This window comes from Bradyrhizobium sp. McL0615, assembly GCF_049993905.1.
Lineage (GTDB): Bacteria > Pseudomonadota > Alphaproteobacteria > Rhizobiales > Xanthobacteraceae > Bradyrhizobium.
The window spans coordinates 4962760-5018780 of sequence record NZ_CP188254.1; the positions used below are offsets into that span (position 1 = coordinate 4962760).

55 protein-coding genes (2 of these 55 only partly in view) are annotated in these 56021 nt (G+C 62.3%); 36 read left to right on the plus strand and 19 right to left on the minus strand.

Annotated features, from left to right (window positions below):
* Positions 1 to 322, plus strand: the 3' end of a protein-coding gene (locus tag ACPPVP_RS23445) for a CBS domain-containing protein (protein ID WP_426524861.1). Its footprint begins 407 nt before the window's first position; 322 of the gene's 729 nt are visible here — the last part of the coding sequence; the start codon falls outside the window, past its left edge; the stop codon is at positions 320 to 322.
* 34 nt (positions 323 to 356) lie between these two features.
* On the opposite strand, the gene ACPPVP_RS23450 is transcribed toward ACPPVP_RS23445, so the two are convergent.
* Positions 357 to 782 carry a CBS domain-containing protein gene (locus ACPPVP_RS23450; RefSeq protein WP_426524863.1) on the minus strand — a complete coding sequence of 142 codons (426 nt, stop codon included), beginning with the start codon at positions 780 to 782 and terminating at the stop codon, positions 357 to 359.
* Positions 783 to 807: 25 nt separating this feature from the next.
* The gene (locus ACPPVP_RS23455) at positions 808 to 1635 is read right to left on the minus strand and encodes a universal stress protein (RefSeq protein WP_426524865.1); all 828 of its coding nucleotides are present in this window, start codon (positions 1633 to 1635) and stop codon (positions 808 to 810) included.
* A 284-nt stretch (positions 1636 to 1919) separates the two neighbouring features.
* Here ACPPVP_RS23455 and fixL point away from each other — a divergent pair, with 284 nt between their 5' ends.
* The 7 genes from fixL to ACPPVP_RS23490 all read left to right on the plus strand — a co-directional run bounded on the left by fixL (position 1920) and on the right by ACPPVP_RS23490 (position 7793).
* Complete coding sequence (gene fixL / locus ACPPVP_RS23460; protein WP_426524867.1) at positions 1920 to 3461, plus strand: sensor protein FixL; 1542 nt, start codon at positions 1920 to 1922, stop codon at positions 3459 to 3461.
* Positions 3445 to 4062, plus strand: coding sequence for a response regulator FixJ (fixJ, locus tag ACPPVP_RS23465; protein ID WP_426524869.1), 618 nt, complete (start codon positions 3445 to 3447; stop codon positions 4060 to 4062). The genes fixL and fixJ overlap by 17 nt, the downstream gene beginning before the upstream one ends.
* Before the next feature lie 43 nt (positions 4063 to 4105).
* On the plus strand, positions 4106 to 4543 hold the full coding sequence (locus ACPPVP_RS23470; protein ID WP_426524871.1) for a response regulator: 438 nt from the start codon (positions 4106 to 4108) through the stop codon (positions 4541 to 4543).
* A 123-nt stretch (positions 4544 to 4666) separates the two neighbouring features.
* A complete protein-coding gene (locus ACPPVP_RS23475) occupies positions 4667 to 5371 on the plus strand; it encodes a helix-turn-helix domain-containing protein (protein WP_426524873.1) in 705 nt (234 codons plus the stop codon).
* 43 nt (positions 5372 to 5414) lie between these two features.
* Positions 5415 to 5672 carry a hypothetical protein gene (locus ACPPVP_RS23480; RefSeq protein WP_426524875.1) on the plus strand — a complete coding sequence of 86 codons (258 nt, stop codon included), beginning with the start codon at positions 5415 to 5417 and terminating at the stop codon, positions 5670 to 5672.
* 433 nt (positions 5673 to 6105) lie between these two features.
* Complete coding sequence (locus ACPPVP_RS23485) at positions 6106 to 6741, plus strand: DsbA family protein (protein WP_426524877.1); 636 nt, start codon at positions 6106 to 6108, stop codon at positions 6739 to 6741.
* A gap of 83 nt (positions 6742 to 6824) precedes the next feature.
* Positions 6825 to 7793, plus strand: a complete 969-nt coding sequence (locus ACPPVP_RS23490) for a Bug family tripartite tricarboxylate transporter substrate binding protein (RefSeq protein ID WP_426524879.1) — start codon at positions 6825 to 6827, stop codon at positions 7791 to 7793.
* A 65-nt stretch (positions 7794 to 7858) separates the two neighbouring features.
* Here the strand turns inward: ACPPVP_RS23490 and ACPPVP_RS23495 are convergent, their stop codons facing one another.
* Entirely contained in the window at positions 7859 to 8113 is a 255-nt protein-coding gene (locus ACPPVP_RS23495; protein WP_334387396.1) for a PilZ domain-containing protein, read from the minus strand.
* A 335-nt stretch (positions 8114 to 8448) separates the two neighbouring features.
* On the opposite strand from ACPPVP_RS23495, the gene ACPPVP_RS23500 reads away from it, so the two are divergent.
* From ACPPVP_RS23500 to ACPPVP_RS23510, 3 genes are read left to right on the plus strand one after another with little or no spacing between them, the layout of a single operon-like run.
* Complete coding sequence (locus ACPPVP_RS23500) at positions 8449 to 9852, plus strand: MFS transporter (protein ID WP_426524882.1); 1404 nt, start codon at positions 8449 to 8451, stop codon at positions 9850 to 9852.
* Positions 9853 to 9863: 11 nt separating this feature from the next.
* Positions 9864 to 11051 carry an acyl-CoA dehydrogenase family protein gene (locus ACPPVP_RS23505; protein ID WP_426538019.1) on the plus strand — a complete coding sequence of 396 codons (1188 nt, stop codon included), beginning with the start codon at positions 9864 to 9866 and terminating at the stop codon, positions 11049 to 11051.
* Between the two features lie 9 nt (positions 11052 to 11060).
* Positions 11061 to 11462 carry a VOC family protein gene (locus ACPPVP_RS23510; protein ID WP_426524884.1) on the plus strand — a complete coding sequence of 134 codons (402 nt, stop codon included), beginning with the start codon at positions 11061 to 11063 and terminating at the stop codon, positions 11460 to 11462.
* 299 nt (positions 11463 to 11761) lie between these two features.
* Here the strand turns inward: ACPPVP_RS23510 and ACPPVP_RS23515 are convergent, their stop codons facing one another.
* A complete protein-coding gene (locus ACPPVP_RS23515) occupies positions 11762 to 12574 on the minus strand; it encodes a Spy/CpxP family protein refolding chaperone (RefSeq protein ID WP_426524886.1) in 813 nt (270 codons plus the stop codon).
* Between the two features lie 469 nt (positions 12575 to 13043).
* Between ACPPVP_RS23515 and ACPPVP_RS23520 the strand changes: the two genes are divergently transcribed.
* The 7 genes from ACPPVP_RS23520 (at position 13044) to ACPPVP_RS23550 (ending at position 20539) form a co-directional block, all read left to right on the plus strand.
* Positions 13044 to 14384, plus strand: a complete 1341-nt coding sequence (locus tag ACPPVP_RS23520; RefSeq protein ID WP_426524888.1) for an ABC transporter substrate-binding protein — start codon at positions 13044 to 13046, stop codon at positions 14382 to 14384.
* Positions 14385 to 14531: 147 nt separating this feature from the next.
* Complete coding sequence (locus ACPPVP_RS23525) at positions 14532 to 15470, plus strand: carbohydrate ABC transporter permease (RefSeq protein ID WP_426524890.1); 939 nt, start codon at positions 14532 to 14534, stop codon at positions 15468 to 15470.
* On the plus strand, positions 15470 to 16381 hold the full coding sequence (locus ACPPVP_RS23530) for a carbohydrate ABC transporter permease (RefSeq protein WP_426524892.1): 912 nt from the start codon (positions 15470 to 15472) through the stop codon (positions 16379 to 16381). The genes ACPPVP_RS23525 and ACPPVP_RS23530 overlap by 1 nt, the downstream gene beginning before the upstream one ends.
* 4 nt (positions 16382 to 16385) lie before the next feature.
* Positions 16386 to 17486, plus strand: coding sequence for an ABC transporter ATP-binding protein (locus tag ACPPVP_RS23535; protein ID WP_426524894.1), 1101 nt, complete (start codon positions 16386 to 16388; stop codon positions 17484 to 17486).
* A gap of 30 nt (positions 17487 to 17516) precedes the next feature.
* A complete protein-coding gene (locus ACPPVP_RS23540; RefSeq protein ID WP_426524896.1) occupies positions 17517 to 18506 on the plus strand; it encodes a hydroxyacid dehydrogenase in 990 nt (329 codons plus the stop codon).
* Between the two features lie 62 nt (positions 18507 to 18568).
* Complete coding sequence (locus tag ACPPVP_RS23545; protein WP_426524898.1) at positions 18569 to 19993, plus strand: amidase; 1425 nt, start codon at positions 18569 to 18571, stop codon at positions 19991 to 19993.
* Between the two features lie 231 nt (positions 19994 to 20224).
* Complete coding sequence (locus tag ACPPVP_RS23550) at positions 20225 to 20539, plus strand: hypothetical protein (protein WP_426524900.1); 315 nt, start codon at positions 20225 to 20227, stop codon at positions 20537 to 20539.
* A gap of 108 nt (positions 20540 to 20647) precedes the next feature.
* On the opposite strand, the gene ACPPVP_RS23555 is transcribed toward ACPPVP_RS23550, so the two are convergent.
* Entirely contained in the window at positions 20648 to 21160 is a 513-nt protein-coding gene (locus tag ACPPVP_RS23555; RefSeq protein WP_426524902.1) for a DUF1993 domain-containing protein, read from the minus strand.
* A gap of 95 nt (positions 21161 to 21255) precedes the next feature.
* On the opposite strand from ACPPVP_RS23555, the gene ACPPVP_RS23560 reads away from it, so the two are divergent.
* From ACPPVP_RS23560 to ACPPVP_RS23575, 4 genes are all read left to right on the plus strand, one after another.
* Positions 21256 to 22035 (plus strand): transporter substrate-binding domain-containing protein, encoded by a 780-nt coding sequence (locus tag ACPPVP_RS23560; RefSeq protein ID WP_426524904.1) that lies wholly within the window; start codon positions 21256 to 21258, stop codon positions 22033 to 22035.
* Positions 22036 to 22240: 205 nt separating this feature from the next.
* Positions 22241 to 22612 (plus strand): hypothetical protein, encoded by a 372-nt coding sequence (locus ACPPVP_RS23565; RefSeq protein WP_426524906.1) that lies wholly within the window; start codon positions 22241 to 22243, stop codon positions 22610 to 22612.
* A 437-nt stretch (positions 22613 to 23049) separates the two neighbouring features.
* Complete coding sequence (locus ACPPVP_RS23570) at positions 23050 to 23868, plus strand: DUF2147 domain-containing protein (RefSeq protein ID WP_426524908.1); 819 nt, start codon at positions 23050 to 23052, stop codon at positions 23866 to 23868.
* A 139-nt stretch (positions 23869 to 24007) separates the two neighbouring features.
* Positions 24008 to 24361: a hypothetical protein gene (locus ACPPVP_RS23575; RefSeq protein ID WP_426524910.1), complete on the plus strand. Its 354-nt coding sequence runs from the start codon at positions 24008 to 24010 to the stop codon at positions 24359 to 24361.
* A gap of 9 nt (positions 24362 to 24370) precedes the next feature.
* Here the strand turns inward: ACPPVP_RS23575 and ACPPVP_RS23580 are convergent, their stop codons facing one another.
* On the minus strand, positions 24371 to 24775 hold the full coding sequence (locus tag ACPPVP_RS23580; protein ID WP_426524912.1) for a (R)-mandelonitrile lyase: 405 nt from the start codon (positions 24773 to 24775) through the stop codon (positions 24371 to 24373).
* A gap of 140 nt (positions 24776 to 24915) precedes the next feature.
* Positions 24916 to 25614, minus strand: coding sequence for a ribonuclease activity regulator RraA (locus ACPPVP_RS23585; RefSeq protein WP_426524914.1), 699 nt, complete (start codon positions 25612 to 25614; stop codon positions 24916 to 24918).
* A 281-nt stretch (positions 25615 to 25895) separates the two neighbouring features.
* Here ACPPVP_RS23585 and pxpB point away from each other — a divergent pair, with 281 nt between their 5' ends.
* The 4 genes from pxpB to ACPPVP_RS23605 all read left to right on the plus strand — a co-directional run bounded on the left by pxpB (position 25896) and on the right by ACPPVP_RS23605 (position 30046).
* On the plus strand, positions 25896 to 26627 hold the full coding sequence (gene pxpB, locus ACPPVP_RS23590; protein WP_426524916.1) for a 5-oxoprolinase subunit PxpB: 732 nt from the start codon (positions 25896 to 25898) through the stop codon (positions 26625 to 26627).
* Entirely contained in the window at positions 26624 to 27679 is a 1056-nt protein-coding gene (locus ACPPVP_RS23595; RefSeq protein WP_426524918.1) for a biotin-dependent carboxyltransferase family protein, read from the plus strand. Before pxpB ends, ACPPVP_RS23595 begins: the two co-directional genes overlap by 4 nt.
* A gap of 35 nt (positions 27680 to 27714) precedes the next feature.
* Positions 27715 to 28476 (plus strand): LamB/YcsF family protein, encoded by a 762-nt coding sequence (locus ACPPVP_RS23600; RefSeq protein WP_426524920.1) that lies wholly within the window; start codon positions 27715 to 27717, stop codon positions 28474 to 28476.
* Between the two features lie 217 nt (positions 28477 to 28693).
* Positions 28694 to 30046, plus strand: coding sequence for an amidohydrolase family protein (locus tag ACPPVP_RS23605; RefSeq protein WP_426538020.1), 1353 nt, complete (start codon positions 28694 to 28696; stop codon positions 30044 to 30046).
* A gap of 39 nt (positions 30047 to 30085) precedes the next feature.
* Here ACPPVP_RS23605 and ACPPVP_RS23610 read toward each other — a convergent pair whose 3' ends face one another.
* The 5 genes from ACPPVP_RS23610 to ACPPVP_RS23630 all read right to left on the minus strand — a co-directional run bounded on the left by ACPPVP_RS23610 (position 30086) and on the right by ACPPVP_RS23630 (position 35903).
* Entirely contained in the window at positions 30086 to 30238 is a 153-nt protein-coding gene (locus ACPPVP_RS23610; protein ID WP_247777853.1) for a hypothetical protein, read from the minus strand.
* 179 nt (positions 30239 to 30417) lie between these two features.
* A complete protein-coding gene (locus tag ACPPVP_RS23615) occupies positions 30418 to 32016 on the minus strand; it encodes a sulfite reductase subunit alpha (protein WP_426524922.1) in 1599 nt (532 codons plus the stop codon).
* On the minus strand, positions 32013 to 33797 hold the full coding sequence (locus ACPPVP_RS23620) for a NirA family protein (protein ID WP_426524924.1): 1785 nt from the start codon (positions 33795 to 33797) through the stop codon (positions 32013 to 32015). The genes ACPPVP_RS23615 and ACPPVP_RS23620 overlap by 4 nt, the downstream gene beginning before the upstream one ends.
* Before the next feature lie 352 nt (positions 33798 to 34149).
* Positions 34150 to 35316 (minus strand): CmpA/NrtA family ABC transporter substrate-binding protein, encoded by a 1167-nt coding sequence (locus tag ACPPVP_RS23625; RefSeq protein WP_426524926.1) that lies wholly within the window; start codon positions 35314 to 35316, stop codon positions 34150 to 34152.
* Positions 35313 to 35903: an ANTAR domain-containing response regulator gene (locus tag ACPPVP_RS23630; protein ID WP_057852587.1), complete on the minus strand. Its 591-nt coding sequence runs from the start codon at positions 35901 to 35903 to the stop codon at positions 35313 to 35315. Before ACPPVP_RS23630 ends, ACPPVP_RS23625 begins: the two co-directional genes overlap by 4 nt.
* Before the next feature lie 292 nt (positions 35904 to 36195).
* On the opposite strand from ACPPVP_RS23630, the gene ACPPVP_RS23635 reads away from it, so the two are divergent.
* Positions 36196 to 36681, plus strand: coding sequence for a DUF7674 family protein (locus ACPPVP_RS23635; protein WP_426524929.1), 486 nt, complete (start codon positions 36196 to 36198; stop codon positions 36679 to 36681).
* Positions 36682 to 36906: 225 nt separating this feature from the next.
* Here ACPPVP_RS23635 and ACPPVP_RS23640 read toward each other — a convergent pair whose 3' ends face one another.
* A complete protein-coding gene (locus ACPPVP_RS23640; protein ID WP_426524931.1) occupies positions 36907 to 37389 on the minus strand; it encodes a DUF5071 domain-containing protein in 483 nt (160 codons plus the stop codon).
* A gap of 213 nt (positions 37390 to 37602) precedes the next feature.
* Between ACPPVP_RS23640 and rimO the strand changes: the two genes are divergently transcribed.
* The 3 genes from rimO to ACPPVP_RS23655 all read left to right on the plus strand — a co-directional run bounded on the left by rimO (position 37603) and on the right by ACPPVP_RS23655 (position 40832).
* Complete coding sequence (gene rimO / locus ACPPVP_RS23645; RefSeq protein WP_426524933.1) at positions 37603 to 38922, plus strand: 30S ribosomal protein S12 methylthiotransferase RimO; 1320 nt, start codon at positions 37603 to 37605, stop codon at positions 38920 to 38922.
* 40 nt (positions 38923 to 38962) lie between these two features.
* On the plus strand, positions 38963 to 39370 hold the full coding sequence (locus tag ACPPVP_RS23650) for a PaaI family thioesterase (protein WP_426524935.1): 408 nt from the start codon (positions 38963 to 38965) through the stop codon (positions 39368 to 39370).
* A gap of 265 nt (positions 39371 to 39635) precedes the next feature.
* Positions 39636 to 40832, plus strand: coding sequence for an acetylornithine transaminase (locus ACPPVP_RS23655; protein WP_426524937.1), 1197 nt, complete (start codon positions 39636 to 39638; stop codon positions 40830 to 40832).
* Between the two features lie 124 nt (positions 40833 to 40956).
* Here ACPPVP_RS23655 and ACPPVP_RS23660 read toward each other — a convergent pair whose 3' ends face one another.
* The 3 genes from ACPPVP_RS23660 to pcsA all read right to left on the minus strand — a co-directional run bounded on the left by ACPPVP_RS23660 (position 40957) and on the right by pcsA (position 43481).
* Entirely contained in the window at positions 40957 to 41931 is a 975-nt protein-coding gene (locus tag ACPPVP_RS23660; RefSeq protein ID WP_426524939.1) for a quinone oxidoreductase family protein, read from the minus strand.
* A 93-nt stretch (positions 41932 to 42024) separates the two neighbouring features.
* Positions 42025 to 42750, minus strand: coding sequence for a TerC family protein (locus ACPPVP_RS23665; RefSeq protein WP_426524941.1), 726 nt, complete (start codon positions 42748 to 42750; stop codon positions 42025 to 42027).
* Positions 42747 to 43481, minus strand: coding sequence for a phosphatidylcholine synthase (gene pcsA / locus ACPPVP_RS23670; RefSeq protein ID WP_426524943.1), 735 nt, complete (start codon positions 43479 to 43481; stop codon positions 42747 to 42749). Before pcsA ends, ACPPVP_RS23665 begins: the two co-directional genes overlap by 4 nt.
* A gap of 134 nt (positions 43482 to 43615) precedes the next feature.
* Here pcsA and ACPPVP_RS23675 point away from each other — a divergent pair, with 134 nt between their 5' ends.
* Positions 43616 to 44806 (plus strand): UbiH/UbiF family hydroxylase, encoded by a 1191-nt coding sequence (locus tag ACPPVP_RS23675; protein WP_426524945.1) that lies wholly within the window; start codon positions 43616 to 43618, stop codon positions 44804 to 44806.
* Positions 44807 to 44960: 154 nt separating this feature from the next.
* Here the strand turns inward: ACPPVP_RS23675 and ACPPVP_RS23680 are convergent, their stop codons facing one another.
* A complete protein-coding gene (locus ACPPVP_RS23680; protein ID WP_426524947.1) occupies positions 44961 to 45914 on the minus strand; it encodes an AEC family transporter in 954 nt (317 codons plus the stop codon).
* A 123-nt stretch (positions 45915 to 46037) separates the two neighbouring features.
* On the opposite strand from ACPPVP_RS23680, the gene hspQ reads away from it, so the two are divergent.
* Positions 46038 to 46370 carry a heat shock protein HspQ gene (gene hspQ, locus ACPPVP_RS23685; protein WP_171582305.1) on the plus strand — a complete coding sequence of 111 codons (333 nt, stop codon included), beginning with the start codon at positions 46038 to 46040 and terminating at the stop codon, positions 46368 to 46370.
* A 91-nt stretch (positions 46371 to 46461) separates the two neighbouring features.
* On the opposite strand, the gene ACPPVP_RS23690 is transcribed toward hspQ, so the two are convergent.
* Positions 46462 to 47286, minus strand: coding sequence for an invasion associated locus B family protein (locus ACPPVP_RS23690; protein WP_426524949.1), 825 nt, complete (start codon positions 47284 to 47286; stop codon positions 46462 to 46464).
* A gap of 260 nt (positions 47287 to 47546) precedes the next feature.
* Here ACPPVP_RS23690 and ACPPVP_RS23695 point away from each other — a divergent pair, with 260 nt between their 5' ends.
* From ACPPVP_RS23695 to ACPPVP_RS23710, 4 genes are all read left to right on the plus strand, one after another.
* Positions 47547 to 49373 (plus strand): extracellular solute-binding protein, encoded by a 1827-nt coding sequence (locus tag ACPPVP_RS23695; protein ID WP_426538022.1) that lies wholly within the window; start codon positions 47547 to 47549, stop codon positions 49371 to 49373.
* 45 nt (positions 49374 to 49418) lie between these two features.
* Positions 49419 to 50924 (plus strand): AMP-binding protein, encoded by a 1506-nt coding sequence (locus ACPPVP_RS23700; RefSeq protein ID WP_426524951.1) that lies wholly within the window; start codon positions 49419 to 49421, stop codon positions 50922 to 50924.
* 91 nt (positions 50925 to 51015) lie between these two features.
* Entirely contained in the window at positions 51016 to 52272 is a 1257-nt protein-coding gene (locus ACPPVP_RS23705; protein WP_426524953.1) for a GGDEF domain-containing protein, read from the plus strand.
* A gap of 72 nt (positions 52273 to 52344) precedes the next feature.
* Complete coding sequence (locus tag ACPPVP_RS23710; protein ID WP_426524954.1) at positions 52345 to 52737, plus strand: PRC-barrel domain-containing protein; 393 nt, start codon at positions 52345 to 52347, stop codon at positions 52735 to 52737.
* A gap of 161 nt (positions 52738 to 52898) precedes the next feature.
* Here ACPPVP_RS23710 and mfd read toward each other — a convergent pair whose 3' ends face one another.
* On the minus strand, positions 52899 to 56021 hold the 3' portion of the coding sequence (mfd, locus tag ACPPVP_RS23715) for a transcription-repair coupling factor (RefSeq protein WP_426524956.1). Its footprint extends 396 nt past the window's final position; the window shows 3123 of its 3519 coding nt (coding positions 397–3519); its start codon lies off the right edge, out of view; it ends in the stop codon at positions 52899 to 52901.

The window sequence follows — 56021 nt, forward strand, 5'->3', positions numbered from 1 at the left end:
CGCCAACCTGCTGCAGGCCGTCGCAGGCCTCGCCCGCGAAATCCCCGATCCGACCGCCGACGATGATCGCATCCGCAGCCGCATCATCGCTGCGATCGAGAAGAACGACTGGAGCCCGTTTGGCCTCAATGTCATCGTGCGCGACGGCATCGTCCATCTCAGCGGCGTCATCACCGAGGAGCGTTCACGGCAGGCGGCCATGGTTGCCGCGCAGAACGTGGCCGGCGTGCGGAAAGTTCACGACCATCTGTGCTGGGTCGACACCATGTCCGGGATGTATCTGGAATCGCCCGAAGACGCCGAGATGGCAAGGGCCGGCTAACCGGGCGCCGGCACTTTCGAGCGCGCGGAGCGACTTATCCGCGCGTGCTCTCGGTCAGCGCACGCATGATGTCCTCACGCGCGATGATCCCGGCCAGCTGCTGTTCGCCATCCAGCACCGGGAGGCTCTTCATCCGGTGGTCCACCATCAGCTGCAGGACGCGGCTCAGCTTTGTTGCCGGATCGACATAGATGAATTCCGGCGTCATCACGTCCACCACCATCCGCGACAGCAGATCGTCATAGGCCGGAACCATGCGGCCGGGGTTGAACGCAAAGCATTTCAAGAAATCGAAATTACTCACGACGCCGACGATGTCATCGCCTTCGCGGACCGGATAGCAGTTGAAATTATCGGCCTCGAACATTTTCTGCAGCTCGCGCATGGTGGTGTCGCGCGTAACCGTCTTCACCGTGCGCGTCATGTATTGCCCGGCGGTCGCTTCGAGAAATTTATGCACGGGGGTTCCTCACCATTTGTGATCGTTAACGGGACAGGAACGCGCAGCGGCGCGATTCGGTTGCAAGGTGGCGTGTAACGCCGCTGAGCACCCATTCACGGAAGCGCGAATGGCCATAGGCGCCGGCAATCACGGCACCCGCTCCGACATTGGCGGCGATGTTTTCCAGCTGCCCGTTCACGCTGCCGGCCTTTTCGGGAACGACGGTATTCGCCACGATGCCGTGACCGCGCAGCCACGCCGCCACGTCGCCAACACGCGACAACGCATCCGCGTGGCGGCCGTCCTGCTCGGGAATTTCCGCAATCGTGACTTCCTTTGCGGCAGCCAAAATCGGCAGCGCATCGAATACGGCCCGGCGCGCTTCGCGCACGTCCTTCCAGGCGACCAGGACGCTTCTCAGATCGAGCCATTCCACCGCTGATGGCACAACGATCAACGGCCGCCCCGCCTGCATCAGCAGATCGCTCGGGTCTGGAGCCGCGCTGGGATCGACCAGGGTCTCCGGGCGGGCGCCAATCACGAGGATATCGGCGGCTCGCACCTGCTGCAGCATGTAGGGCACCGGCAACGAACGGGCGGAACGCCACTCCACCGCTGTCGCACGCTTCTCGACCGAAGCGCGAAACTCCGTCTCCAGCTCCGACAGCCGTCTCTCGATGGCCGCGGCCTCTTCATCGAGGAGCTTTTGCGCAAAATCGCCATCGGCGAAATACATTGGCGGCCTGAGGTCCGAGGCGGCAACGCCGATGATCCGCGCGCCGAATCGTTCGGCGATATCTCCGGCCACCCGAAGGCAGGCATCGTTGGGCCGATCCAGCGCCAGACCGACCATGACGGTTTTGTAGTCCATAACCTGCTCCAAGCCCTGGGGCGAAATGCCGTGTGGGCGTAGCCACACACAGCAGCATCCTAGTGCTCCACTTCGCTTCGAAGCTGACCTAGATCAAGAATCCAGCTTGACTCTTGCAAGACGTCCGCAGTGCCAAGGACGCTGTGGGATGCGGCGCTGGCGGTTCAACAAAATCGTATTTATATCAACTAGATATAAGCAGTTTTTGACTTCGCGGCGTCGCTATTTCACACGCCCGATTTAATGCGGTATCTGATAAGCAACCGCAGCCTGCAAGGCGAAGCATGATCGACCCCGACCGCCCCTTTCGAGATCAAGACCCGCTCGGCCAGAACGCACGCAGCGGCGCCGAAAGATCGGGCGTCGGCGCCTGGGACCTCGAATTGTCGACCCGGACGTTGAGCTGGTCCACCGCCACCCGCAAGCTCTTCGGCGTCAGATCGGACGCGCCTGTCGACTTCGACGTCTTTCTTTCCCTGCTCGATGCGCAGGATCGCGATCGCGCGGCGAGAGCCGTGCAGGAGTCGATCGATACCGGGTGCAATTTCGACGTTCAGTACCGGCTGCACCGGGATTCGGATGAGGGTCATTGGGTGCGTGCCGTCGGCACGACCATCAATGGTCCCGATGGCGCTCCCGTTCGGCTCAGTGGCGTCATGATCGACATCAACCACGAGAAACGTCTGGAGGACGACGTCAGGACCAGCGAGAGGCACTTTCGCTCGATCCTGGACACGATCCCGGATGCGATGATCGTGATCGACGAGCATGGCATCATGCAGTTCTTTTCCAGCGCTGCCGAACGTCAGTTCGGATACAGCGAACACGAGGCGATCGGAAAGAACATCAGCGCGCTGATGCCGGAGCCGGATCGCAGTCGCCACGACGGCTACCTCGCGCGCTACCTGAAGACGGGCGAACGGCGCATCATCGGCATCGGGCGTATCGTCACCGGCATGCGCAAGGACGGCACGACATTTCCGATGCACCTCACCATCGGCGAGATGCATTCAGGGGGAAAGCCGTTCTTTACAGGCTTCGTCCGCGATCTCACCGAACAGCAACAGACCCAGGCACGGCTGCAGGAACTGCAATCCGAACTCGTCCACGTCTCGCGTCTGAGCGCGATGGGCGAGATGGCTTCCGCCCTCGCCCACGAACTCAATCAGCCGCTGTCGGCGATCAGCAATTACATGAAGGGATCGCGCCGCCTGCTGGCTGATAGCACCGACGCCAACGCGCCGAAGATCCAAGTGGCGCTCGATCGCGCCGCCGAGCAGGCGATCCGCGCCGGCGACATCATCCGGCGATTGCGCAATTTCGTCGCGCGCGACGCGTCCGAGATGCGCGTCGAGAGTCTTTCAAAAATGATCGAAGAGGCCGGCGCGCTCGGGCTCACCGGCGCCCGCGAACAGGGCGTGTTTCTGCGCTTCAACCTGGATCCGACGTGCGATCTGGTGGTGGCTGACAGGGTCCAGATTCAGCAGGTCCTGGTCAACCTGTTCCGCAATGCGCTGGAAGCGATGGCTGTCTCGACACATCGTGAGCTGATTGCCTCAAACATCAAGGCCGCAGATGATATGATCGAAATTGCCGTTGCCGACACCGGGCCGGGCTTCGCAGGGAGTGCGCTTGCGAACCTTTTTCAGCCCTTTTTCACGACGAAGGAGACCGGCATGGGCGTCGGCCTTTCCATCAGTCGCACCATCATCGAAACCCACGGCGGCCGGATGTGGGCCGAAACCAACGGGTCCGGCGGTGCGACGTTCCGTTTCACGCTGCCAGCGGCGCCCACCAAGGATTTGATCGATGCCGCCGAGCGCTAAAGTTTATGTCATCGACGACGATCCGGCGATGCGCGACTCGCTGGATTTCCTGCTGGGCTCGGCCGGGTTCAACGTACGTCTTTTCGATTCCGCGCAAGGCTTCCTGAACGAGCTTGCGAACCTGGAGACCGGCTGCGTGGTCACGGACGTGCGCATGCCGGGCATCGACGGCATGGAGCTGCTGCGTCGGTTGAGCTCGGGCCCGCGAAAGCTCCCCGTGATCGTCATGACCGGCCACGGCGATGTCCCCCTCGCCGTAGAGGCGATGAAGCTTGGCGCGCTCGATTTTCTCGAGAAGCCGTTCGAGGATGACCGGCTGATCGGCATGATCCATACTGCGCTCGCGGGAAGCGAGAGCGGCTCGAAAAGCGAAGCGGTAGCAGCCGATATGGCTGCCCGCGTCGCCAGCCTTACCCAGCGCGAACGCCAGGTAATGCAGGGGCTGGTGACCGGCCAATCGAACAAGGCCATCGCCCGGGAATACGATATCAGCCCGCGCACGGTGGAAGTTTACCGGGCGAATGTAATGACCAAGATGCAGGCCGGTAACCTTTCCGAGCTGGTGCGGTTTGCGATCAGGGCCGGCATCGTCGAAGATTGAGCCAAGTCAAGTCGAGGGCTGGATAAACCTCTATTTTGTCGGGATGACCGACACCCGAACCAGCGCCGGCGGCGAAGCCAACGTCAGCCTTTCGCCAAAGAAATCGATGATTTACGTCATCGATGACGACTACGACGTCCGGACATCGCTGCGATTTCTGCTGGAGACCGAAGGATTCGACGTCCGCACGTTCCGCAGCGGGAACGCGTTGCTGGGATCTTCCAACCGAAACCGCGCGGATTGTCTGGTCGTTGACTACAAGATGGCGGAACTCGACGGTCTGGAACTGGCCCTCCGGCTGCGAAGGTTAGAGGTGTCCACTCCGATCATTCTGATCACGGGTTATCCGGACGAAAACATCTCGGCCAAAGCAAGCTCGGCCGGCGTGCGCCACGTGCTTTTGAAACCCAATCTCGAAGACAATCTGATCGACTGCGTTCGAAAGGCGATCGATACGCCGAGCGCGACGGGCCAGCCCTGAAACACCCCCGCAGGCTCGCCTCCGTAAAACCCCGTAAGGGCTCCTCCTTAGGATATCGACCGAAATATCGGGCACCAAAAATCCCAGTTACACCAAAGCCATCCCGCATCGAGGAGATGGCAAATGCTCACCCAGACGATCACCGCCCCGACAGTCCCCGCAGCCAAGGTTTTCCCCGCCCCGCGCGCCCAGGCTGTTCCGAACGTCGACCAGTTCAACGTGATCGCGACTTGCGCAGGTGTGATTGCCACCGAGTTTTCCTACCGGAAGGATGAGGAAATCTACGGCGAGGGCGAGTCTTGCGAATATGTCTATCAGGTGGTCCGCGGTGCGGTCCGCACCTACAAGCTGCTCAACGACGGACGGCGCCAGATCGGTGCGTTCCATCTGCCCGGCGACGTGTTCGGCCTCGATGCCGGCTCCACCCACCGCCTGACGGCCGAAGCGATCGCCGACACCACGGTCCGTCTGGTGAAGCGCCGCAGCCTGGAAGCCGCCGCCGGATCGAATGTCCAGGTCGCCCATAACCTCTGGACCATGACTGCAGGTGACCTCCGGCACGCCGAAGACCACATGCTGCTTCTGGGTCGCAAGACCGCGATGGAAAAGGTTGCCACTTTCCTGCTGGAAATGGACCGTCGGCTCGCCAAGGCCGGCATGATGGCCCTGCCGATGTGCCGCCGCGACATCGGCGACTATCTCGGCCTGACGCTGGAAACCGTTTCGCGCGCGCTCTCACAGCTCAGCGACCAAGGTGTCCTGGCATTTTCGAGTGCCCGTCAAATCGTGCTGCGCAACCGCCAGCGGCTGGCAGACATGGATGCCTGAGAGTAAGCTGGGCGACAAAAATACCGGAAGTACGGAGGGCAAGATGAACAATTATCGCGTCTCCTTCTACAAGGATCTCTGCAACTCCGACGGCCATAGCTTCAAGTGCCTGCAGCGCCAGATCGAGGTCCAGTCGATCGGCCCATCCCAGGCGCTGGCATTGGCGGCGCGGTTGGTCGACAACGAACGTCTGAACGCCGATTGCGTCGAGGTGACACACCTGGCCGGCCATCACGAGTTCGAGCATTCGACGGGCCATTCGCCGGCCCCCGGCAAGGACACATGGAACGACGTCGTGTGATGAAAGTGACCGCGACAAATTAAGCCGCCGGGCCTGCGCGCCCGGCTTTTGCGTCGTTCGCGTTCTCAGACCCCACATGCCGGCAATTTGATCCAGCTCAATGCGAACGCGGCCAAACGATCAGAATATCAATCTATATGATGCGCGACGAGGAAGTCCGCACCATTCGGCGATCTCGCCGTTTTCTCCTAGACTGCCCCGCCATCGCTGGTCGTAGAGACCGCGTTGCGGGGCATTTTTATGGATGCCGCAAATCCCAAATCGGCTCCGATCGCTCCGGCGATTTACCGATTGGCTCGCGCTCCCTGCCAACAATTCACGGTGGGCTCCGATCGCGGCCAGTCAGGTGGCTTTCGATCCTCAAAACCGGTAGAAATGTCGATATGCGGCGCCCTAGTCGGCTCGCTCTCGCCAGTTCGTTTCGGAGTAGCCGTTGAACGTTCGTTACCGCATCGCCCTCACCGGCCTCCTCGCTCTCGCATCGCCGGCTTTTGCAGGTGCAGCCATCGCGCAAAGCGCGATCGCCGCAGCGGTCGCCAAACCGGTGTCGCTGCCGGACATCGCAATCGGGTCTGCGAAAGCGCCGATCACGCTTACCGAATATTCGTCGATAAGCTGCCCGCATTGCGCAGCCTTCGGCCAGAACGTGTTCCCGATGTTGCGGTCGAAATATATCGACACCGGCAAGGTGCGTTTCGTGTTCCGTGAATTTCCGCTCGACATCAAGGCCGCCGCCGCTTCGATACTGGCGCGCTGCATCGGCAACGGCGATTCCGAAAAATACCTTAGCGCGGTCGAGACCATGTTCAAGCTGCAAGACCGCCTGATGGCGCAAACCAAGGATACGCTGATGTATGTCGGCAAGCAGCACGGAATGAGCGAACAGGACGTCGAGACCTGCGAGAAAGACCAGACACAGTTCGACAAACTGACCGCCGACCAGCAATACGCGGTTCGCGAGTTGAAGGTTACCTCGACGCCGACCTTCTTTCTCAATGGCGTGCGGCTGCAGGGCTCGATGCCGTTCGAGGAACTGGAAGAGCGGATCAAGCCGCTGCTGAAGAGGTAACGGGCGAGCGGCGCTGCTTTTCTCTTGTCCAGCGCGGCGCGGTCGCCGAAGATGACCCCAACAAACATATTGGGGGAAATACCATGGCTGCCGTCTTGCGCGTATTGCTCGCAGTCATGGGGGGGCTGGCCTGGGCCACAGCCTCTACAGCGCAAGGTTATCCGAACAAGCCGGTGCGCGTCGTGGTCGGGTTCCCGGCCGGCGGACCGACCGATGTAATCGCGCGGCTCGTCGCGCAGAAACTCTCCGATAGTCTCGGCCATCAGTTCTTCGTTGAAAATATCGGTGGCGCCGGCGGCAACACCGCGGCCGGCCAGGTCGCGCGCGCGACGCCCGATGGCTACACCATCATGGTGATTAGTACCGGCTTCGTCGTAAACCCCAGTCTTTACGCCAAGGTGCCGTACGACCCGATCAAGGACTTCACGCCGGTCACCCTGGTCGCGGTTTCTCCGAATGTCGTGGTGGTCAATCCGCAGGTGCCGGCGAAAACGCTGCCGGATCTGGTTCAGCTCATCCGGGACAATCCTGGCAAATACAGCTTTGCCGGTCCTGGTGTCGGTTCGACGCCGCATCTGGGGGGCGAGCTGTTCCGGCTGGCTTTCAAGCTCGACCTGGTGCACGTGCCCTTCACGGGCGCTGCGCCAGCGATCCAGGCAACGATCGGTGGACATACGCCGATCGCCTTCACGGCGCTACCGCCTGCCCTTTCAGCGGTGCAGAGCGGACAACTGCGCGCGCTTGGTGTCGCCTCAGCCGAGCGGGCCGCCGGGATGCCTGACGTGCCGACCTTCGCCGAACAGGGCATCAAGGATCAGGAGGCCGACACGCTCACCGGCATTGTGGCGCCGACTGGAACGCCGAAGGAAATCGTGGATTTGCTGTATCGCGAAATAGCCAAGGCCGTCACCCAGCCCGACGTGAAGGAGCGTCTCGCAGGGCTCGGCTTCAAGGCAGTTGCGAATACGCCGGATCAGTTCGGCGCACGCATCAAGCTGGAAATCGAAAAATGGAGCAAGGTGGTAAGCGATGCGAAGCTGAGGATCGAGTAATTCTAGGAAGTGCCCTCGTCTCCATCCCTGCCGGATTGGGCTCAGCGCCCCTCGTTCAGTTGCGGTTATTCCGCGACGTTTATGAACGTCAGACCGATACGGTTTTTCTGGATCCAGGCGATCCTGCATTCATGCACGACCGACGAATTCTTTGCCATCACCAAGCGAAAGCGCTGCGGGACGAAGGCGACGTTCTCGACATCGATCGCCGCGCCCTCGTGCGAGATATTTCGAACGACGCAGCGCATCACGGAACCGCCTGACGAAACATAGGCCGGCTCTTCTATCTCCGTTCGTGGATATTTTCGCTTCTCTTCCATCCCGTCCCATCCCGGATGCCGCCCAAACGGCAACAGCTAACAGCAAAATCTTAAATAAGTCAGCCGTGTGCACTGCAGCGCTTACTGGGGAAGCCAGAACAAGATGCGGCCTGCAGAACGGTTGCATATGATTCAAGCAGCTCGCACAATTGTTTTCGTGCTCTGGTTTTTGCGGGGCGGCGTGACCTACTCTATCGCTTCTGCGCAGACGTGCCCCGCGTCTCCCTGGGCTTGTCGTTCGCGGCGGCCACGCGATACCCTTTGGGGATAGGCGGTGCGCAGGCGCGACGCCCGCTCGGAATAATCAAAATGAACAGGCGCCGGGGGAAGACGCCATGTTCGAGATACTCGATCGCCGGACGCGTTTGACTGGCAACCAGATCAAGATCCTTATGGCCGCCATCATCGGCGATGCGCTCGAATTCTTCGATTACTTCCTGATTGGCTTTGTGCTGGCCTTCTTGATTGGGCCGTGGAAACTGACCTTTGGGCAATCGGCCATCGTGCTGATGAGTTCCGGCATCGGCGCTATCATCGGTGCCTATGTATGGGGTTGGCTCGCCGATCGGATCGGCCGGCGCATGGTGTTCATCGGCACCGTACTGAACTTCTCGATCGCCACCGGCCTGCTGTACTTCACGCCTGACAATGGCTGGATCTATCTTGCCATCATGCGCTTCTTTGTCGGCACCGGCGTCGGCGGGCTTTATTGCGTCGACCTTCCGCTGGTGCAGGAATTCATGCCCTCTTCCAAGCGGGGGTGGGTCGGCGGTATCGTGACCTGCGTCATCCCGCTCGGCGTCGGACTCGGCGCCGTGCTGGGAGCTTTGATGGGCAGCGACCAGTGGCGGCTGTTGTTTGCGATCGGCGTGCTGCCGGCGCTTTTGGTCCTGCTGGTCCGGCTTTGGGTGCCGGAGAGCCCGCGCTGGCTGTGCCGCCAGGGCCGTTACGAGGAAGCGCGCAAGTCGCTGGCTTGGGCGCTGCAGATGGAACCGTCCGCGCTCCCGCTGCCGACCGCGGCCGATGCCGGGCCGATCATCAAAACGAGTTGGTTCGATCTGTTCAAATATCCGCGCAGCCTTCTGGTCTCCTGGCTAGGCAACGCCGGCGCGCAAACCGGCGTCTACGGCATCACGCTCTGGGCGCCGTCGCTGTTCGTGCTGCTGTTGAAGGTCACGCCGCAGGAAGCCGCCAGGATGATGATCCTGCTCAGCGTGTCCGGCTTTCTCGGCCGCCTCTCCTTCTCCTATTTCTCGGAGTTGCTCGGGCGTCGCACCTCGGGAGGGCTATTGGGCATCGGCGCGGGCGTCCTCACCATCGTGGCCGGATACAATTACGATGCAACACTGTTCGGCCTGTCGGCGTTCTGGCTGATCCTCGCGGTGACCTTCTTCTTTGCCGATGGCGGCTTTGCCATTGTCGGCCCTTATGCGGCCGAGGTCTGGCCTTCGCATCTGCGAACGACCGGCATGGGCTCGGCCTATGGCTTTGGCGGCATTGGCAAGATCCTCGGACCAGTCGGGCTTGCCTTGATCGTGGGCTCCAACAACTACCTCAAGCCCGACGTGCCGATGACGCAGATTCCGACAGCCTTCGTTTATCTCGGTTGCTGGTTCCTGATGGCCGGGATCGTGTATTATTTCATCGGCTTCGAAACCAGGGGCAAGTCGATCGAGCAGATCGACAGGGACTTGGCGGACGGCCTGGATCTATCGACAGCAAGAGTTCGGCAGGCATAATCTTGAATACAATGATTGCGACTTCTGCCGATCTGGCGGGCGACCTGACGGTGATCGCCCGCGCCGAAGCCGTTCGCGCCGATGTCGCGGCGGCTTCCGACGACATCGAGACCACGCGCCGGCTACCGCCCGCGCTGCTCGAGAAGCTGCACGATGCGCAATTGTTCAGGCTGTTGCTGCCTCGCGCGACCAATGGAATCGAGACCGATCCCGTGACTTTTTTCCACGTCATCGAAACCATTGCCAAAGCGGACGCCTCCACCGCCTGGTGCCTCAGCCAGGCCGGCGGGTGCGCGATGTCGGCGGCCTATCTCGACCTGCCGGTAGCGCAGGCGATCTTCGGCGATCCGCGCGCGGTGCTGGCGTGGGGGCCCGGCCCCAGGGTTCGCGCGGTCGAATGCGAGGGCGGCTACAGGGTGACCGGCGCGTGGTCCTTTGCGTCCGGCGGCCGGCACGCGACCTGGCTCGGCGCGCACTGCCCGATCTACACAGCCGACGGTTCACTCAAATACGACGCCAACGGCGCCCCGCTCGAGCGCACCATGCTGGTACGCTCCGAGGACGTCGAGTGGACCGACATCTGGAACACCGTTGGCCTGCGCGGCACCGCGAGCGACCAGTTCGCGCTCAACGATTTTTTCGTGCGCGCCGACCATTCGATTACGCGCGAGTTCGACCGGGAATGCCGCGAGCGCGGACCGCTCTACCGCATGAGCAACCACACCTGCTATCAGGTCGGCTTTGCCGGTGTCGCCTGCGGCATCGCCCGCACCGCGCTCGACAATTTCGTCGAGACCATGCGCACCAAGGTGCCGCGCGGGACAAGACAGTCGTTGCGGGACAATGCCGTGGTCCAATCCAACCTCGCGCAGGCGGAAGTCAATCTCCGCGCCGCACGTGGCTACGTGCTGCAGTCGATGGCCGATATCTGGAAAGACCTCAGCGCAGGGGCGACCATCACGGTGGCGCAACGCATGAACATCCGCATGGCCTCGACCAACGCCATTCACAAGGCGCGCGAGGCGGTCGACTTTGCCTACAACGCCGCAGGCGCCACCGCGATCTTCGAGAACCATCCGCTGGAGCGCCGCTTCCGCGACATCCATACCGTAACCCAGCAGCTGCAAGGCCAGCTCAGGCATTTTGAAACCGTCGGCGCCTGGATGATGGGCGTCGATACCGACCTCAGCTTTGTCTAGGAGAAGACCATGGGACTTGGCGGATTACAGCACTACACCATCGAACCATCTGACCTTGAGCGAACCAAGGATTTCTACTGCGACGTGCTGGGTCTGGAGAACGGCGACCGTCCGCCGCTCGATTTCCCCGGCTACTGGCTCTATTCCGGCGGCACCGCCACGGTACACCTGATGGGCACGCGCAAACCGCGCGAGGGCATCGTGGTGCGCGGCACCGAGAAGAAGTACGAAGATACCGGTCGCCTTGACCACATCGCCTTTGCGGCGAGCGATGTCGAGGGCGTGCGCAAGCGTTTGCAGTCGAAAGGCGTCAAATTCCGGGAGAGCATCGTGCCGCGCACCGGCGATACGCAGTTCTTCCTCTACGATCCCGATGGCGTCGGCGTCGAATTGAACTTCCCGAAAAGCTGAAGCCTGATTCGGCGGGAAGAACGGAACCCAATTCGGCCGCACCATGCCGGCCGAATTGGGCGATTGCGGCACTTTCATACCGCGTGCACCTGATGTGGAGGTGCAACACTACCCGTCAAAGAATGAAGTTCCCGACAACGCCTCAAGTCAGCCATCACTAAGGCGCGAGTCCGTCAGGGTTTCATCATCATTGCAATGAGATTGGGAGAAGCCGCGCCGCTGCGGCAGAGTAGCCGGGTGCCGCGCCTTTCAACCTACCCCAGGGCCTGCGTACCCGGCTATTCGTCCGGCGGAGCCCGCTAGTCGAGCCCGCGCTCGTGGCTCAGATTGACCATTTCCTGAATAAAAATCGTCTTTTGCTTGTCGTTCAGACTGGCAAACAGAGGGTCGGCCGCATCAGCTACGTTGCGCTGATCGACGGCGCGATCGTTGAGGAACTGGGCCTCATTGCGCATCTGCTCGATGATGTCATCGGGAGGATCGCGCTTGGCGCGCGCCACACGCAGGTTGAGGCGATCGGCGCCATTATGACCGAGATAGTGCATCGCACTGTTGAACCCGGCCCAATGCTTTTCCTGTTCGGGCGTGAGGTTTAGCTCCTTCTTGATCCGCTCGATATTGGCGTCGCTACTGGCGACGATCTGTTCGGCCGTCATTTGCGGCGCGCCGGCCTGGGTGAGGACGGCGGCCTGCTGTTGTTGCTGCTTGGCGGCCTTCGCGGCCTTGCTCCCCTTCGCCGGCTTCGCGGTGTCGCCCTGCTTGGAAGACTCACCTTGCTTGGAGGCCTCACCCTGCTTGGAGGCCTCGCCCTGCTTGGGAGCCTCGCCCTGCTTGGCATCCTTTGCCGCTGGCGTCTGTCCGCCCTTGTTGTTACCCCCGGTCAGGACGCCGGTAACGCCGCTGACCACGCCGACGACGCCGCCGATCGCGCCGCCCAGCACACCGCCGACCGGACCGGCAGCCTTGTTACCCTCCCGCGCGCCCTGCTGTACGCCCTGCACCAGCCCCTGCGCGTTCGCCGTCGCGGTTGCGGCGAGAACCAGCGTGAGGATCGCGCCAAGCGCAAAAAGCAATCGCGACGGCATCGGCGCAATCTGCTGAGGACGGGTCATTGTCTGGTCTCCATGGTCGATCGAGAAATGTGCCGCACGCGCCATTCGCAAGACGCGCCAGAATCCTTCGCTGCCTAAACTATCGTTTCCGCCCCGAACTCGTCCACCGTTGCGCCGCATGGTTCCACGGCGGGACACATCTTCGGGACAAAGCAGTTACACGTGCCATCGGTCGACTGCGGCGCAATCGCACACCCCTGCGGCTGGATCGGTGACAAAAGTGTGCGGCGCAATATTACCGCGTCCATTATTGACGATCCGGAAGAAAGATATCGTCGCTCCCGCCGTCCGGAATTTCCACGCAACGTTAGTTCAATGCCGGCCACCGCTGTGTTTTCTCGACAGAGGCAAACAATTCTGGTCTGATCCGATTACAAAAATCTCCGCTGGCCGCCGTCTTCTGACGGCTCCACGCCGGACGGAGACGAAAAACAAGAAGCAAAATCTGGCTCAGCAAAGGGGAGACGTCATGCTACGCAAGAAGCTTTCTCGCCGACAATTCGTTGCTGCAACCGCGCTATCATCCGCTGCACTCATTAGCGCACCTTATGTGCGTGGTGCCCACGCCGCCGGCAAGCTCACGATCGGTTTCTGGGACCATTGGGTTCCTGGCGCAAACAAGGCTTCCACCGATCTGGTCAATGAATGGGCAGAAAAGGAAAAGGTCGAAGTCACCATCGACTACATTCCGAGCCAGGGTAACAAGAACCTGCTGACCATTGCCGCCGAAGCGCAGGCAAAGTCCGGTCACGACATCTTCGCGATGCCGACATGGTGGGCCCACGCCAACGCCGAGCAATTGGAAGACGTCGCCGACCTCATGGGCCCGATCATCGCCGAGAACGGCGAAGTCAACGGCACCGTGACCTATCTGGGCAAGGCAGGCAACAAATGGCTCGGCGTTCCCGCCTGCGTCGGCAGTCAGATCAAGGGCCCCTGCTCGCGCATCGACCTGATGAAGAAGCACGCCGGCATCGACGTGCAGGAGATGTATCCGGCCGGCGCCGAACCGAAGGCCGATAACTGGAATCTCGAAACATTCTTGAAGGCGGCCGAGGCCTGCCACAAGGGTGGTGTGCCGTTCGGCATCGGCCTTGGTGAGACCACCGACAACGTCGATACCGCCGGCGCGATCTTCCTGTCGTTCGGCGCCCAGCTCGTCGACGCCAAGGGTAACCTCACCGTCAAGACCGACGCGGTCCGTCAGGCGCTGGAGTATTACAAGAAGCTCATCAGCTTCCTGCCGCCCGACGTCGCGGCCTGGGACGACGCGTCCAACAACAAATGGCTGGTCTCCGGCCGGGGCGCGATGATCATGAATCCGCCGAGCGCCTGGGCCGTCGCCAAACGCGACGCGCCGCAGGTTGCCGAGCAATGCTGGACCCACGGCTTCCCGGCCGGACCGAAGGGGCGCTTTGCGCCTTATCTGCCCTATTACTGGAGCATCTGGAACTTCTCCAAGAACAAGGAGGCGGCGAAGAGGCTGCTGGTTCAGTTGTCGAAGCCGGCGGCCATCGAAAAGATGGTGACGGCGAGCGGCGGCTACGATCTGCCCGCCTATGAGAAGCTGACGACGTTGAAGGTCTGGCAGGAAGAGGGCCCGCCGAAGGGCACGCTCTATCACTACCCGAACCCCTACAAGCACCAGACGCTGTCGATCGCAGCCTCTCCGGCGCCGCCCAAGATCGCCCAGCAGATTTACGCTCAGGCCACGCTGACAAAAATGTGCCTGCGCTATCATCAGGGCGAGGCGATGGAAAAGACCCTCGCCTGGGCCGAAGGCGAGTGCGAAGGCTTCATGCGAAGCTAGGGCGCCAGAAGTATCGCCGCAACGGCTCGCAATTTGCGATCCGCGCGCGGCGATCTTCCCTTCACGGTCGAGAGCCGACGGCATGCCGGCTCCCGGGCGCTTTGAAAATGGAATCTGTTGAAATAACTCGCGCGAGGAAGATGCATCATGGCTGATGTCGCATTGCAGCCGGACCGTGTTGGCGCAACGCAGCCGGCGCGAAAGCGCTCCAGCCTGCAGAAGACGCTGAGGCGAAAATCCACCTCAGCCTTCCTGATGACGCTACCGCTGATCATCCTCATCGCGCTGCTGGTGCTATATCCCGCGATCTATTCGGTTCATCTGGCCACCCTCAACAAGTCGATGCAGCGGTTCGTCGGCCTCGGCAATTTCGAATTCCTGTTCAAGCGCGACACCTTCTGGCTGGTGGTCAAGCAATCCTGCATCTTCGCGGTCACGGCGGTGGTTTTCAAAGCGTTGATCGGCTTCATCGTCGCGCATTTTGTGCACAACATTCCGGCCAAGGGCCAACGCAAATGGCGCGGCATGCTGCTGGTGCCATGGGTGATCCCGCCCGCCATGAGCACGCTGGCATGGCTGTGGCTGTTCGACCCCTCTTACAGTGCCTTCAACTATACGCTGTCGTTTTTCGGAATCGGGCCGATCCCGTGGACCGGCGACGCCACCTGGGCGCGCTTCTCGGTCATTCTGGTCAACGTCTGGTACGGCGCGCCGTTCTTCATGATCATGTATCTGGCGTCGCTGAAATCGGTGCCCGAGCAGCTCTATGAAGCGGCCGCGATTGACGGCGCCAATTGGTGGCAGCGGATCTGGTACGTGACGCTGCCGATGATGCGCAACATCATTGCGATCACGACGCTGTTTTCGCTGATCGTCACCTTCGCCAATTTCGACATCGTACGAATTCTCACCGCCGGTGGACCGCTGGACCACACCCACATCTTTGCCACCTGGGCCTTCAGGATCGGCATCGAAGGCAGCGACATTCCGCTCGGCGCCAGCGTCTCCCTGTTCATGGTGCCGATCCTTGCGGTCGCAGCGATCTTCATCCTGCGCGACGTCAACAAACGCGGGAATGAATCCTGATGAGCAGTGTAACGATCGACAAGGCTGCGCCATCCCGCAACGTCAAGTATGGAAGCATGAGCCGCGACCGGACCTGGGCGCTGCGCTGGTCGTATTTCTTCCTGACGCTGTTTGCGATCTTCTCGCTGCTGCCGCCGATTTACATGCTGATCACCTCGCTCAAGAGCAGCGCGGAGATATCGGCGGCTACCAATCCATGGTGGGTCTTTCATCCAACCCTCGACAATTACATCGGGCTCCTGACGTCGAACCAGTTCCTGCGGTTCTTTTGGAATTCCGCCCTGGTCTCGATCTTCGTGGTCACCATCACCATGCTGATCAGCGTGCCGGCAGCGTTCGCGCTGGCGCGGATGCGGTTTTGGGGTTCGGCGACGCTGGCTACGGGCGTATTCCTGACCTACCTGATCCCCGACAGCTTGCTGTTCATTCCGTTGTTCAAGGTGTTCGCCCTGTTCGGAGACTGGACCGGTATCCAGCTGATCAACCGCTGGTACGTCCTGCTGTTCATCTATCCGACACTGACGGTGCCGTTCTGCACCTGGATCATGATCGGCTATTTCGCCTCGATCCCGAAGGAGCTGGACGAAGCGGCCATCATCGACGGTGCTTCCTGGTTTCAGACGCTGACACGGATCTTCATTCCGGTGGCGCTGCCGGGAATTATCGCCGCCACCATCTTCGCTTTCACGGTCTCGTGGGCGCAGTTCCTCTATCCGCTCGTGTTCACCACATCCACGGACCAGCTGGTGCTGCCGGTCGGCATCATTACCACTCTGATCAAGGGCGACGTCTTCAATTGGGGACAGATCATGACCGGCGCCCTGCTCGGCGCTGCGCCTCCACTCATCATCTACGCCTTCCTGATGGACTATTACATTGCCGGCCTGACCGCCGGTGCGACAAAGGGCTGATCTCATGGCTGACGTGACGTTGCGTAAGGTGGTGAAGCGTTATGACGAGGTCGAGGCGGTGCGCGGCATCGATCTCGATATCGCCGACCATGAGTTTGTCGTGCTGGTGGGACCGTCGGGCTGCGGCAAGTCGACCACGCTGCGGATGATCGCCGGCCTCGAAGACATTTCCGACGGGGACATCATGATCGGCGGCGACGTCGTCAACGACGTGCCGCCGAAGGATCGCGATATCGCGATGGTGTTCCAGAACTACGCGCTCTACCCGCACATGACGGTCGCCGAAAACATGTCGTTCGGACTGCGGTTGAAGCGTTATCCGAAGGCCGAGATCAAGAGCCGCATCGACGAGGCCGCGCGCATGCTCGACATCGTCGAACTGGTCGACCGCAAGCCGAAGCAGTTGTCCGGCGGTCAGCGTCAGCGCGTCGCCATGGGCCGCGCCATCGTGCGCAACCCGAAGGTGTTTCTGTTCGATGAGCCGCTGTCGAACCTCGACGCCAAGCTGCGCGTGCAGATGCGGATCGAGATCAAGAAGGTGCACCAGAAGGTGCGCACCACGACGGTCTACGTGACGCACGACCAGGTGGAGGCAATGACGCTGGCCGACCGCGTCGTGGTGATGAACCACGGCCGGATCGAGCAGATCGGCACGCCGAACGAGCTTTATCACAAGCCGGCGACGAAATTCGTCGCCAGCTTCATCGGCTCGCCGGCGATGAACTTCATTCCGTGCCGACTGGAGGATCTTGCCGGCAAGTTGCACGTCCGGCTGACCGATCGCATCGTCTTCCCGCTGCCGCCGGCCCGCGCCGCTCGCTATCAGGGCATTCCGCGCACCGACAAATTGCTGCTGGGGCTGCGACCCGAGCATATCACCGAGGCCAAGCAGCATTCGGAGCCGGGCGTGGAGAACTTCGACACGGTGCTCGACGTGACCGAACCGATGGGAATGGAGACGCTGATCTATTTTACGATGGACGGCACGCTGGTCTGCGGCCGGGTCAATCCCAACGCCGGCGCGCGCGACGGCGGCCCGCTTCGATTGGCTGTGGACCTCAATAACATGCACCTGCTAAATGAGGTCACCGGCGTCGTCCTTTGACGGCGCAATTGCAAGACCCAAGGGCAGGAAATGGCTACCAACAAGAAGAAAATCTTCATTACTGAATCAATGTCGCAGCAGGGAAGAGCGCTGCTCAACGCGCGGGACGACATCGATCTGGTCGAATTTCCCAACATGATCTCGCAGGCGGATTTCAACGCCAGGCTGAAGGAGCATGCGCCGGTGCATGGCGTTGCGCTTGGCGGCACCCGCTTCGGTGAACCCGAGCTTGAGTCCTCCAAAGACATGCTCGTCGTGACCAGGATCGGGGTCGGGTTCGATGCCGTCGACGTCCCTGCCCTGAGCCGCCGCAGGGTCCCGCTGATGGTCGCAGGCACCGCCAATTCACCCTCGGTCGCCGAATGCGCGCTGTTCATGATGCTGACGCTCGCCAAGCGCGCGACAGAAATGCATTCGCTGGTGAGGGACAATAGATGGCCTGACAGGCTCGGGATGCTGCCCTACGACCTGTTCGGCAAGACGGTGCTGATCGCAGGTTTTGGGCGGATCGGCACCCGCACTGCCAAGCGCTGCCTCGCGATGGAAATGAACGTCCTGGTTTTCGACCCCTACAAGCCCGCCGCCGACATCAAGGCTGCCGGCTGCGAGCCGGTTGCCGACCTCGACGCCGCTTTGCCGCGCGCCGACTTCGTCAGCATCCATTGCCCGAAGAACCCGGAGACGATCGGCATGTTCAACGCCGACAGGCTAAAGCGCATGAAGCCGACGGCGTTCCTGATCAACACGGCGCGTGGCGGCATCGTCGACGAGGCCGCGCTTCATGCCGCGCTTTCATCGCGCAAGCTTGCCGGCGCGGGCCTTGACGTTTTCGAGCAGGAGCCGCCGCCGGCCGGTCACGCATTGTTTGCCCTTCCGAACGTCATCATGGCGCCGCATGTCGCAGGCGTCACGGTGGAAGCCGTGGACCGAATGAGCGAGCAGACTGCTCGCAACATTCTGAGCGTGCTGGACGGCGATCCGCTGCGGCAGAACGTGATCAATCAGGATGTACTCGGCTAATCGGTTCGTCATTGACCCAGGCACGGCCGGTCCACCGACCGGCCGGCAAGCGAGGTGTGCGCATGGCCTTCAAGGAATACGGCAATTACGACGCGGTCGGCCTTGCGGAATTGGTTCGGAAGAAGGACGTCTCGGCCAGGGAATTGCTCGACGAGGCCATCGCCCGTACCGCGAAGGTCGATCCACAGATCAACGCCGTCGTCGTCAAGCATCACGACTATGCCGAACGCCAGATCGAGCGCGGCCTGCCCGATGGCCCGTTTACCGGCGTGCCGTTCCTCCTGAAGGATCTCGACCTCCTGGAGGGTACGCGTACAACCTCAGGAGCCACGGTCCTGAAGGACTTTGTAGCCGACCACAACGGCACGCTGGCGCAGCGCTTCCTCGATACCGGTGTCTCGATCTTCGGCAAGAGCTCCAGTCCCGAATTCGGTCTGATGCCGACGACAGAGTCGCGCCTGCACGGGCCGACCCGCAATCCCTGGAATCTCGAGCATTCTTCCGGTGGGTCATCGGGCGGTGCAGCGGCGGCGGTTGCCGCCCGCATCCTCCCCGTCGCGCATGCCAGCGATGGCGGCGGCTCGATCCGGATCCCCGCCTCCGCCTCCGGCGTATTCGGCCTGAAGCCGACCCGGGCGCGCAATCCGCTCGGCCCCGATCGCGGCGAAGGCTGGGGCGGATTTGCCTGCGGCCACGTCGTGAGCATCAGCGTGCGCGACAGCGCGGTCATGATGGACGGGATCCATGGGCCTGAAGCGTCGAGCCCCTATGTGGCGCCACCGCCGGAGCGGCCGTTTTCGCAGGAAGTCGGCCGCGAGCCGGGTCGGCTCCGCATCGCCTTCACTGACAAATCGCCGTATGGCGACGCCATCGATCCGGAAATCGCGGCGGCGGTGCGCGAGGTTGCGGGGCTGCTGGCGGGGCTCGGCCATCACGTTGAGGAACAGGCCCCGGTGCTTCCCGCTGATCCGGCTGCGGCCATGACCACCATCGTCGGCGCTAACACGGCGCTGACGGTGCGGCTGATCGAGCAAAGGCTCGGGCGCACGGCTACGGAAAACGATTTCGAGATATTGACGCTGGCGTTCGCTCATAACGCGCAAAAGACCACCGCGACCGACTATGTCGCTGCCCAGCTTGCTGCCTTCCAGATTTCGCGCTCGCTTGCCACCTTCTTCGAGAGCTGCGACGTCTTCCTGAGTCCAACACTGTGTTCGCCGCCGTTGCGCATCGGCGAACTCGACAGCATGTCGAATGACCTCTCTCACATTGTGCCGATCCTGCGCCGCTATATTCCGGGTACTTCCATGTTCAACATGTCCGGGCAGCCGGCGATGTCGGTGCCGCTGGCGTGGAACAAGGCCGGATTGCCGCTGGGCATGATGTTCGCGGGCCGGTTCGGCGATGAGGCGACGCTGTTCAGGCTGGCCGGTCAGCTCGAACAGGCGCGCCCCTGGAAGAACAGGTTACCTCCGGTTTGTGCATAACCGTCGCCGCAAAAACGCCAAGATTTGACAAAGCGCAGCCTTATCGGCACTGAGAAAATGCACCGGGGCGGAAGTGGGACACTGATTCCGGAGACATAACTCGATCCGGAGGCCTAAATCGTGGCTCAAAGCGACCCGACCGACCATGCGCTGGCGGCCATTGCAAGCATTCTCGATAGAGTCGAGACCTCCAGAGAATCCCAAAAGCCCGCGGTCAAGGAGCAAACTCCCGTGGCCCCTCCGCCCCTCCCCGTAGCCCATCCGCCCATCGAAGCGCATGGATATTGCAAGACTGGTCCCGGGCCGATGGCCGCGATCCGCTTCAAGTGGACGGTGCGCCTCGACAATGGCGACTACTATGTCGATGAGACCATCGGCGAGAATTCAAGTCCGCTCGTCACCGGGCCGCTTGACCGTGACGCTGCGATCCAGCTTGTCGATTATCGCGAAAGCGAAGCTCGCCGGCGCTTCGAGCAGTTGAAGAGCGAAATGAGCGGACGAAGCGCGGGCGCCAATTCGGTGCACAAAGACTCCAGCGTGGTGTAACGGCCGACGTTTTCCTGTGCGTCCCCAGGATACGCCGCTGGGCATCATCTTGGATGTGCCCCTGGTATCATCGATGTGCCCCTTGGCATCATCGATGTGCCCCTGGCATCATCTCGGCGGTCCCAGAAAATCCTTCTTGGCAATATCGACACCGGCATGGCGCAGGATGTCGTAGGCCGTCGTGACATGAAAGAAGAACTGCGGAACGCTGAACGTGAACAGCAGCGATTTCCCGGTGAATGTTCGCTGGGCGCCGTTCTTGAACGTGAAAGCGACTTCCTTGTCGGTTGCGGCGTCGATCTCGGCACGTGGCAGGCCCCGCACGAAATCGATCGCCGCTGATATCCGCGCCTTGAGCTCGTCGATGTCGGGCTCGGCGTCTGAAAATGTGTAGGGAGCACGACCGGCCAGCAGCGCGCCGGCAACCGTCGCATGCCGATTGGCCTCTCCCACCTGCTGCTTGAGGCTGTACATGGTGGGTGAGAGCCGAATGTTCAGGAGGACAGCGGGATCGATGTTTCGGGCTTCGGCGTGTGCCGAGGCGTGGTCCAGAAGAGCCGACAGATTCCCGAGATACGGCACGAACACACCGACGGAAGCTTCGTGGAGCGAGAGGGTCACGTTTCGATTTCTCCGGCTGGCACCACCGCGATATCTGGTTTAAATCGGCGCCATCGCTCCAGAGTGTCATCTAATTTGCCGGCGGAGAAGACCTGATGTTTCGAGTGTTCGTTAGTCTTGCAATGGCTGTCCTGTGGACCGTTGTCGCCCACGCGCAGCAACCGGCGAATTCCCGCCTCGACGACATCATCAAGCGCGGCACGCTGCGGGTCGGTATGACCGGCGACTATCGTCCCTTCACCCATTTCGACAAGACGACGTCGAAATTTACCGGCTTCGACGTCGACATGGCGGAAGCGCTTGGCAAGGCGCTCGGCGTCAAGGTCGAGTTCGTTCAGACGGCGTGGTCGCAGCTGATGAAGGATTTCGAAGCCGACAATTTCGATATCGCGATGGGCGGCGTCTCAATCACCCTCGACCGGCAGAAGAAGGGAATGTTCTCGACGCCGATCATGCGCGAGGGCAAGACGCCGATCGCCCGCTGCGCCGACCAGGGCAAATATGAAACCATCGCCGATATCGACAAATCAGGCACGCGCGTCATCGTCAATCCCGGCGGCACCAACGAACGCTTCGCTAAGGCGAACATCAAGAAAGCCGAGATCAAGATGTGGAACGACAACGTCACGATTTTCGACGAGATCGCCAAGGGCAACGCCGACCTGATGATGACGGACTCTTCCGAGACCCGCTACCAGCAGAAGCAGCATCCGGGCGTGCTCTGCGCGGTGCATCCGGACAAACCGTTCGACTTCGCCGAGAAGGCCTATTGGCTGCAGCGTGACGTCGCGCTGAAAGCCTTTGTCGATCAGTGGCTGCACATCACAACCGAAGACGGCAGCTACAGGAAAATCTATGCGGCCTGGTTCGATTGACCCTCGATAAGCCTATTTTCGCAGGAAAATAATATCCAAATATTAATATTTCACCTTCACCGCTAACGTACGGACAGGGCACAAATACTGCTGGGGGCTTTGGCGGCACCTACACATCACCTTCATCTCAATGTGGCTGTTAGCCCAAAGGGGGTGAATAAAATGTCCGCCTGAAGTGGCGCGCGAACGATTGCTTGGTGTACGAATGGATCAACTCGGGATCGTCAAACTGGCAGCGGCTCATTTGCAGGAATTCGCGTTTGGGTTGATCATAGTCATTTGTGTAGCTGGAGGTCTAGGGTATCGCAGCCTAGCCAATTGCCTGAAACGCTACGACACCTCGACATGGGAGGATGTGGGTCGTCCAGAGTTGTTCAGCAAGAAATCGATAAAAGATGAGCTGAGCTTCAGCTGGTATATTTTGGCTCGCAAGTATCGGAAAAGTGAAATTAGGAGAATAAGAGTCTTGGGCGACCTATGCTTTGTATGTTTTGTGGCGGTATGGCTGGTCGCGTTGACCGTCATGATATTTGGTGACCTCGGCAAATATGACCTTCATTTGCGGTTTGGGAACTGATCGTCGGTCTTCGCGGGGGAGGGTCCGGCAGTGGATGATTGTTCCGTGTAGCGGTACAAGGTACGTGCTATCCAACACAGACCACAACGGGCGCGTGACGACTTTACCTACGACGCCCTGAATTGACTGGCGGCGGCATCCGGTGAACGCTCTCCCAAGGGAATAAACTCCGCAAGCAGCAGCAAGAAGTTGCTGTAAGCTGAGCGCGATTGCTCCGGACCTCCCTCTCGCGGAGGTGTTGCTTCGAATTGATCACCCTGCTCGCGCCACGTATTCTGACCGCCTATTGAGCGCTATCTAATCTACGCCGATCGAATTTGAACCAAAGCCGCTAGTACACGACTTATACTTGGAAAGTGATCTGGATCACGTTGGGTGAAGCTATTGCTGCGTAATAGCTTTGGGGCATGGGGTTCCCTGCTCAGGAGGTCGCAACAATGAAGAAGTGTCTCGCTATCGCTGTGCTGTTGCTGGCGAGCGGCCTCACCAGCGCGCAGGCCCAGTACACATTCGAGTATGGCGGCCGCACCATCACCATCGATCCTGATCGCGGCACGGTTCAGATTCCCGGCGTCTACGATAACACCGGCAGGAAGGCCAGGCGCCCGCGTGGCGAGGAAGGCGATCTCGATCGTCCGGGCAGGAAGGCGCCGCAGCAGGCGAAGTCCGCTCCGCAGCCCGCGCCCGAGGCGGCAGCCCCGGCGGCACCTGCACCGGCTGAAGCGGCTACCGCTCCGGCGCCCGCGCCCGCTCCGGCCGCTCCAACCACCACTTCGAGAGGCGAGCCGTCGACCGCGACGGTGGCTGTTGCGCCGGCGGAGACTGCTGCGCCAGCACCGCCTGCCGCTCCTCAAGCCGCTCCAGCGCCGCCGGCACCTGCCCCCGTTGCCGCGCCAGCGCCCCCGCCGCCGCAACAGAAGCAGGCGGCCGCCCCGGCAGCTTCGACAATTCCGTCCGCGAACTCACCGCTCGGCGTGTGGCTGACGGAGGAAAAGGAAGGCAAGGTACGGATCGAAGCGTGCGGCGCCAATCTCTGCGGCTATTCCGTCGACAAGAAGTCAAACCAGAACGGCGAGCAGGTTCTGATCAACATGAAGCCCGGCAAGGACAAGTGGAGCGGCCGGATCTTCGATCCGAATTCCGGCAGCACCTACGATTCGACGATCGCCCTCAAGGGCACCGACAGCCTGCGCGTTCAGGGCTGCGCCTTCGGCGGCATGTTCTGCGGCGGCCAGACCTGGACCCGCGTCAACTGACCGGTAAACACTGCTGTGCATTCAGCCAAGCCCCGCCGCAACGCGGGGCTTTTCGCTGAGCCCTGACGGGTGATGACAGTCACAGTCGTAACGAAGCCGCTGTGAGATCCTGATCGTGTCCAAACCAAAGGGGCACGTCATGATCACGTCTCGGAAATCTCTGGTAACTGCTTCGCTGCTGGCTGCGCTGGGCTTGGCGACACCGTCCGCAGCCGCGACATTCGACGGCGCCTGGAATGTGCAGATTACCTCATCGAACGCCGCCTGCAGCAGCGGCGCGTCGGTCTCGATCGGAATCAGCAACGGCCAGGTCGCCTCGAACAGCGCGACCGTAACCGCGTCCGGCCGCGTCGCCGACGCCGGCAACATCCATGTCACTCTTGCGAGCGGCATGAAACGCGCGGTCGGCTCCGGCGTTCTCACAAGCACGGCGGGATCGGGCACATGGCGCGCTGCCTTGTGCTCCGGCACCTGGACCGCGCAGCGGATTTGAGGCTGCGGCCTAACCCAGCTTCGCCGAATATTCCGCGTCGGTCACGTGCTCCATCCAGGTGACATAGCTGCCGTCGGCCGCTTCCTGCATGGCAATGTGCGTCATGGCGTTGGTCGGCGAAGCGCCATGCCAGTGCTTTTCACCGGGCGGAATCCAGACGACGTCACCGGGGCGAATTTCCCTGATCGGTCCGCCTTTGGCCTGCACCCGCCCAACCCCTGAGATGACGTAGAGCGTCTGGCCCAGCGGATGCGTGTGCCAGGCCGTGCGCGCCCCCGGCTCAAAGGAGACGCGCGTGGAGGCCAGCCGTGCCGGTGCCTCGGTCTGGATGATCGGATCCTGCAGCACCGTGCCGGTGAAATATTCAGCCGGCGCCCGGCGCGTCGGCCGGGAGCCCGCGAGATGGATCTCCATGGAGTTGTCTCCTTTTTCTGAACTTGTGTCTGAATCTCGTAGGGTGGGCAAAGGCGCGCTTCGCGCCGTGCCCACCACAACCCGAGCCGTAAACTGCGATGGACGGTGGGCTCGCTTCGCTTAGCCCACCCTACATATCGCTACTTCTTGCTGGCTGCGTAGCGCGCCTTGGTCTCGGCGTTCATCGGATAGAGGCCGGGCAATGCCGCGCCGTTGTTCACCTCGTTGACGATCCAGGCTTCCATCCGCTCCTGCTCCGGTCCCTCGGCCAGCACGTGGTCGAGTGACGCCTGCGGGATCAGCACCGCGCCGTCCTGGTCGGCGACAACGATGTCGTTGGGAAATACCGCAACCCCGCCGCAGCCGATCGGCTCGCCCCAACCGACGAAGGTCAGCCCGGCCACCGAAGGCGGTGCGGCAAAGCCGTCGCACCACACGGGCAGATTGGTGCCGAGCACGCCTTCGACGTCGCGCACCACGCCATCGGTGATCAGCGCCGCAACGCCGCGCTTGACCATGCGCGCGCAGAGAATATCGCCGAAGATGCCGGCATCAGTGACGCCCATGGCGTCGACCACGGTAATGCAGCCCTTCGGCATCGCTTCAATCGCGGTGCGGGTGGAAATTGGCGACGACCACGACTCCGGCGTTGCCAGATCCTCGCGCGCGGGCACGAAGCGCAGCGTAAAGGCCGGTCCGACCAGCCGCGGCTGCCCGGGCCGCAGCGGCTTGGTGCCGCGCATCCAGACGTTTCGCAGGCCCTTCTTGAGCAGCACGGTGGTGATGGTGGCGGTGGATACGCCAGAGAGGGTTGCGAGGGCTTCGGGGGACAGGGACATCGGGAATGCAGGCTCCGGAGGGTGATCGATAAGGTAGCGCATCTTGCGAAGCGCGGGTGCCGCGTCAAGGGCTCGTGGAAAGGGGCGCGATCACAACATCTTATCGTCGGCATGCAGATTAATTTATTGAACTTACTGGCTGATTTCGCGCGAAGCGAATTCCACTCGCGCCCAAAACACGCTACAGGTTGAGGCGAGCATGATCCGGAAAAGTGGGTACCGGTTTTCCGGCGAGATCATGCTCAAAACCAAAGCCAAAGCTGCGAGACAGTTCAGAGGCCATGGCCGCGACGCTTCCCCCGCCCCGCCTTTTGCCGAGTGGCGACAGCGCCATCACGGTGGAGTTCAGCCGCAACATCGACGATGCCGCCAACCGGCGGGTGCTGGCGCTCGACCGTACCATGTCCGCCGAGCCGGTTATGGGCGTCACCGAGACCGTGCCGACCTATCGTTCGCTGCTGGTCCATTACGATCCCGAGCAAATCGATTTCGACAAGCTTGGCGAACAGATTCTCACGCTTGCGCAGCGGCCGGTGCCGGCAACGACAAAGACCCGGCGCTGGCGCATTCCGGTTGTCTATGGCGGCGAGCACGGCATCGACCTCGAAGACGTCGCCAAAACCCTCAACACCACGCCCGACGAGATCGTGGCGCGGCATGTCGCCGGCGACTACCGGGTGGCGATGATCGGCTTTACGCCCGGCTGGTCCTATCTGAGCGGGCTTGCAGACTCCCTGCACATGCCGCGGCGGCAGAACCCGCGCTTGCTGACGCCGGCCGGCACCATCTCGATCGGCGGGGTCCAGACCGGCGTGCAGTGCCTCGCCGGCCCGAGCGGCTGGCATCTGTTGGGACAGACGGCGGTCCGCACCTACCAGCTTCATCGCACTCCGACCTTCCTGCTGGAGCCGGGTGACAACGTCACCTTTGTGTCAGTCGATGCCAAGACTTTTGCGCAGCAGGACCGCGCCGCCGAAGCCGGCGAGTTCATTGCCGAGCAGATCGCCTCATGAGCAAGCTCGTCATTGCATCGATCGGCCCGGCAAGTTCGGTACAGGACGGCGGACGTCCCGGCGCCCAGCGTTACGGCCTGGTGCCGAGCGGGGCGATGGACCGGCTGGCGCTGGCGGCTGCGAATACCCTGGTTGGCAATGAGCCGTTCACGGCGGCTGTCGAGGTCGGCCCCTTCGGAGCAAAGTTTACCGCACGCGGCGGCGCGGTGCGCGTCGCGCTGGCGGGAGCCCCGCGCAATGCCGATATCGCCGGCCGTGCCGTGGCACCCGACACGTCCGCAACGCTGGCCGATGGCGAGACGCTGACACTCGGCTTTGCGCGCGGTGGCTCGTTCAGCTATCTCGCGATCGAAGGCGGTATTGCCGGCGAGCCGATGTTCGGCAGCCTCGCCGTCAATGCCCGCGCCGGCCTCGGCAGCCCCTATCCGCGCCCGCTGCAGTCCGGCGACGAACTGCAGACAAAGCCGGCCGACGGCGCGGCGGAACGGCGGATCGAACTGCCGGCGGCAGCCGATGCGCCGATCCGCATCGTCTGGGGTCCGCAGGATGACGAATTCGCCGACGAGACCAAAAAGCTGTTTGTCGACAGCGAATGGAAGATATCGGCCACCAGCGACCGGATGGGCTACCGGCTCGAAGGCCCCGTGCTGAAACATCTCCACGGCCACAACATCGTGTCCGACGGCACGGTCAACGGCAGCCTGCAGGTGCCCGGCAATGGCCAGCCGATTGTGCTGATGCGCGACCGCGGCACCAGCGGCGGTTATCCCAAGATCGCGACCGTGATTTCCGCTGACTTCGGCCGGTTTGCGCAGATCCCCGCCGGCCGCGGCTTTCGCTTTCGGGCCGTCAGCATGGCGGAGGCACAGGCGGAAGCGCGCAAATTTGCAGAGCTGCTGCACACCCTGCCCGAGCGGCTGCGATCAATCGAAAGCGTTGATCTCAACATCGATGCGCTGCACGATGCCAATGTCGCGGGCCACGCCGTCAGCGCCGTCGATGCCGGAACCTGGCACGCGGTATCTCTGGCCGATATAGCGGGCCCGGACTGACCAACCAATCCACTCACGAGAAGCGGACCAACAACATGGCAACCATCGACCTCAATTGCGATCTCGGCGAAGGATTTGGCGCGTGGGAAATGGGCAATGACGCCGCGATGATCGAGCTTGCGACATCGGTGAACGTCGCCTGCGGCTTTCATGCCGGCGATCCCGACATCATGCGCCACACGGTCGAACTGGCGAAGGCGCGCGGCGTCTCAGTCGGCGCGCACCCCGGCTATCGCGACCTGCATGGTTTTGGACGGCGGCCGATGCCGGGCCTGAAATCATCTGAAATAGAGAACCTGATCGCCTACCAGATCGGCGCCCTGCAGGCGATCGCGACCTCGGCCGGCTACAAGGTCACCCACGTCAAGGCGCATGGCGCGATCTCCAACGTCGCCTGCGAGGACGACATGACCGCGAGGGCGATCGCCAACGGAATCAAGGCGGTCGACCCCAATCTGATCTTCGTGGTGCTCGCCAATTCAAAACTGGTGCAGGCCGGCGAAGCGGCCAACCTGCCGATGGTGCATGAAGTATTTGCCGACCGCGCCTATGAAGACAACGGCTCGCTGGTGTCGCGCAAGAAGCCAGGCGCCGTGCTGCACGATGCGAAGGAAATCGCCGACCGCGTGGTTCGGATGGTGCAGGACGGCGCGGTAGTGTCGGTCACCGGCAAGGTGATCAAGATGCGGACCGACACCGTGTGCATTCACGGCGACACGCCGGGCGCGGTCGAGATTGGCCGTGGCGTCAGGCAGGCGTTGAAGAATGCCGGGATTGACGTCGCGCCGTTCAAGTGAGCCAACGTGTGAATACATAAGTCCAGAGGCACGGTCGGAAATCAGCTTCGGCGCCTTACGGACTCATTTTGAATCGAACAGACGCGAAAAGTCGCCAGCACGCGATGTGTCGCGGCGCGTTAAGTCCTCCAATAATGTGTTGGCGCAACCAAAGGGGGACGATATCATTGTCTGCTCTCTGGACTAGCCGGCTTCCTTGGGGGTTCAAATGGTCTCCATGTATTTCCGCCGATTGGTATCGGCGACACCGGTCTGCGCACTCATTCTTTCAACAAGTGCGGCGCAAGCTCAGCAGACCAGCGGCGCGGTCACGCTGTTCAACAATGTCAGGGTATTCGACGGCAAGGGCACGTCGTTGTCCGAACCGACGAACGTGTTGGTTCGAGGCAATTTGATCGAAACAATTTCCCGGACGCCGATTCCGGTCGATCGAAGCGCGACCACCACGATCGTCGATGGAGGCGGCCGCACGCTGATGCCCGGCCTGATCGACAATCATTGGCACGCGATGCTGGCGCGGGCGACGCCATTGCAGGCCTTCGGCGACGTCGGTTTCAACAATCTCAATGCCGGCGACGAAGCGACGGACACGCTGATGCGCGGCTTCACCACCGTTCGCGACGTGGGCGGGCCGGTGTTCGGTCTCAAGCACGCCATTGATGAGGGCATCGTCAAGGGACCCCGTATCTATCCGTCCGGGGCCATGATCACGATCACGAGCGGGCATGGGGATTTCCGCCAGTTGACCGATCTGCCGCGAACGATAGGCGGCATGCTCACTCGCATGGAGCAGGTCGGTGGCGCCATAGTTGCCGATAGCCCTGACGAGGTGCGCGTGCGCGCGCGCGAACAGCTCATGCAGGGCGCCTCCCAGGTCAAGTTGACGGCGGGCGGCGGCGTATCGTCACCCTTCAGTCCGATCGACGTGACCACCTTCACCGAGCCCGAACTGCGCGCCGCGGTTGAAGCGGCTGATAATTGGGGCACCTACGTCGCCGCGCATGCCTTTACGTCGGCTGCGATCCGGGGAGCTATTGCGGCTGGCGTGAAGTGTATCGAACACGGCTTCCTGATGGACGAAGCAACCGCCAAACTGATCGCCGAGAATGGCGTTTGGCTGAGCCTGCAACCGCTCCCCGAGGATCTGAGGCTGGGCTTTCCGGTGGGATCCGTGCAGCGCGCCAAGGCGGATGAGGTCTGGCCCGGCATAGCCAGGGCCTACGAGTTGGCGAAGAAGTACAAGATCAAGACGGCGTGGGGCACCGATGTGCTGTTCTCCCGCGCGCTGGCGCAGCAACAAGGGGCCATTCTGGCTTCGCTTGTCCGTTGGTACACCCCTGCCGAAGCGCTGGTCATGGCGACATCGACAAACGCTGAACTGCTGGCGCTGTCCGGCAAGCGCAATCCCTATCCGGGAAAACTCGGCGTGGTGGAACAGGGCGCGCTGGCGGATTTGCTGCTGGTCGACGGAAATCCGCTGGACAACATCAACCTGATTGCCGACCCCGCCAAGAACTTCAAGGTCATCATGAAGGATGGCACAATCTACAAAAACACGCTGACCAAGTGAGGGTCGGCCAAGTCGAACCAACGCGCCTGAGGTAAAATTTCAGAACGGATGAACCGAGAGCGTGCCGAACACGATGGCGGCAATGAGCGCGAACGCGCTGTAGAGCGCGGCGGTATGCAGGCCGGTGCCGGAACGGCGGGACACCGAACGTGCGTAAAGGTGCAGGCGGGCTTCCGCCGATAATTCGCGCATGGTCGATCTCCAACGCAGCATGAGATGCATATGGAATATCGTTTGCGCCCGGATGCAAGATATCCGCCGAAATAGCGATGCCGCCGCTCCGGCGCGCGCCATTTCGAGGGGAAAATTCCCCTCCTCCCGACCAGAGCGAGAATTTTATTCGGCCCGATTTGAGCCGGTTGGAACCCTGATTAGTAAACGTCCTGCTGAAACCGGCCTGTTTTCTTCAATTCCCCGACAAAACTGACGGCCTCATCGGTGGTTCGGGCGCCAAACTGGGCGACGATATCGACCAAAGCGCGCTCGACATCCTTGGCCATCCGCTTGGCGTCACCACAGACATAGATGTTGGCGCCCTCGGCGAGCCAGGTCCACAATTCGCGGCCGACCTCGCGCATGCGATCCTGCACGTAGAACTTCTTGTCGCCGTCGCGCGACCACGCCAGCGACAGCCGCGTCAGCAGGCCCGATGTCTTCAAGCCATTGAGTTCGTCGGCGTAGAAGAAATCGCAATCGCTGCGCTGATGGCCGAAGAACAGCCAGTTCTTGCCCGGCGCGCCGGTCGCGCGGCGATCGAGCAGGAAGGCGCGGAACGGCGCCACGCCGGTGCCGGGTCCGATCATGATGATCGGCGTTTTGGGATCAGTCGGCAGCGCGAAACCATGGGCCTTCTGCACATAGACCTTCAGCTCATCGCCGGGATTGATGCGTTCGGCCAGGAAGGTCGAAGCGAGGCCTAAGCGTTTGCGCTTGTTGATCACGTAGCGCACGCAATCGACCGTCAGCGACAATTTTCCGGGCGTCGCGTTATGCGACGACGAGATCGAATAAAGTCGCGGTTGCAGCGGCTCCAATGCCTCGACAAAGGCCTCGGGGTGCGGACGCACGCCGGAGAATTTCTGCAGCACCGCCATCACGTCGAGCGTTGCTGCGTCGCCGTCGGGATCCTCGCCCTGCGCCAGCGCCCTCGCCTTCTCGCGGGTGGTGCCGCCGGTGATGAAGGAGATCAGTTCGAACAGCGAGTCCGGCGCCGGCGCCAGCGACACATCGTCGATCAGGACTTCGCGCAGCGTCTTGCCATTCACTTTGGTAGTGTGGGAGGCGCCGAGCAACGCGATGACCTGGTCCACCAGGCCAACATCATTGCGCGCGAAAATGCCGAAGGAATCGCCGACGACATAGTCGAGCCCGCAACCGGACAGATCGAACTCGATGTGCCAGGTCTCCTTTTCCGAACCTTTTTTGTTCAGAAGGCGCCGCGACAGGAAGGTCGCCGCGATCGGATTGTCGCGCGATCGTCCCGGCTCCGCCACGACGGCGGACGCAGCCGATGCCGCCGATGGCCCCGACGATGGCGCCGCCGGCGCCTTGTCGATCTCCTCATAGAGCGATTTGAGCATCCGCGCGGTTTCCTTGCCGCCGGGAACGCAGAGGTTGAGCCGCGCTTCGCTCTTGCTCGCAATTGCTTCGGAATAATTGTGGCAGTCATAGCCGCACTGGCCGCAATCCTGCTGCGCCATCGCCGCCATGAAACGCCGCCGCAGCGGGCGGCCTTCCGCGAGCTTCATGCGATCAGCCATCGGCATGGTCTGGTCGTGCCACGGCGCCTCGCCGTCATCACCGTCGCCGGCCGCGCCTTCCATGACGGACGCGCCCTGCTCGGCCGACAACGGCGTCGCATCCGACAGAAGTCCGGCGAAGAACCCGTTCAGCCAGGAACGCTGCGCCTCGGAGAATGGCGCACTGGATGGGATGATTTCGATCTTCGGCGTCGGCGAGATCTGGTTCATGAGGACACCTCAGCGTCGGCCAGCTTGCGCAGCGCCTCGCCGTCATGGCGGCGCGCAAATGTCAGAAAAGTTTCTTCGGGCGAAACGCGATGTGCGAGATAGGCCTTCAGCAGTCTCTCGACCGTCTGCGGCGCGTCTTCCGCCTTCAGGTCGTGATAGACTTCCTGCCCGACGTCGGCATCCGGACCAAAGCCGCCGCCGGTGAACAAGTGATAGCCCTCGACCGGATCGACATCCTCGCCGACATCCACCTTCGCGGCGATCAGCCCGATATCGCTGATGTAATGCTGCGCGCAGGAATGGTGGCAACCGGTGACGTGGATATTGAGCGGCGTGTCGATGTTGACGCGCGGCTCGCACCAGTCCCCGATCTCCGCGGCATGGCGCTTGGTGTCCGACGCCGCAAACCGGCAGCCGGCATTGCCGGTGCAGGCGATCAGCCCGGCACGGATTTGCGAGGCCTCGACCGCGAGCCCGATCTTCTTGATCGCAGCGATCGCAAGCTCGACGTTCTCATCGCGTACGCCCGGGATCAGCAAGTTCTGCCACACCGTCAGCCGGATATCGCCGTCGCCGAGATCCTGCGCGATCCTGGCCAGCCCGCGCATCTGGTCACAGGTGACCTTGCCGAGCGGTAACGAGACGCCGATCCAGTTCAGTCCCTCCTGCTTCTGCTTGTGCACCCCGATATGCGCCATGCGGTCGAAGGTCGGCCGCGGCGCCAGCGCCTCCGGCGGCACCCGGGTGAAGGGCTGGCCGAGCCGCTCCTCGACCAGCGCGAGAAACTTGTCGTGGCCCATCCCGTCCAGCACATATTTCAGCCGCGCCTTGTTTCGGTTGGTGCGGTCGCCGAGATCGATGAAGATACGCACGATGGCGTCAGACACTTTCGTCGCATCGGCCGGCTGGACGATGATGTCGCCGTATTTGGCAAAATCCCTGTGCCCGGTGATGCCGCCGAGCCCCAAGCGAAACCAGACGCCAGGCTCGACGCCAAAGCCATCCTTCACCTCGACCGCGGAGAACGCGATGTCGTTGGTGTCTTCCAGCACCGCGATCTTGCCGGCACCGTCGAAGGCGACGTTGAACTTGCGCGGCAGCCCGTACAGCGAGCGATCGTTGAGGATGTGATAGTGCCACTCCCGCGCATATTCGCGGGTGTCCAACAGCTCCTGCGGATCGATTCCGGCCGTCGGCGTGCCGGTGACGTTGCGGATGTTGTCGGCGCCGGTGCCGCGTGAGCACAGGCCGAGATCCTGAATGCCCTCGATCAGCGCCACCGCGTGCTTCGGCGGAATCTCGCGCACCTGCAAGTTCGCCCGCGTGGTGACGTGGCAAAACGGCCCGCAGAGTTTTTCGGCAAGATCCGCCAGACCGGCGAACTGCCAGTGCTTCAGGATCCCGTTCGGAATCCGCAACCGGCACATGTAGGAATCTTGCGCCGGCGCGACATAGAACAGGCCGTAATAGCGCCAGCGGAAATTGTCCGCCGGGTTCGGCGGCGCATTGTCCTGCGCCTGCTGCTTCAGCCGCGGATAGGCATCGAACGGATGCTCCTCGCGTTTGAATTTTTCCTGGTCGGCGAGTTTTTTGCCGGAGGCTGTGACCTTGTCCTGCGCTTTGATGTGCGCGGCATCCGGCCCGCCCGGTTCGGTGCCAGCTTTACCAGTGCCACCGCCCAGGCCGCGCCCTACTCGGCTGATCTGCAGGCCCGTCGTAAAGCCTTCGAGGTAGCGCTTCTGTTCGTCGGTAAAATCGACTTTAAGCGTTTCGATCATCATGGTGCGCGACGAAGCTCCTGCGGCCACGAGGGGTGGCATCAACGAAATTGGGTGACCGCGTCTGAACCGGCCTGGCCTTAAAAGCTGGGCTTGGGTTCGTGGGCGGTCCGGACAGCTTCGTTGCTGCGGAAATCCATCTAGGATCGCGGCCAGCAGGCATCTACGACGACCGGCCGCACTGCAACATACAAGTTGCGTGCCACGCCGATTCTGGAAAAATACTGTTTTATTTCAAATGATTATGAAACCAGTCTCGAAACTATGAAGCTGGCTTCACTGCTGCCAGTGCGGCAACATGCCTAAAAATAAGGCAGCGCGGCCCGATGCTCAATATTTCTTCATGGAGGAACCGTCAGGGCTTCCAGCGGCCAATCTGAAATGCCGCCAGATGGCCGGCGATGTCGCCGGGATCAAACGCAGGCCCGGCAAAGGCGCCGATGGCGTCGGAAGCGCTTGGAGGCTTGCCCTGATGCCCCATGGCGGCGTTGTAGAGGTCCGGCCGGAAGACGCCCATGGCGGTGCTGAGCGCGTCCGGCCGCATCGCCGTCTGACCCCAGCGCACCATCTGCGCGTAAAGCCAGGCCGCCTGCGCGGGATCGGGCCGGGCTGCGCCCTCGCGCCCGACCAGGAGATAGCGGCCGCTCTCGCGCCGCTGGCCATCGGGCGAAATCTTCAGCCGTCCGTCGAGGGTGCGCTGGATCACCTCGGCACCGACGCCGATCCTGTCAGGTCGCGACAGGACATCCGCGGTCTCGGCGCGGTTTCCGGGATCCTCGATATACTCGGCGGCGTGGGAAGCCGCCCGGATCAGGGCAGCCAGCACGTCCGCATTCTTCTCCGACCAGCTTTGCCTGACCGCGAGCACCTTCTCTGCCGCGCGCACCAGGATGTCTGAGACGAAATGCAGGATGTGGCCGACGCCGAGATCGACCGCGACCGAGTTCCAGGGCGCGCCGACGCAGAACGCGTCGACATGGCCATTGGCGAGGCTGTCCACCATGTAGGGCGGCGGCAGCACAACCAGGCGGACGTCCTCGTCGGGATCGACCCCGCCTGCCGCCATCCAGAACCGAAGCTGATAATTGTGGGTGGAGAACGGGAACGTCATGCCAAAGGTCAGCGGTTCCGCGCCGCTCCTGCGCCTGTTGGCCACGACGCGCGCGAGCGCCAGCGCGGTCGCCATGGGATCTGTGGCATCGCCCTCGAGCTCGCCCATGATGGCCGCATGCAGCGCCGGCGATACCGTGATGGCGTTACCGTTGAGGCCAAGATTGAACGGCGCCACAATCGGCACCTTGACGTGTCCAAGCCCGAGACTCGACGCAATCGCTACCGGCGCCAGCAAATGCGCGGCGTCGAACAGGCCGATATTGAGCTTGTCGCGGACATTGGACCACGACACTTCCCGCACCAGCGTGACATCGAGCCCTTCGGCGGCGGTAAACCCCTTGTCGACGGCGATGATCAGCGCAGCCGAATCGACCAGCGGAATGAAACCGATATGCAGCGGTGTCGTCATTTCAACAGCTCCGAGGCGGTCAGGATCGACTGCGCGATCTCGCCGATCTTCTTTTTCTCGCGCATCGCCGTGGAGCGCATGAGAACATAGGCCTCGTCTTCGGTGAGGCCTTTCACCTTCATCAGAATTCCCTTGGCACGGTCAATCACCTTGCGTTCCTCGAGCGCGGATTTGGTGCGGTCGAGTTCGTCCTGCAGCTTGGAGAAGGCGTTGAAACGGGAGATACAGAGGTCGAGGATCGGCTTGATCCGCTCCTTCTTCAGGCCATCGACGATATAGGCGGAAACGCCGGCGTCGACGGAGGCCTGGATCGAGGCGGCGTCGCTCTGATCGACGAACATGGCAATCGGCCGCCGCACTGCGCGGCTGACCTGGAACATCTGTTCCAGCACGTCGCGGCTGGGGTTTTCGAGGTCGATCAGGATGACGTCCGGATCGAGCGCGTAGATCCGTGCCAGCAGGCTCTGCATTTCGCTGATATGCACGACGCCGGTAAAACCCGCCTCCCGCAAGCCCTCTTCCAGGATTGCGGCCCGGATCGGGCTTTCGTCGACTATGACGATTTTCGGCGACGACTCAGCGCTCATCGATCAACTCTTGGCCCGGCAGGGCATCCATAGCACGGAAGAAGCCCGCGCAAAGCCTTGTAATTATGGGCAATTGGGACTAGTTCGTGCGTATCAATCAGGCAAATTAGATATGCAACAGGCCGCGGCGCCCAAAGTTAGCTTTGCTTCGCTTGGGTGCCCCTGAGCCAACGAATATAAACTTCTTGAGCCGTTCACTTCCAAAGAAAATGCTGCCCAAGGCGGCTATCATCTGGACTATCAACTCGTCAATTTGGGCGTGTACCCATTACAGCGAGATGCCAGCTTTCGGATGCAACGTATAACTCACGAATTCAATCCGAGCCTTCGTGACCCCTTGCAGCCTTCATATAGCTCCGACATATTTGAACGCATGCCTACAGGTCATTGTTATCTTGATCGCATCGCGGGTCTAGCGCCCCAATTGAGGGAGTCGCTCGATACACTGACGGCGGAGTGGTCACCTGAGGTGGTGCCTGTAACAGTCGCTGGCACCGAATTGGCAAAGGCTCTCGTCGAGCATTTTGAGCAACTACCAAAAGATACGGTAAAATCCGTTTTTGAACTGTGTGAGCAGGCGCTGGACAACGGTTCTGCTGAAGAACAGGCCGCTTTGTCGACAGGCTTTCTTGAGTCATTGCAGCATGCAGACGGCAAGAGAACATTCGATTTCAGGGCGCTGGTTAGCTTCCTAGGGCCTAAGTCCAAAGAACATTGCTTAGCGATGGATGAGTTCTGGAAAGCTACCACGCGCGGCTTGGGTCGTGCCTCAGTTTGAATTTTTTGATAGCAACTCGTTGATCTGAGCCGCCCACTTCCAAAGAAAAAACCGCCCGAGAGCGGCTGTCATTTGGACGATCAACTCGTCAATGAGGGGGTGTACTAATTGAGAGATGTCGGCTTTCGGATACGAAGCAGAACTCCGGTGCTCAATCCGAGCCTTTCCGGTCGTGACCTATTGCCGAGCTATTCCGGCCGTTTGCCGGAGCGTCAAGGCACGAAGTCAACCCACGATTTGTCTGGCGAGGATATCGAGCTCTTCCGCCTGCTCGCCTCGCGTCGGGCGAGTTGCAAGTCGTTCAATATCCGCCCTAAGCATCGTCTGCAATTCTGGCGACTTCACAACGATGCAGCTTAGCACCCAATTTTTCCAGACGTCGTCATCCGTTTCCAAAACACGTCGGATATGAGGAGCAAGCGGTGCGCCTATGCCCGCTAAAAACGGCTGTAGCGCCTGAGCAACCGGCCAGTTAATGTCCTGCATCCATTCAAGCAGGGCCGGAAGTATTGGTTCGACCGCAGGAAAGCCCAACGCAACGATAGCTTTGACCTTCTCGGAGTCGAGTTTGTCTCTTGGTAGAAGCGCTGTTAAATCGGAACGCATAGGACGCCGCGAGATAAATCTAGAATAGTGTCTGTCAACTCTAACGTGCACCCGCGTCGATCGCAAGCTGTCCGCCGAGCTCAGCAGACGTTCAATCAGCATGGCCGGTAGATCTTTCATCGCTTCGGTGAGCTCGATCGGAACGAGCTTCCACCCATCAGAACTTCAGTCCCTAGGCACGGGCTGATTTCATTTCGCTATGCACGAGTGTTACTTTACCATCCCGGGAGCATGCATAGCGGTTGAATTTTCGTATCGGATCAATTACTTGATCCACACATCCGAACAATTCAGATCCAGGTCCCAGGCGAGCACATGGAACGAGCGCCGCGCATATCATTTACGTCCCTCGGCTGCCCCAAGGCACTGGTGGATTCCGAGCGCATCATCACCCGGCTGCGCGCCGAAGGCTATGAGCTCGCTCGCAAGCATGACGGCGCCGACATCGTCATCGTCAACACCTGCGGCTTCCTCGACAGCGCCAAGCAGGAATCGCTCGGCGCCATCGGCGAGGCGATGGCCGAGAACGGCAAGGTCATCGTCACCGGATGCATGGGCGCCGAGCCTGAGCAGATCGAGGCAGCCTATCCCGGCGTGTTGTCGATCACCGGCCCGCAGCAATATGAGAGCGTGCTGGAGGCGGTGCACCGGGCCCTGCCGCCCGTTCACAACCCGCATCTCGATCTGGTGCCGCCGCAAGGCGTCAAGCTGACGCCACGCCACTACGCGTACTTGAAGATTTCCGAAGGCTGCAACAACCGCTGCAGCTTCTGCATCATTCCAAAGCTGCGCGGCGATCTGGTGTCGCGCCCGGCCAACGACGTGCTGCGCGAGGCGGAAAAGCTTGTCGCGGCCGGCGTCAAGGAATTGCTCGTCATCTCGCAGGACACGTCGGCCTACGGCGTCGATATTAAATATGCCGACAGCCCGTGGAAGGACCGCCAGGTCCGCGCCAGATTCTTCGACCTCGCCAAAGAACTCGGCGACCTCGGCGCCTGGGTACGGCTGCAATATGTCTACCCCTACCCGCATGTCGACGAAGTCATCGGGTTGATGACCGAGGGCAAGATTTTGCCCTATCTCGATATTCCCTTTCAACATGCGAGCCCGGACGTCCTGAAAGCCATGAAGCGTCCCGCCGCGCAGGAAAAGACGCTGGCACGGATCCAGAAGTGGCGCGCGGAATGTCCTGACCTGACGCTGCGCTCGACCTTCATCGTCGGCTTCCCCGGCGAGACCGATTCCGATTTTGCCTACCTGCTCGACTGGCTCGAAGAAGCCGAGATCGATCGGCTCGGCGCCTTCAAATACGAGCCGGTGGCGGGCGCGCCTTCCAATGCCATTGGCAACGCCGTGCCCGACGAAATCAAACAGGAACGCTGGAACGCGCTGATGGCACGGCAGCAGAAAATCTCCGCCCGTCGCCTCAAGCGCAAGGTCGGCACCCGACAGCAGGTTATCGTCGACGAAGTCGGGCCGACGGTCGCAAAAGGCCGCTCCAAGGCCGACGCACCGCAGATCGATGGCGCGGTCTATCTCTCTAGCCGACGCCCGCTCAAGGTCGGAGAAATCGTCACCGCGAAAATCGAGCGCGCTGACCAGTACGACCTGCACGGCAGCGTCGCGGGCTTCTGATCAAAGCGGATCATGTCGTGGTGCTGCACAAGGCAACAAGATGTCGGATCACTTGAAGGAAATACCGCCAGCCGCCCAGCTTCTTGGCCGCGAGATCGTCTCTGTTGATCCGCATTCTGGTGAAGTGAAACTTCGATTTGCGGCAAAAGGGGAATTTGCCAATCGCCACGGCACCGTACAGGGCGGCATGTTGGCAGCGATGCTCGACTCCGCAACGGGCAACGCGGTCATGGCCAGGTTACCATCGCATCTCACGGCCGTGACGACCCGCCTGGATACGAGCTTCCTGAAGCCGGCGGCATTGGGAGCGATGCTTGCAACAGCGCGTCTTGTTCGTCAGGATGAACGCTCGGCCGACGTGACGGCTGAACTCACTGACAGCGAAGGCCAGATAGTCGCTACGGCCAGGGCCGAACTGCGTATTCGCGAGCGCAAGAACCAGTCTTAGATTTGACCCGGGCGAACGGACCAATTCGTACACCCTTGACATCCGCTGCCGTCAGGCTGTATGGCCCTGCGCCATGAAACTGAACCGGACCAACCGCCGCGCCTGCCTGCGTCGTCGCTCCAGCGACGATGGGTTGCGCCGTGTCCGACGACAACGCTGATCAGCTAGTTTTCAGCAACGTTTTCGAGAAGGCCGCACCCTCAAAAGTGCGGCCTTCTTTCGTTTCGGCCTGCTTTTAACCCCAGCACCACCAGAGGAGATCGACATGACTGACGCTACCCATCCGTTCGACGCGCTGATGGAGATTACCGCTCGCCCGCCGGTGGTGTTCGTCCGCGGCGCGGGCTCCTATCTCTGGGACGACTCCCGCAAGCGCTATCTCGACTTCGTGCAGGGTTGGGCCGTCAACGCGCTCGGCCATTCGCCGCCCGCCGTTGCCGAAGCGCTCGCGGCACAGGCCAAGCTGCTGCTGACACCAAGCCCCGCTTTCTACAACGGTCCCAGCCTGAAGCTTGCGAAAGCGCTGGTCGAGAACAGCTGCTTCGATCAGGTGTTCTTCGCCAATTCGGGCGCGGAGGCCAATGAAGGCGCCATCAAGCTCGCGCGGAAATACGGCGCGAAATTCAAGAACGGCGCGTTCGAAATCATCACCTTCGAAGGCGGCTTTCACGGCCGCACGCTCGCCACCATGTCGGCGTCGGGTAAGAAGGCGTTCGAGCCGCTGTTCGAGCCGAAAGTATCGGGCTTCCGGAAAGCACGACTCAACGTCCTCGATTCAGTGAAGGCGCTGATCTCGGACAACACGGTCGCCGTGATGCTGGAGCCGATCCAGGGTGAGGCCGGCGTGTGGGCGGCGTCAGATCAGTTCCTCGGGGAATTGCGCGCGTTGACCAAGGAGCACGGCTTGCTGCTGATTGTCGACGAGATCCAGACCGGCATGGGCCGGACCGGAAAGCTGTTCCATTACGAACACGCCGGCATCGAGCCCGACATCATGACGCTCGGCAAGGGCATCGGCGGCGGCGTGCCGCTGGCCGCCCTGCTCGCGACCAAGGATGCGGCGTGCTTCGATCACGGCGACCAGGGCGGCACCTTCAACGGCAATCCGTTGATGTGCGCCGCAGGGCTTGCCGTGCTCGAGGAGATTTCAAAGCCGGAATTTTTGAAAACGGTGACGGACGCCGGCCTGTTCCTCGAAAGCGAGTTGCAGAAGCTGTCGGCGCGGCATGGTCTCGGCGAGGTGCGCGGCCGGGGTCTGTTGCTTGCGCTCGATCTCAAACTGCCGATTGGCGCTGCGATCGTGGCCGAGGCGCTGGCGGACGGCGTCCTCATCAACTCGCCGCAGCCCGATGCATTGCGCTTCATGCCGGCGCTCAACGTCACGCGCGAGGAGATATCGCTGATGATCGATTGCCTCGATGCGATCCTTGTCAAGGCGGGCGCGGCACGAAGGGTGGCGTAGCCTCAATCGTCATTGCGAGCGAAGCGAAGCAATCCATCTCAGCGCAAGCGGAGGTGTGGATTGCTTCGTCGCGTTGCTCCCTTGCGCAAACGCTTCGCGTTTGTCGCAGGCAATGACGGCTCCTTTAGGGCCGCATGATCGCGGCCCCCGTCGTGGCCCTGCTCTCAAGCTCGATATGCGCCTTCGCCGCGTCCTTCAGCGCATAGGCGTGGTTGATCGGCACGTGGAGCTTGCCATTGATGACGGCGGCGAACAGCGTGTCGGCGCCTTCGAGCAGTTCCTTGCGGGTCGAGACGTAGTCGTTGAGCTTTGGCCGCGTCGCAAACAGCGAGCCGTGGTTGTTGAGCTCGGCGAGCGGGAACGGCGGTACTGGGCCGGAGGCGTTGCCAAAACTCACGAACAGGCCGCGAGGCCGCAGGCACGACAGCGAGCCCGGGAAAGTGGTCTTGCCGACACCGTCATAGACGACATCGCAGAGTTCGTTGCGGCTGATCTGCTTCACCCGCGCGACGAAATCCTCCTCGTTGTAAAGGATGACGTGGTCGCAACCATTGGAGAGCGCGAGATCGGCTTTCGCCTTGGAGCCCACGGTGCCGATCACATGCGCGCCGAGCGCCTTGGCCCACTGGCAGGCCAGGAGCCCAATGCCGCCCGCGGCGGCATGGATCAGCACGCGGTGGCCGGGCTCGACCTTGAAGGTCTTGTGCAGCAGGTACCAGACCGTCAGCCCCTTGAGCATCAGCACGGCACCCTGCTCGTAGGTGATGTGGTCGGGCAGCTTGACCAGCTTTTCGGCCGGGATCACCCGCTCGCTGGCGTAGCCGCCGAGGTTGAAATAATAGGCGACGCGGTCGCCAGGGTGAAAATTGGTGACGCCCGGGCCGACAGCCACGACCTCGCCGGCCGCCTCGTTGCCGGCAATGAACGGCAGTCCCGGCGCCTTGTAGAGGCCGGTGCGGAAATAGACGTCGATGAAATTCACGCCGACGGCATGCTGCCGGATGCGGACCTCGCCCGGTCCCGGCGCCGGCACCTCGACGTCCTCATACACCAGGGCTTCCGGACCCCCCACCTTGTGCACGCGCACGGCCTTGGTCATGACAATCTCTCCTTCGGTATCGGCTCAGGCGCCCTACTGGATGCGAAACGAAAGCCATCGCCGCCGCCTTGTCAACTGACCGGCTCAAACCAGCTATTTGGCGACCTTCCGGCGGTTACGCCTGGCAAGCACATTGAACAGCTCGACCGCAGCCGCAAACAACATGGCAAAGTAGATATAGCCGCGCGGGATGTGGAATTTGAATCCATCCGCGACCAGCGCCACACCGATCAGCACCAGGAACGCCAGCGCGAGCATCTTGGTGGTCGGGTGATCGGCCACGAACTTCGCCACCGGGCCCGACGAGACGTACATGACCACGCAGGCGATCACAACGGCTGCGATCATGATTTCGATATCCTGCGCCATGCCGATGGCGGTGATGATGGAGTCCAGCGAAAACACCATGTCGACGACGATGATCTGCATGATCGCCCAAAAGAACACGCTCGCTTTGGATTCGGTATCGGGCTCGCCATGGCTCGCCTCGACCTCGGCATGAATTTCATGCGTTGCCTTCGCAATCAGGAAGGCCCCGCCGGCGATCAGGATGATGTCGCGCCACGACAATTCGACGCTTCTCACGGTGACGACGGGCTCGGTCAGGCCGATCAGCCACACCAGCAGGCTGAGAAGGATGATGCGGAACACCAGCGCCAGCAGCAGGCCGATCTGGCGCGCGCGCTTGGCCTGCGGCGGCGGAATACGCGAGACGATCACCGAAATGAAAATGACATTGTCGATGCCGAGCACGATTTCCAGCGCCGTCAACGTCAGCAGCGCCGCCCAGGCTTCCGGGCTTGTCAGTAGTTCCATCATGCTCTGAACGACCTTATTCGCCGGATCACCGCGTCACTTCCCACCATGTAGGCCGCAATGGCGCAAAGTCCGGCGACGATCGGAGCCCCCACGTTGAAGTCGCAGGCGATCGTGTACATCGCAAGCGCGGCCCAAGCGCCAAGCAGCCACAAGGTCAGCCAGCGCAGACGTACCACCCGGAACGGGTGCACCACATGAAACGGCGCGAAGGTCAGCGCGATCAGAATTGCAATACCGAGAGAGGAGAGCGCCGGCGGCAAGTGCAGTAAGAACAGATAAAACGCCACAGCGTTCCACAGCGCCGGAAAGCCGCGGAAGTGATTGTCCGACGCCTTCATCCGCCGGTCGGCAAAATACAGCGCGCCCGACACCATGATGCCGATACCGAGCAGCGGCGCCGCCAGCGGCAGCAGCATCCCGCTCGCGGCGATGGCATAGGCCGGAACGAAGACGTAGGTCACGAAATCGACGACGAGATCGAGCACCTCGCCCGACCAGTTCGGCTGCAACCGGACGACATCCAGCCGGCGCGCCAGCGGGCCATCGATCGCATCGATGATCAGGGCGACGCCGAGCCAGCCGAACATATTGGCCCAGTGTTCGCGCACGGCCTCCAGCATCGCCAGCAACGCGATCCCCGCGCCCATCGCCGTGAAGATATGCACGGCGAATGCGGCGGTCCGCATTCGGCTGGTCGCCGGGAGAGAATCTGGCTCGGTGGTCTGGTCCATTGCTTCGGCAGTGCTATCAGGAATCGCTCCGATTTGCATATCGGCGCTTGCGGCGTTCCGCCGCGCGATAGGGCGGAAACATTTCGGCCGGTTGACGGCTTGAAAATGCTGCTCCGAACGTCAATTGTCCCTATATGAATAATGCATCGCAAGTTTATGACGCCGCTGTGATCGGTGGCGGGCCGGCGGGGTTGACCGCGGCCATCGCGCTGGCCGCAACCGGCGCGAAAACCGCCCTGCTCGCCCGCCGCGTCCCCTATGCCGACAACCGCACCACGGCGCTGTTGGGGGCTTCCACCGACCTGCTCGAACGCCTGGAGGTCTGGTCCCGCTGCCGCGACAAGGCCGCCGCCTTGCGGACCATGCGCCTCGTCGACGACACCGGCCGGCTGATCCGCGCGCCCGAGGTGCGCTTCACCTCGGAGGAGATCGGTCTCGAACAGTTCGGCTACAACATCGACAATCGATCGTTAATGGTTGCCCTCGAACAGCGCGCCGCAGAACTTTCGAATTTGACTCGATTTGACGATGAAGCGTCAGCAATCGATCCGCAGGATACGACCGTCATCATCCGGACCGGCAAGGGCGAGCAGCTTGACGCGCGGCTGGTGATCGGCGCCGACGGGCGGCAATCGCCGTCCCGCGCGGCTGCCGGAATCGGGATCAGTCGCCGCGACCTGCATCAGTCGGCGCTGACGTTCAACATTTCCCATTCGCGGTCGCACAACGGCATCTCCACCGAGTTTCACACGCCGCAAGGCCCGTGCGTATTCGTGCCCCTGCCCGGCAACCGCTGCAGCGTCGTGTGGGTCTCGACGACCCGGGAAGCCGAGCGGTTGATGTCGCTCGGCGACGACGAATTGTCGGAAGCCGCGGAACGGCAGTCGCACTCGATTCTCGGCCGCGTCCAGGTTGAAGCCGGGCGCAACGTGTTTCCGCTGACGATCGAGCGTCCCGACCAATTCGCCAGCCATCGCGTCGCACTGGTCGGCGAATCCGCCCATGTGGTGCCGCCGATCGGTGCGCAGGGCCTCAACATGGGATTGCGCGATGCGGCCGATATCGCCGACATCGCCGGCAATGCGATCTCGCTCGGGGAAGATCCGGGTTCGCCGGCGGTGCTGGCCCGCTACCAGTCTGCCCGCCGCGCCGACGTCGCCAGCCGGCTGATTGCCATCGATGTCGCCAACCGCTCGCTACTCAGCGATTTCGTAGGGCTGCAATCGCTGCGCGCGGCCGGCATGCACCTGCTTGGTTCGTTCGGCCCGCTGCGGCGGCTCGCGATGCGCGAGGGGCTGGCGCCGACCTGGAAACGCGTCAGCTGACCACACCGCCGTAGCCCGGGCGAGCGAAGCGACCCCGGGACCGGTCCCCGGGGTCGCTTCGCTCGCCCGGGCTACGCTCATCGCGCCGCGACGTGATTTTCTACTTTGCATGGGGTTGTTTTCGAGATTTTGTATTTCGACTACCCGCGCTCCTTTACGGAAACGCCAGCCGTCCGCTCTGGATGAACCACATCACGCTGGTCAGCGTGACCACGGAGGCGAAGGTCCCGATCAGGACCGCGACCGACGCCGGCTCGATCCACGTATTGTTCTGCCGCGCGATGACGAACACGTTCAGCGCCGGCGGCAGCGCGGCCATCAGGACGGCGGTCGCCGCCCAGGGCTGCGCGAACGGCCCGAACAGCAGCATCAGGCCGAACACGATCAAAGGATGGATCAGCAGCTTGATCGCGATTACGCCGGGCACTTCCCAGGGCACGCGATCGAACGGGCGCAGCGCCACGGTAACGCCGAGCACGAACAGCGCGGTCGGCGCGGCGGCGTTCTGCAGAAACAGCAGGGTCCGGTCGAGCGCCGTCGGCAACGGAATATGGAAGGCCGCAACGAGCGCTCCCAGAACGGCCGACATGATCAGCGGGTTCAGCACGATCTGCCGCGCGGCGATACCGATCGCATGCAGGAACGACGGGTGCTCACGATCGGTCAGCGCCATCAGCAGCGGCACGATCGTGAACAGGAAAATGCTGTCGCAGCAGAAGATCAGCGCGGTCGGCGCCGCCGCCTTGGCGCCAAGTACCGCCAGCGCCAGCCCGGGGCCCATATAGCCGATATTGCCGTAAGCGCCGGCAAGGCCCGCCATGGTGGCCTTGCGCAGCGACAGTTCGCCGATGATGCGGCCTGCTACCATGGCAAGGACGAAGGCGCTGACGGTCGCAAGCGTGGTTGCGATCAGGAATGGCGGGTTGTTCAGTTCGGAAAACGGCGTGTCCGACATGATGCGAAACAGCAACGCCGGCAGAGAAACGTAAAGCAGGAAGAAGTTCATCCAGGCCAGCCCCGATTCTGGCAGCTTCTTCGTCTTGCCGCAGGCAAAGCCGATGAAAATCAATCCAAAATAGGGAAGCGCGAGGTTGAGGATATCGACCATCTCGGAGACGTCTTTTCGTCAGTGATTTCGGGGGCATGGCACCGGACGTGGCTACCACACGTAAAGGTTAATTCATCCTGTTGCCCCTAGCATCGGCCACAATCATGGTCTATTCGACGGGACATGATCAAAGCGCGCACCGCCAAATTTCAGATCGGGCAGATTGTCCGCCACCGGGTGTTTTCATTCCGGGGCGTGATTTTCGATATCGATCCGGAATTCAACAATACCGAGGAATGGTGGTTGTCGATCCCCGAGGAGGTTCGACCGCACAAGGATCAGCCGTTCTATCACCTGCTCGCGGAAAATTCGGAATCTGAATACGTCGCCTATGTCTCCGAGCAGAACCTGCTGCCGGACGATTCCGGTGAGCCGATCCGGCATTCGCAGGTGGCGGAGATCTTCGTGAAGGACAAGGCGGGCGGCTACCGCCCGCGCAATCCGTCGCTGAACTAGCAGCCCTTCACCCGCAGCAAACGACCTTCACCCGCAACAAAAAAGGCGCCCTGCCCGGGCGCCTTTTGCGTTTTGTCGAGCGCTGCAGCGGCTACTTCGCCGCCGGATTTGCGGCGCCGCCACCGGCTCCCTCGAGCTTCTTGCGCTGCTCTTCAGCCTTCTTCTGCAGCTCTTCCTGCAGCTTCTTCTGGTTTTCCTCGAACTGCTTCGGATCGGTCGGCGGACCGTCATAGGCCTTGGCGAATTCACCCGCGAGCGGCAACGGCAGCGTCAGCGGCGCGCCGTTGGAATTGATCGCCTGAACAACGAGGTTCTGGCCCTTCTTCAGGCTGGCGATCAGCTCGGGCGTTGCTTCGTAGTCGGACATGCAACCGTTCTGGAAGCAGATGACGTAGGGGCCCTGCAGCGGCGCGTTGCTGTCGACGATGATCCGGGTGCCGTGCACGAGCTGCATGCCGAGCGGCAAGGTCACGCGCAACAGCTTCTTCGGCTCGCCTTCCGGCTCGATGATCACGGCGGCGATGACAGGCTGGCCGGACTCGATGCGGCCGTCCTTGCCGGTGAAGCAGACCTGCTTGGCGCCGGCTTCCTGGCCCTTGAGGCAGAACTTGGTCCAGGGCGCGTAGATCAGCTGGACCTGCTGTTCCGGGGGCTGGGCGGCGGCGGGAGCGCCAGCCGGAGGGGCCTGCGCGGCCGGGGCACCGGCGGGAGCCGGAGCCTTGGGGGCAGCCTTCGGCGGCGCTTTCGGAGCAGCCGGCGCGGGTGCCTGCGCAGTCTTGGGAGCGCCCGGCGCTGGCACGGGCTGCTGGGCTTGCGCGCCCGAAGCGATCAAAGTTGCCGACAGTGCCGAGGCCGCCAACAGGGCCAAGAGCTGCCCACGCGGCCGGATCGACCCGGCCAAGATACGGAAATTCATTGCGGAAAACCCTTTCTGAACCGAAGCGCCCGAAACCGCTACAGGCACCGACACCTAGCCGCGCTGAGGCGGCTGTCTCGTTGGCAATTGAGGCGGATACGTGACAGGTGTTCCCGCCGTTATCAATTGCCCGCCTTCAATACAGCGGCAGACGAAAAGATCAATGCCGACAGGCATCTTTGGCATTCGCCGAAGGTCGAGGCCGAAGCCTATGGTAAAGCTTTCAGGTGCGCATTTTCGAATCAAATCCCCGTCCGCCTATGACCGTCTGCGGGCGTATCCGTCTGCGTGTGTTGGCGTGTATCGCCCTCGCGCTGGGTGTAGCGCCGCTGGCGCCGTTTGGCGGAGCAAAGGCGGCCGAGAGCCACGCGCTGGCGATGCACGGCGCACCGGCCCTCCCCCGCGACTTCACACAGATGCCTTACGCCAATCCCGATGCACCAAAGGGCGGACGGCTGGTCTGGGGCATCCTCGGAACCTTCGACAGCCTCAATCCCCTGATCGTCCGCGGCATCGCCGTTCAGCAGATCAGGGGCTTTGTGGTCGAGAGCCTGATGACGCGCGGCAATGACGAGGCTTTCACGCTCTATGGCTTGCTGGCCAAAAGCGTCGAGACCGACGACGCACGCAGCTATGTCACCTTCCGCCTCGACCCCAAAGCGCGCTTCGCCGACGGCAAGCCGGTCACGGCGGAGGACGTCCTGTTTTCGTGGGAATTACTGCGCGACAAGGGCCGCCCCAACCACCGCCAGTATTATTCCAAGGTCGCAAAAGCCGAGGCACCCGACCCGCTCACCGTGCGGTTCGATTTCGGCGGCGCCAATGACCGCGAGCTGCCGCTGATCCTCGGCCTGATGCCGGTCTTGCCGCGGCACGCGGTCGATCCCGCGACGTTCGAGGAAACGACAATGACCGGAACGGTCGGCTCCGGCCCCTATCGCGTCACCGCCGTCAGGCCGGGGGCCAGCGTCACGCTGACCCGCAACCCCGATTACTGGGGCCGCGACCTGCCGGCCAATCGCGGGTTGTGGAACTTCGACGAAATCAGGCTCGACTTCTATCGCGAGTCCAACGGTCAGTTCGAGGCTTTCAAGCGCGACCTCTATGACTTTCGCGTCGAGTACGAACCGCTGCGCTGGCACGACGGCTACGATTTTCCGGCCGCCCGCAACGGCGAAGTGATCCGCGATACCATCAAGACCGGGATGCCGCAGCCGTCGGAATTCCTGGTGTTCAACACGCGGCGTCCGGTATTTTCGGACGTCCACGTGCGGCAGGCGCTGACGCTGCTGTTCGATTTCGAGTGGATCAACCGCAATTACTTTTTCGGGCTCTACGCGCGCGCGGCAGGCTTCTTCGCCGGATCCGAACTGTCCGCCTATGGCCGTCCGGCCGACGAGCGCGAGCGCGAGCTTTTGAAGCCGTTCACCCTGCGCATCCGGCCGGATATTCTCGATGGCAGCTACCGCCTGCCCGTCACCGACGGATCGGGGCGCGATCGCACGACGCTGCGCAGCGCGCTCAAATTGCTGTCGGAAGCGGGTTATGAGCTCGATGGAACCGTGTTGCGGCAGCGCGCGACCAAAATCGCCTTCACCTTCGAAATCCTGGTGACGACACGCGACCAGGAGCGGATCGCGCTGGCCTATCAGCGCGACCTCAAGCGCGCCGGCATCGAGGCCAGCGTGCGCGCGGTCGATCCCGTGCAGTTCGACCAGCGCCGGCTCGGCTACGAGTTCGACATGCTGCAGAACCGCTGGGACCAATCGCTCTCCCCCGGCAACGAGCAGTCCTTCTACTTTGGCAGCCAGGCCGCCGACATTCCCGGCACGAGGAACTACATGGGGGCAAAGGAGCCCGCCATCGACGCCCTGATTGCGGTGCTGCTCGAGGCGCGCGAGCGGGCGGCTTTCGTCTCCGCGGTGCGGGCGCTCGACCGCGCCCTGATGTCGGGCTTCTACGCTATCCCCGTTTTTAACATGCAGGAGCAATGGATTGCGCGGTGGAATCGGATAGAACAACCTACAGCCACCGCGTTGACGGGCTACCTGCCTGAAACCTGGTGGCAGAAGCCGGAAACGAAGTGAACCCGCGAAGCGATCCACCCCCAGCGACAGAGCCGAAGTAACGCCGTGACCCAGCCCACCGCTTCGCCCACGCTCGATACGTTGTTCAAGCGCAATTTGGCGCGACAGCCGGATGCGCTGGCGCTGGTCGACCCCCTCAACAAGCAGCGCATCACCGGCCAGCCGCCGAAGCGTCTGACCTTCGCGCAAGCCGACCGCATGATTTCGTCGCTGTCGGCCCATTTCATCGAATCCGGCTTGCCGGCCAATTCCGTGATCGCGGTTCAACTGCCCAACACCATCGAATTCGCGCTCACCGTGCTCGCCGCCTTCCGCGCCGGCCTCGTCGTCGCGGTGCTGCCGCTGCTCTGGCGGCAGTCGGAATTGACCATGGCGCTGAACCGCACCGCCGCGCGGGGGATCGTGACCTCGGGCAAGATCGACGGCGTGACCTACTCGGACATCGCCATGAACGCCGCCGCCGAAGCGTTCTCGATCCGCCACGTCTGCGGCTTCGGCAGCGACCTGCCCGAGGGCATGGCCTCGCTCGACAACGCGATTTTCCGGGAATCACTGACCACGCGCGCCGTGATCCAGGACGGCCGCAAGGCGGCGTTGATTTCCTTCGACGTCACCTCGGACGGCTTCCGGCCGGTCCCGCGTGCCCATCTCGGCCTGATTGCCGGCGGCCTTGCGATGTCGCTCGAAAGCGACGTGCCGCAGGGCGCGACCGTCCTTTCGGCCTTCTCGCCGATGTCGTTTGCCGGCCTCGCCTCGTCGCTGGCGGTCTGGCTGCTGTCGGGCGGAACGCTGGTGCTGCACCATCCGTTCGACGAGGAGACGCTGGAACAACAGATCAACGAGCAGGCCTGCGATACGCTGATAGCACCGGCGCAACTGGCGCTGCGGCTGGACGAGATGGACCTCGCGGCGCGGATGCCAAGCCTGCGCAATGTCGTCGGCCTGTGGCGCACGCCGGAGCAGGTCGGCTCCAGCGCGTGCTGGGCCGCGAAACAGGCGACGCTGACGGATGTCTATCTGTTCGGCGAGGCTGGATTGTTCGGCGCGCGCCGGATCGCGGAGGACGGCTCGCCGGCCCTGATCAAGCCGGGGCCGCATGGCGCACCGCGCGACCTGCCGGGCTCGTCGATCGCCGGCGATATCGTGCTGACGCCGCGTGGCACGCTGGGACTGCGCGGGCCGATGGTGCCGGTCGCGGCCTATGCACCGCCTCCGCCGCCGAGCGACTCCCTGATCGCCTCGCCGCCGCGCGACTACGTCGATACGGATTACGCAGCGCGGCTCGACCGCGTGAACGGCGCGATCAACATCACGGCGCCGCCATCCGGCGTCATGGCCGTGGGCGGCTACCGGTTCCTGGCGCAGGACCTGCAGGAGTGGGCGCGGCGGCTCGGCCAGGGCGCGCTCTTGACCGCATTGCCCGACCGCCTCAGCGGCCACCGGCTTGCCGGCCGCGCGCTCGACAATGCGCGCGCCCGCGACGCGCTGACAGAGCTTGGTCTTAACCCATTGATGGTGGAAGCATTTCGCGATCGGAGCAACGCGGCCTGAGAGCCTCTTTCAGCCCGGCCGTTGACGCCGCATTAAGCGCAGCAAACTAGACTCGCTGGTTCCAGATGCGTGCCTGACCCGAGTTCTAAAAATGTCCCAGCAAGGTCCAATCCTCGTCGTGTCGACCGCGAGACGGCCGTCTTTTGCCGCCACGCTCGACATCGGCAGGCTATTTCCGGTGGTCGAGACCGAGTGGGCGGACGCGGTGCGCGCTGTCGAGCAGGTGCAACCAGCCGCCGTGCTGGCTGCAACCTCGGACACCGATGCAGCCGGGCTGGCGCAGCTGGCAGCGCGGGTTGCCGCGCGCCAACCCTATCTGCCGCTGATCGCGGTCGACCCACAGGTCGCGCATCCAGACAACGTGATTCCCTTCTTTCAGAACCAAATCCCGCAACCTCAAGTCTCACAAACTCAAGGCGGCTCCGACCGTCTGGTGGCCCGGCTGCGGGCCGCGCTGCGCGTGCGCTCGTTGCATGCGACCGTGATGCGCCGGCTGGAGCCGGCAACGCCGATGGCACTGTCGCATATCGATCCGGCGCGCGACGCCACCGTGCTGCTGATCGGCCGCGGCGGCGCCTATCCGACATTGTCGGTCGCGCTTGGCGAGCGTACCGGCGTGGTCGGCGCGCTCTCGATCGAGGCTGCTGCGAAGCATCTCAACGTCAGGGACATCGACGGCATCGTGCTCGGCGAAGGTTTTAGCCCGCGCGTGATCGACGCCTTCCTCACCGTGCTGACGGAAGACGCCCGTTTTCGCAACCTGCCCATCGTTTTGACGGGCGGAGATCTGGCGCCGGCCTACGATCTGCCGAATCTTGAGGTCGTCTCCGACGACGCCGCCCGGGTGGTCGCGACGGCGCTGCCGCTGATCCGCCAGCACGCCTTCGAGGCGCATCTGAGCCGCACGCTGAAGGCCATCGATGCCGATGGCCTGATCGATGCGCGAACCGGCCTGCTGACCCGGGAAGCCTTCGAGCGCGACTTCGCCAGCGCCATCTACCAGACCCAGCAACGCGGCGGCGGATTGTCCATCGCACGCTTTGCGTTCGATCCCGAGCATCCCCGCGCGCAATTCGACGGAGCGCGGATCATCAGCCGCCTAATGCGGCAAATGGATTTCGGCGCTGCTGAGGAGGACGGCTCGGTCGTCGTGGTCTTTGCCGAAACCGACCTGAAGACGGCGCATACCATCGCCCGGCGGCTGTCCAGCGTGATGCGCCATACCAGCCACGGCCACCGCGACGCACGATCGGAGCCGGCCGTAACGGTCGCAACGCTCCTCCCAAACGATTCCGCAAAATCGCTGCGATCGCGGCTGCAAGAAGAGGCACATCGCGCCGCATCGTAATGATGCGACGCACCGGAGGAACAACCTGCCCGGTCCTGCATTGTAGTGCACCAAATGCACTGGAGGACTGAAATGAAGAAAATTGTATTGATTGCCGCTTCGCTGGCCTTGCTCGGAAGCCCGGCTTTCGCCGAGAGCAAAACCGTCGGCGCAGCGTCGGCCGAAGCCAAATTCTCGACAGTATCGAAGGACGAGATGTTCTCTTCGAAATTGAAGGGCCTCAACGTCTATAACCAGAAGGACGAGTCGGTCGGCGAAATCACCGACATCGCCATCAAGGGCAACTCCGTCGACGCGCTGATCCTGTCGGTCGGCGGCTTCCTCGGCATGGGGGAGCACTACGTCGCCGTATCGCCGGGCTCCGTCAACGTGAAGCGCGATACCAAGAACGATAAGTGGGTGGCGACGATGAACACCACCAAGGAAGCGCTGAAGGCTGCGCCGGAATTCAAGTATCCGAAGTAAACGCAGATAAACTTGCCTCGTGAGAACGGCCGTCGGCAGTAATGCCGGCGGCTGTTTGCGTTCTCGTAGGGTGGGCAGAGCGCAGCGTGCCCACCATCAGTGCCTCACGTAAAGATGGTGGGCACGGCGCAAGTGCGCCTTTGCCCACCCTACAAAGCAAATTACGCCGCCTTCTTGTTTTCCGCGAGATTGGCGAGTTGCCGCAATATCTCGGTCGTGCCCATCAACCGTTCTTCCGGCGTCTTCCATGTCTGCAGGAACACCACCTTCATGTCGGGACGCACCTTCGCTGCCTGGCCGTGCTGGCGGATGAAGAATACCAGCCGGTCCGGCTGCGCGAACTTGTTCTCCCGGAAGGTGATGACCGCGCCCTTCGGCCCGGCATCGACCTTCTCGACGTTGGCACGCCGGCAATAGGCCTTGATGGCCGCGACCTTGAAGAGATAGCGCACTTCGTCCGGCAACACGCCGAAGCGATCGCGCATCTCGGCGGCGAAATTGTCGATCTCCTCGTCGGTTTCGAGGTCGGCCAACCGCCGGTACAGCGACAGCCGCACCGCGAGGTCGTTGACGTAATCCTCCGGGATCAGCACCGGCATGCCGATGGTGATCTGCGGCGACCAGCGGTCAGCCGCCGGCTCCGACACGCCGGCCTTGAGGTTGAGGATCGCCTCCTCCAGCATCGACTGATAGAGCTCGAAGCCTACTTCCTTGATGTGGCCGGACTGTTCCTCGCCCAAGAGATTGCCGGCGCCACGGATATCGAGATCGTGCGAGGCTAATTGGAAGCCCGCCCCCAGCGTTTCCAGCGACTGCAGCACCTTCAGCCGGCGCTCGGCCTGGGCAGTGATTTTCTGCTGCGCCGGCAGCGTGAACAGCGCATAGGCCCGAAGTTTTGAGCGCCCGACCCGGCCGCGCAGCTGATAGAGCTGCGCCAGCCCGAACATGTCGGCACGGTGCACGATAAGCGTGTTGGCGGTCGGGATATCGAGACCGGACTCGATGATGGTGGTCGAGAGCAGGATATCGTACTTGCCGTCATAGAACGCCGACATGATGTCCTCGATCACGGTCGGGGCCATCTGGCCGTGCGCGACGGCGACTTTCATCTCCGGCACGTTCTTGTCGAGAAAATCCTTGACGCCGGCGAGGTCCTCGATCCGCGGCACCACATAGAATGCTTGCCCGCCACGGTAACGTTCGCGCAGCAGCGCCTCGCGGATCATCAGCGGATCATGCGGCGCCACGAACGTTCGCACCGCCAACCGGTCGACCGGTGGCGAGGCAATGATCGAAAGATCGCGCACGCCGGTCAGCGCGAGCTGCAGCGTGCGCGGGATCGGCGTGGCGCTCAGCGTCAGCACATGCACCTGCGCCCGCAACTGCTTCAGCCGTTCCTTGTGGCTCACGCCGAAGTGCTGTTCTTCGTCGACGATCAGCAGACCCAAATCCCTGAACTTGATCGCCTTGCCGAGCAGCGCGTGGGTGCCGACCACGATATCGACATTGCCGTCGGTCAACCCCTTCTTGACCTGCGTCAGCTCCTTGGCCGGGATCAGGCGGGAGGCCTGCGCGACATTGACGGGAAAGCCGCGAAAACGTTCGGCAAAATTCTTGCTGTGCTGGCGGGCCAAGAGCGTCGTCGGCACCACGACGGCGACCTGCTTGCCATCGAGTGCGACCGCAAACGCCGCGCGCAGCGCCACCTCGGTCTTGCCGAAGCCGACATCGCCACAGATCAGCCGGTCCATCGGCCGGCCGCTTTCGAGATCTTTCAGCGTGGAGGTGATGGCCCCCAGCTGGTCCTCGGTTTCCTCATAGGGGAAGCGGGCGCAGAACTCGTCGTAGACATGCGGTTGCACCGGCATTTTCGGCGCTTCGTGCAGATGCCGCTCGGCCGCGATCTTGATCAGCTCGCCGGCAATCTCGCGGATGCGGTTCTTGAGCTTTGCCTTGCGCGCCTGCCAGCCGCCGCCGCCCAGCCGATCCAGTTCGACATTGGCGTGGTCGGAGCCGTAACGCGACAGCAGTTCGATGTTCTCGACCGGCAGGAACAGCTTTGTTTCGGCGGCATAGTGCAGTTCGAGGCAGTCATGCGGCGCGCCGCCGACCTCGATCGTCTGCAGCCCGACAAAGCGTCCGATGCCGTGCTCCACGTGAACCACGAGATCGCCGGTGGCGAGGCTTGTGACTTCGGAGATGAAGTTATCGAGCTTGCGGCTCGACTTGCGCGGCCGCACCAGGCGGTCGCCGAGGATGTCCTGCTCGGTGATGACGGCGAATTCGTCGGTCTCGAACCCGCTCTCCATGCCGACGACTGCAAGCATGGCCTCATTGCGGGGCGTCGCCTGCACCGTGCGCCAGGCGTTGACGCTGGTAAGGTTGGCGAGCTTGTGGTCGCGCAGCATGCTGCCCATGCGGTCACGGGAGCCTTCGCTCCACAGCGTGATCACCACCTTCTTGCGTTGCGCCTGCAACGCCAGCACATGCGCCACTACGGCTTCGAACACGTTGACCGAACCATCGGCGCGCTCAGGCGTAAAGTTGCGGCCCTGCCGCGCCCCGGCTTCGAACACGTCGGCACTGCCTTCAGGCACCGCAAATGGCGTGAGCCGCGCCAGTGCGGCCTCATTGAGGCGCTCGGTCCACTCCGCTTCCGTCAGATAGAGCCGGTCCGGCGGCAACGGCTTGTAGATCGCGCCACCGCCTGGATGGTCCAGCGCCTCGCGCCGCGCCTCATAATAATCCGCGATCTGCTTGAAGCGCTCGCGGGCAGCGTCCTCGCCCTGCGGCTCGATCGCGACCGGCGCGCCGTCGAGATAGTCGAACAGCGTATCCATCCGCTCCTGGAACAGCGGCAGCCAATGCTCCATGCCGGGATGGCGGCGGCCCTCGCTGACCGCTTCATAGAGCAGGTCGTCGCGCTGCGGCGCGCCGAAGGTTGCGACATAGCCCATGCGAAAGCGGCGGATGGTTTCGGTAACGAGCTGGAATTCCGAGACCGGAACCAGATCGAGCGCGCGCATGTCGAGCAGCGTGCGCTGGGTTTCCGCATCGAATGTGCGGATCGATTCGAGACTATCGCCGAAGAAGTCGAACCGCACGGGTTGGTCGAGACCGGCCGGAAACAGATCGAGAATACCGCCGCGCACGGCGTATTCGCCGGGCTCGCGCACGGTCGAGGAGCGGTTGTAGCCATTGTGCTCCAGCCAGGCGACGATCGAGTCCATCGGCACGACGTGGCCGGGCGCCACCGACAGCGCCTGCGCCGCCACCACCTCGCG

Coding starts and splice junctions, on each gene's coding strand:
- ACPPVP_RS23600 (WP_426524920.1), top strand. CDS start 27,715: ATGGCAACCATCGACCTCAATTGCGATCTCGGCGAAGGATTTGGCGCG.
- ACPPVP_RS23705 (WP_426524953.1), top strand. CDS start 51,016: ATGTCCCAGCAAGGTCCAATCCTCGTCGTGTCGACCGCGAGACGGCCG.
- ACPPVP_RS23565 (WP_426524906.1), top strand. CDS start 22,241: ATGGATCAACTCGGGATCGTCAAACTGGCAGCGGCTCATTTGCAGGAA.
- ACPPVP_RS23595 (WP_426524918.1), top strand. CDS start 26,624: ATGAGCAAGCTCGTCATTGCATCGATCGGCCCGGCAAGTTCGGTACAG.
- ACPPVP_RS23570 (WP_426524908.1), top strand. CDS start 23,050: ATGAAGAAGTGTCTCGCTATCGCTGTGCTGTTGCTGGCGAGCGGCCTC.
- ACPPVP_RS23625 (WP_426524926.1), bottom strand. CDS start 35,316: ATGACGACACCGCTGCATATCGGTTTCATTCCGCTGGTCGATTCGGCT.
- fixL (WP_426524867.1), top strand. CDS start 1,920: ATGATCGACCCCGACCGCCCCTTTCGAGATCAAGACCCGCTCGGCCAG.
- ACPPVP_RS23580 (WP_426524912.1), bottom strand. CDS start 24,775: ATGGAGATCCATCTCGCGGGCTCCCGGCCGACGCGCCGGGCGCCGGCT.
- ACPPVP_RS23500 (WP_426524882.1), top strand. CDS start 8,449: ATGTTCGAGATACTCGATCGCCGGACGCGTTTGACTGGCAACCAGATC.
- ACPPVP_RS23585 (WP_426524914.1), bottom strand. CDS start 25,614: ATGTCCCTGTCCCCCGAAGCCCTCGCAACCCTCTCTGGCGTATCCACC.
- ACPPVP_RS23680 (WP_426524947.1), bottom strand. CDS start 45,914: ATGGTCGATATCCTCAACCTCGCGCTTCCCTATTTTGGATTGATTTTC.
- ACPPVP_RS23455 (WP_426524865.1), bottom strand. CDS start 1,635: ATGGACTACAAAACCGTCATGGTCGGTCTGGCGCTGGATCGGCCCAAC.
- ACPPVP_RS23665 (WP_426524941.1), bottom strand. CDS start 42,750: ATGATGGAACTACTGACAAGCCCGGAAGCCTGGGCGGCGCTGCTGACG.
- ACPPVP_RS23655 (WP_426524937.1), top strand. CDS start 39,636: ATGACTGACGCTACCCATCCGTTCGACGCGCTGATGGAGATTACCGCT.
- ACPPVP_RS23470 (WP_426524871.1), top strand. CDS start 4,106: ATGACCGACACCCGAACCAGCGCCGGCGGCGAAGCCAACGTCAGCCTT.
- ACPPVP_RS23610 (WP_247777853.1), bottom strand. CDS start 30,238: ATGCGCGAATTATCGGCGGAAGCCCGCCTGCACCTTTACGCACGTTCG.
- ACPPVP_RS23545 (WP_426524898.1), top strand. CDS start 18,569: ATGGCCTTCAAGGAATACGGCAATTACGACGCGGTCGGCCTTGCGGAA.
- ACPPVP_RS23620 (WP_426524924.1), bottom strand. CDS start 33,797: ATGATGATCGAAACGCTTAAAGTCGATTTTACCGACGAACAGAAGCGC.
- ACPPVP_RS23695 (WP_426538022.1), top strand. CDS start 47,547: ATGACCGTCTGCGGGCGTATCCGTCTGCGTGTGTTGGCGTGTATCGCC.
- ACPPVP_RS23540 (WP_426524896.1), top strand. CDS start 17,517: ATGGCTACCAACAAGAAGAAAATCTTCATTACTGAATCAATGTCGCAG.
- ACPPVP_RS23635 (WP_426524929.1), top strand. CDS start 36,196: ATGCAACGTATAACTCACGAATTCAATCCGAGCCTTCGTGACCCCTTG.
- fixJ (WP_426524869.1), top strand. CDS start 3,445: ATGCCGCCGAGCGCTAAAGTTTATGTCATCGACGACGATCCGGCGATG.
- ACPPVP_RS23520 (WP_426524888.1), top strand. CDS start 13,044: ATGCTACGCAAGAAGCTTTCTCGCCGACAATTCGTTGCTGCAACCGCG.
- ACPPVP_RS23575 (WP_426524910.1), top strand. CDS start 24,008: ATGATCACGTCTCGGAAATCTCTGGTAACTGCTTCGCTGCTGGCTGCG.
- ACPPVP_RS23475 (WP_426524873.1), top strand. CDS start 4,667: ATGCTCACCCAGACGATCACCGCCCCGACAGTCCCCGCAGCCAAGGTT.
- ACPPVP_RS23560 (WP_426524904.1), top strand. CDS start 21,256: ATGTTTCGAGTGTTCGTTAGTCTTGCAATGGCTGTCCTGTGGACCGTT.
- ACPPVP_RS23515 (WP_426524886.1), bottom strand. CDS start 12,574: ATGACCCGTCCTCAGCAGATTGCGCCGATGCCGTCGCGATTGCTTTTT.
- ACPPVP_RS23490 (WP_426524879.1), top strand. CDS start 6,825: ATGGCTGCCGTCTTGCGCGTATTGCTCGCAGTCATGGGGGGGCTGGCC.
- ACPPVP_RS23525 (WP_426524890.1), top strand. CDS start 14,532: ATGGCTGATGTCGCATTGCAGCCGGACCGTGTTGGCGCAACGCAGCCG.
- ACPPVP_RS23480 (WP_426524875.1), top strand. CDS start 5,415: ATGAACAATTATCGCGTCTCCTTCTACAAGGATCTCTGCAACTCCGAC.
- rimO (WP_426524933.1), top strand. CDS start 37,603: ATGGAACGAGCGCCGCGCATATCATTTACGTCCCTCGGCTGCCCCAAG.
- ACPPVP_RS23505 (WP_426538019.1), top strand. CDS start 9,864: ATGATTGCGACTTCTGCCGATCTGGCGGGCGACCTGACGGTGATCGCC.
- ACPPVP_RS23530 (WP_426524892.1), top strand. CDS start 15,470: ATGAGCAGTGTAACGATCGACAAGGCTGCGCCATCCCGCAACGTCAAG.
- ACPPVP_RS23675 (WP_426524945.1), top strand. CDS start 43,616: ATGAATAATGCATCGCAAGTTTATGACGCCGCTGTGATCGGTGGCGGG.
- ACPPVP_RS23640 (WP_426524931.1), bottom strand. CDS start 37,389: ATGCTGATTGAACGTCTGCTGAGCTCGGCGGACAGCTTGCGATCGACG.
- ACPPVP_RS23495 (WP_334387396.1), bottom strand. CDS start 8,113: ATGGAAGAGAAGCGAAAATATCCACGAACGGAGATAGAAGAGCCGGCC.
- ACPPVP_RS23690 (WP_426524949.1), bottom strand. CDS start 47,286: ATGAATTTCCGTATCTTGGCCGGGTCGATCCGGCCGCGTGGGCAGCTC.
- pxpB (WP_426524916.1), top strand. CDS start 25,896: ATGGCCGCGACGCTTCCCCCGCCCCGCCTTTTGCCGAGTGGCGACAGC.
- hspQ (WP_171582305.1), top strand. CDS start 46,038: ATGATCAAAGCGCGCACCGCCAAATTTCAGATCGGGCAGATTGTCCGC.
- ACPPVP_RS23535 (WP_426524894.1), top strand. CDS start 16,386: ATGGCTGACGTGACGTTGCGTAAGGTGGTGAAGCGTTATGACGAGGTC.
- ACPPVP_RS23650 (WP_426524935.1), top strand. CDS start 38,963: ATGTCGGATCACTTGAAGGAAATACCGCCAGCCGCCCAGCTTCTTGGC.
- ACPPVP_RS23660 (WP_426524939.1), bottom strand. CDS start 41,931: ATGACCAAGGCCGTGCGCGTGCACAAGGTGGGGGGTCCGGAAGCCCTG.
- ACPPVP_RS23710 (WP_426524954.1), top strand. CDS start 52,345: ATGAAGAAAATTGTATTGATTGCCGCTTCGCTGGCCTTGCTCGGAAGC.
- ACPPVP_RS23615 (WP_426524922.1), bottom strand. CDS start 32,016: ATGAACCAGATCTCGCCGACGCCGAAGATCGAAATCATCCCATCCAGT.
- pcsA (WP_426524943.1), bottom strand. CDS start 43,481: ATGGACCAGACCACCGAGCCAGATTCTCTCCCGGCGACCAGCCGAATG.
- ACPPVP_RS23605 (WP_426538020.1), top strand. CDS start 28,694: ATGTATTTCCGCCGATTGGTATCGGCGACACCGGTCTGCGCACTCATT.
- ACPPVP_RS23510 (WP_426524884.1), top strand. CDS start 11,061: ATGGGACTTGGCGGATTACAGCACTACACCATCGAACCATCTGACCTT.
- ACPPVP_RS23630 (WP_057852587.1), bottom strand. CDS start 35,903: ATGAGCGCTGAGTCGTCGCCGAAAATCGTCATAGTCGACGAAAGCCCG.